General features: G+C 47.1%; 48 protein-coding genes, 5 tRNA genes and 1 pseudogene (1 of these 54 running past the window's edge). 39 read left to right on the top strand and 15 right to left on the bottom strand.

Annotated features, from left to right (window positions below):
- From CIK98_RS11575 to CIK98_RS11555, 5 genes are all read right to left on the bottom strand, one after another.
- On the bottom strand, positions 1–1132 hold the 5' portion of the coding sequence (locus tag CIK98_RS11575; RefSeq protein ID WP_094384381.1) for a glycoside hydrolase family 32 protein. 431 nt of this gene lie to the left of the window's left edge; only the first 1132 of its 1563 coding nucleotides appear in the window; the start codon lies at positions 1130–1132; its stop codon lies off the left edge, out of view.
- An 18-nt stretch (positions 1133–1150) separates the two neighbouring features.
- Positions 1151–2557, bottom strand: a complete 1407-nt coding sequence (locus tag CIK98_RS11570) for a DUF4960 domain-containing protein (protein ID WP_094384380.1) — start codon at positions 2555–2557, stop codon at positions 1151–1153.
- A 15-nt stretch (positions 2558–2572) separates the two neighbouring features.
- Entirely contained in the window at positions 2573–4306 is a 1734-nt protein-coding gene (locus CIK98_RS11565) for a RagB/SusD family nutrient uptake outer membrane protein (RefSeq protein WP_094384379.1), read from the bottom strand.
- A 6-nt stretch (positions 4307–4312) separates the two neighbouring features.
- Positions 4313–7414, bottom strand: coding sequence for a TonB-dependent receptor (locus CIK98_RS11560; RefSeq protein WP_094384378.1), 3102 nt, complete (start codon positions 7412–7414; stop codon positions 4313–4315).
- Positions 7415–7576: 162 nt separating this feature from the next.
- Positions 7577–10366 (bottom strand): substrate-binding domain-containing protein, encoded by a 2790-nt coding sequence (locus CIK98_RS11555; protein WP_094384377.1) that lies wholly within the window; start codon positions 10364–10366, stop codon positions 7577–7579.
- Positions 10367–10604: 238 nt separating this feature from the next.
- On the opposite strand from CIK98_RS11555, the gene CIK98_RS11550 reads away from it, so the two are divergent.
- The gene (locus tag CIK98_RS11550) at positions 10605–12620 is read left to right on the top strand and encodes a glycoside hydrolase family 97 protein (RefSeq protein WP_094384376.1); all 2016 of its coding nucleotides are present in this window, start codon (positions 10605–10607) and stop codon (positions 12618–12620) included.
- Here CIK98_RS11550 and CIK98_RS11545 read toward each other — a convergent pair.
- Positions 12617–15094 carry a glycoside hydrolase N-terminal domain-containing protein gene (locus CIK98_RS11545; protein ID WP_094384375.1) on the bottom strand — a complete coding sequence of 826 codons (2478 nt, stop codon included), beginning with the start codon at positions 15092–15094 and terminating at the stop codon, positions 12617–12619. The genes CIK98_RS11550 and CIK98_RS11545 overlap by 4 nt on opposite strands.
- A 224-nt stretch (positions 15095–15318) precedes the next feature.
- On the opposite strand from CIK98_RS11545, the gene CIK98_RS11540 reads away from it, so the two are divergent.
- The 27 genes from CIK98_RS11540 to CIK98_RS11410 all read left to right on the top strand — a co-directional run bounded on the left by CIK98_RS11540 (position 15319) and on the right by CIK98_RS11410 (position 39814).
- The gene (locus CIK98_RS11540) at positions 15319–17118 is read left to right on the top strand and encodes an aminopeptidase P family protein (protein WP_094384374.1); all 1800 of its coding nucleotides are present in this window, start codon (positions 15319–15321) and stop codon (positions 17116–17118) included.
- A gap of 175 nt (positions 17119–17293) precedes the next feature.
- The gene (gene rpsU, locus CIK98_RS11535) at positions 17294–17485 is read left to right on the top strand and encodes a 30S ribosomal protein S21 (RefSeq protein ID WP_094384373.1); all 192 of its coding nucleotides are present in this window, start codon (positions 17294–17296) and stop codon (positions 17483–17485) included.
- A 77-nt stretch (positions 17486–17562) separates the two neighbouring features.
- Positions 17563–18444, top strand: a complete 882-nt coding sequence (locus CIK98_RS11530) for a tyrosine-type recombinase/integrase (protein ID WP_094384372.1) — start codon at positions 17563–17565, stop codon at positions 18442–18444.
- 19 nt (positions 18445–18463) lie between these two features.
- Complete coding sequence (gene hpf / locus CIK98_RS11525; protein WP_094384371.1) at positions 18464–18763, top strand: ribosome hibernation-promoting factor, HPF/YfiA family; 300 nt, start codon at positions 18464–18466, stop codon at positions 18761–18763.
- Between the two features lie 101 nt (positions 18764–18864).
- Positions 18865–18938: transfer RNA gene (locus tag CIK98_RS11520), tRNA-Thr, on the top strand.
- Between the two features lie 21 nt (positions 18939–18959).
- Positions 18960–19042: transfer RNA gene (locus CIK98_RS11515), tRNA-Tyr, on the top strand.
- A gap of 25 nt (positions 19043–19067) precedes the next feature.
- A tRNA-Gly gene (locus CIK98_RS11510) sits at positions 19068–19140 on the top strand.
- Between the two features lie 7 nt (positions 19141–19147).
- Positions 19148–19219: transfer RNA gene (locus CIK98_RS11505), tRNA-Thr, on the top strand.
- Between the two features lie 57 nt (positions 19220–19276).
- A complete protein-coding gene (gene tuf, locus CIK98_RS11500; protein ID WP_094384370.1) occupies positions 19277–20470 on the top strand; it encodes an elongation factor Tu in 1194 nt (397 codons plus the stop codon).
- Between the two features lie 45 nt (positions 20471–20515).
- Positions 20516–20588: transfer RNA gene (locus CIK98_RS11495), tRNA-Trp, on the top strand.
- 16 nt (positions 20589–20604) lie between these two features.
- Positions 20605–20796, top strand: coding sequence for a preprotein translocase subunit SecE (secE, locus tag CIK98_RS11490; protein ID WP_094384369.1), 192 nt, complete (start codon positions 20605–20607; stop codon positions 20794–20796).
- Between the two features lie 12 nt (positions 20797–20808).
- Entirely contained in the window at positions 20809–21354 is a 546-nt protein-coding gene (gene nusG, locus CIK98_RS11485) for a transcription termination/antitermination protein NusG (RefSeq protein WP_094384368.1), read from the top strand.
- A gap of 88 nt (positions 21355–21442) precedes the next feature.
- Positions 21443–21883 (top strand): 50S ribosomal protein L11, encoded by a 441-nt coding sequence (gene rplK, locus CIK98_RS11480; protein ID WP_094384367.1) that lies wholly within the window; start codon positions 21443–21445, stop codon positions 21881–21883.
- A 21-nt stretch (positions 21884–21904) separates the two neighbouring features.
- Positions 21905–22597 carry a 50S ribosomal protein L1 gene (gene rplA, locus CIK98_RS11475; protein WP_094384366.1) on the top strand — a complete coding sequence of 231 codons (693 nt, stop codon included), beginning with the start codon at positions 21905–21907 and terminating at the stop codon, positions 22595–22597.
- A 20-nt stretch (positions 22598–22617) separates the two neighbouring features.
- The gene (gene rplJ / locus CIK98_RS11470) at positions 22618–23136 is read left to right on the top strand and encodes a 50S ribosomal protein L10 (RefSeq protein WP_094384365.1); all 519 of its coding nucleotides are present in this window, start codon (positions 22618–22620) and stop codon (positions 23134–23136) included.
- A 52-nt stretch (positions 23137–23188) separates the two neighbouring features.
- Positions 23189–23566, top strand: a complete 378-nt coding sequence (gene rplL / locus CIK98_RS11465; RefSeq protein WP_094384364.1) for a 50S ribosomal protein L7/L12 — start codon at positions 23189–23191, stop codon at positions 23564–23566.
- A 170-nt stretch (positions 23567–23736) separates the two neighbouring features.
- The gene (rpoB, locus tag CIK98_RS11460) at positions 23737–27549 is read left to right on the top strand and encodes a DNA-directed RNA polymerase subunit beta (RefSeq protein ID WP_094384363.1); all 3813 of its coding nucleotides are present in this window, start codon (positions 23737–23739) and stop codon (positions 27547–27549) included.
- A gap of 40 nt (positions 27550–27589) precedes the next feature.
- Positions 27590–31921, top strand: a complete 4332-nt coding sequence (gene rpoC, locus CIK98_RS11455) for a DNA-directed RNA polymerase subunit beta' (protein ID WP_094384362.1) — start codon at positions 27590–27592, stop codon at positions 31919–31921.
- 138 nt (positions 31922–32059) lie between these two features.
- Entirely contained in the window at positions 32060–32371 is a 312-nt protein-coding gene (locus tag CIK98_RS11450) for a DUF3467 domain-containing protein (protein WP_094384361.1), read from the top strand.
- A gap of 68 nt (positions 32372–32439) precedes the next feature.
- Complete coding sequence (rbfA, locus tag CIK98_RS11445) at positions 32440–32781, top strand: 30S ribosome-binding factor RbfA (protein WP_094384360.1); 342 nt, start codon at positions 32440–32442, stop codon at positions 32779–32781.
- Entirely contained in the window at positions 32778–34004 is a 1227-nt protein-coding gene (locus CIK98_RS11440) for an FtsX-like permease family protein (RefSeq protein WP_094384359.1), read from the top strand. The genes rbfA and CIK98_RS11440 overlap by 4 nt, the downstream gene beginning before the upstream one ends.
- A gap of 149 nt (positions 34005–34153) precedes the next feature.
- Positions 34154–34357 (top strand): helix-turn-helix transcriptional regulator, encoded by a 204-nt coding sequence (locus CIK98_RS11435; protein ID WP_371683268.1) that lies wholly within the window; start codon positions 34154–34156, stop codon positions 34355–34357.
- Between the two features lie 24 nt (positions 34358–34381).
- Positions 34382–34705, top strand: coding sequence for a HipA N-terminal domain-containing protein (locus tag CIK98_RS11430; protein WP_094384357.1), 324 nt, complete (start codon positions 34382–34384; stop codon positions 34703–34705).
- Positions 34702–35637, top strand: a complete 936-nt coding sequence (locus tag CIK98_RS11425) for a HipA domain-containing protein (RefSeq protein ID WP_094384356.1) — start codon at positions 34702–34704, stop codon at positions 35635–35637. Before CIK98_RS11430 ends, CIK98_RS11425 begins: the two co-directional genes overlap by 4 nt.
- Before the next feature lie 40 nt (positions 35638–35677).
- Positions 35678–37051: a sigma-54 dependent transcriptional regulator gene (locus tag CIK98_RS11420; protein ID WP_094384355.1), complete on the top strand. Its 1374-nt coding sequence runs from the start codon at positions 35678–35680 to the stop codon at positions 37049–37051.
- A gap of 3 nt (positions 37052–37054) precedes the next feature.
- The gene (locus CIK98_RS11415; protein ID WP_094384354.1) at positions 37055–38242 is read left to right on the top strand and encodes a PAS domain-containing sensor histidine kinase; all 1188 of its coding nucleotides are present in this window, start codon (positions 37055–37057) and stop codon (positions 38240–38242) included.
- A gap of 216 nt (positions 38243–38458) precedes the next feature.
- Positions 38459–39814, top strand: a complete 1356-nt coding sequence (locus CIK98_RS11410) for an ATP-binding protein (protein WP_094384353.1) — start codon at positions 38459–38461, stop codon at positions 39812–39814.
- A gap of 320 nt (positions 39815–40134) precedes the next feature.
- Here the strand turns inward: CIK98_RS11410 and CIK98_RS11405 are convergent, their stop codons facing one another.
- Positions 40135–40869 (bottom strand): pilus assembly protein N-terminal domain-containing protein, encoded by a 735-nt coding sequence (locus tag CIK98_RS11405; protein WP_172409920.1) that lies wholly within the window; start codon positions 40867–40869, stop codon positions 40135–40137.
- Between the two features lie 347 nt (positions 40870–41216).
- Positions 41217–42803: a hypothetical protein gene (locus tag CIK98_RS11400; RefSeq protein WP_094384351.1), complete on the bottom strand. Its 1587-nt coding sequence runs from the start codon at positions 42801–42803 to the stop codon at positions 41217–41219.
- Positions 42804–43379: 576 nt separating this feature from the next.
- Between CIK98_RS11400 and CIK98_RS11395 the strand changes: the two genes are divergently transcribed.
- The 4 genes from CIK98_RS11395 to CIK98_RS11380 are packed head-to-tail and all read left to right on the top strand — an operon-like array spanning position 43380 to position 49164.
- Positions 43380–44825 (top strand): TolC family protein, encoded by a 1446-nt coding sequence (locus CIK98_RS11395; protein WP_371683267.1) that lies wholly within the window; start codon positions 43380–43382, stop codon positions 44823–44825.
- On the top strand, positions 44810–46060 hold the full coding sequence (locus CIK98_RS11390) for an efflux RND transporter periplasmic adaptor subunit (protein ID WP_094384350.1): 1251 nt from the start codon (positions 44810–44812) through the stop codon (positions 46058–46060). The genes CIK98_RS11395 and CIK98_RS11390 overlap by 16 nt, the downstream gene beginning before the upstream one ends.
- A gap of 35 nt (positions 46061–46095) precedes the next feature.
- Positions 46096–48477: an FtsX-like permease family protein gene (locus tag CIK98_RS11385; protein ID WP_172409919.1), complete on the top strand. Its 2382-nt coding sequence runs from the start codon at positions 46096–46098 to the stop codon at positions 48475–48477.
- Between the two features lie 12 nt (positions 48478–48489).
- The gene (locus tag CIK98_RS11380) at positions 48490–49164 is read left to right on the top strand and encodes an ABC transporter ATP-binding protein (protein WP_094384348.1); all 675 of its coding nucleotides are present in this window, start codon (positions 48490–48492) and stop codon (positions 49162–49164) included.
- 63 nt (positions 49165–49227) lie between these two features.
- Here the strand turns inward: CIK98_RS11380 and CIK98_RS18225 are convergent, their stop codons facing one another.
- The 3 genes from CIK98_RS18225 to CIK98_RS11370 form a co-directional block, all read right to left on the bottom strand.
- Positions 49228–49350, bottom strand: coding sequence for a smalltalk protein (locus CIK98_RS18225; protein WP_172409918.1), 123 nt, complete (start codon positions 49348–49350; stop codon positions 49228–49230).
- Between the two features lie 68 nt (positions 49351–49418).
- Positions 49419–49928: an HU family DNA-binding protein gene (locus CIK98_RS11375; protein WP_094384347.1), complete on the bottom strand. Its 510-nt coding sequence runs from the start codon at positions 49926–49928 to the stop codon at positions 49419–49421.
- 412 nt (positions 49929–50340) lie between these two features.
- A complete protein-coding gene (locus CIK98_RS11370) occupies positions 50341–51750 on the bottom strand; it encodes a hypothetical protein (RefSeq protein WP_094384346.1) in 1410 nt (469 codons plus the stop codon).
- A 304-nt stretch (positions 51751–52054) separates the two neighbouring features.
- On the opposite strand from CIK98_RS11370, the gene CIK98_RS11365 reads away from it, so the two are divergent.
- Positions 52055–52522 carry a hypothetical protein gene (locus CIK98_RS11365; protein WP_094384345.1) on the top strand — a complete coding sequence of 156 codons (468 nt, stop codon included), beginning with the start codon at positions 52055–52057 and terminating at the stop codon, positions 52520–52522.
- A gap of 62 nt (positions 52523–52584) precedes the next feature.
- On the opposite strand, the gene CIK98_RS11360 is transcribed toward CIK98_RS11365, so the two are convergent.
- On the bottom strand, positions 52585–52800 hold the full coding sequence (locus tag CIK98_RS11360) for a hypothetical protein (RefSeq protein WP_094384344.1): 216 nt from the start codon (positions 52798–52800) through the stop codon (positions 52585–52587).
- Between the two features lie 272 nt (positions 52801–53072).
- On the opposite strand from CIK98_RS11360, the gene CIK98_RS11355 reads away from it, so the two are divergent.
- From CIK98_RS11355 to CIK98_RS11330, 6 genes are all read left to right on the top strand, one after another.
- Positions 53073–53390 (top strand): nucleotidyltransferase domain-containing protein, encoded by a 318-nt coding sequence (locus CIK98_RS11355; protein WP_094382249.1) that lies wholly within the window; start codon positions 53073–53075, stop codon positions 53388–53390.
- Positions 53381–53689 carry a HEPN domain-containing protein gene (locus tag CIK98_RS11350; protein ID WP_094384343.1) on the top strand — a complete coding sequence of 103 codons (309 nt, stop codon included), beginning with the start codon at positions 53381–53383 and terminating at the stop codon, positions 53687–53689. The genes CIK98_RS11355 and CIK98_RS11350 overlap by 10 nt, the downstream gene beginning before the upstream one ends.
- 18 nt (positions 53690–53707) lie before the next feature.
- A complete protein-coding gene (locus tag CIK98_RS11345; RefSeq protein ID WP_094384342.1) occupies positions 53708–53887 on the top strand; it encodes a hypothetical protein in 180 nt (59 codons plus the stop codon).
- A 55-nt stretch (positions 53888–53942) separates the two neighbouring features.
- Entirely contained in the window at positions 53943–54578 is a 636-nt protein-coding gene (locus tag CIK98_RS11340; protein WP_253249713.1) for a porin family protein, read from the top strand.
- 17 nt (positions 54579–54595) lie between these two features.
- Positions 54596–54904 carry a hypothetical protein gene (locus tag CIK98_RS11335; RefSeq protein WP_094384341.1) on the top strand — a complete coding sequence of 103 codons (309 nt, stop codon included), beginning with the start codon at positions 54596–54598 and terminating at the stop codon, positions 54902–54904.
- 134 nt (positions 54905–55038) lie between these two features.
- Positions 55039–55323: a hypothetical protein gene (locus CIK98_RS11330; protein WP_141210522.1), complete on the top strand. Its 285-nt coding sequence runs from the start codon at positions 55039–55041 to the stop codon at positions 55321–55323.
- Between the two features lie 774 nt (positions 55324–56097).
- Here the strand turns inward: CIK98_RS11330 and CIK98_RS11325 are convergent.
- The 3 genes and pseudogenes from CIK98_RS11325 to CIK98_RS18220 form a co-directional block, all read right to left on the bottom strand.
- Positions 56098–56589 (bottom strand): hypothetical protein, encoded by a 492-nt coding sequence (locus CIK98_RS11325; RefSeq protein ID WP_141210521.1) that lies wholly within the window; start codon positions 56587–56589, stop codon positions 56098–56100.
- A gap of 384 nt (positions 56590–56973) precedes the next feature.
- The gene (locus CIK98_RS11320; protein ID WP_141210520.1) at positions 56974–57357 is read right to left on the bottom strand and encodes a hypothetical protein; all 384 of its coding nucleotides are present in this window, start codon (positions 57355–57357) and stop codon (positions 56974–56976) included.
- A 63-nt stretch (positions 57358–57420) separates the two neighbouring features.
- Positions 57421–57671 (bottom strand): annotated as a pseudogene (locus CIK98_RS18220) (hypothetical protein); the annotation flags it as partial.

Below are 57671 nucleotides of genomic sequence, written 5' to 3'. Positions count from 1 at the left end.
AAGTATAGTTTTCCGATGCCATGACTTTCGGTTCCGTCTGTTGGTTGTATTTTGCTGCCATAGCCGGTACCTCACCGACAGAGAGCGTTCCATCGGCATGCTGTATGAGTTTGTGGCATACGAGCGCTCCCGACCAGTTAGGCTCACTTTCAGCACCTACGGAAATGTTCTTGTCGTGGATGGTGGTGCCTGTGCGATAAGGTGTCCATCCCCAGATGAAGCGGTCAGTACCGTTAGAGGCAGTCTTGCCAGCATAGAAGGCACGTGTGTCGAGCACGCCCTCCTTGTCATCGGCAGGCCATTTGGGGCCTTCGTTGAAACACTTCTTCAGTTCGTCGAGAGACCGTGCCATCATATACTTCACCTTGCGGCTCCAGTCGCTGCGGAAAGCCTCGCTATACACCATGTACCACCAGTCGCCCATCTTGAAGATGTCAGGACATTCAAGCATGCGGTCCCAGATCATGCACGAGAACTGTCCGGCATAATCCCAGTCGCGGAGATTGTTTGAGGTGTATTCCGCAAACTTCAGATTGCTTGATATAATCATGTGCCACAGACCGTTGTCGTCCTGGAACACCTGCGGGTCGCGGAAATCGGACTCAGAGTAGCCATGGTCAGCGCCACGCAGCACCCACGCCTTGTCTTTTGTCCATGTCTTGAAATCGGGCGATGTGGCACGCATCACAACCTCGCGTGAGGTGTGTCCGGTATAGTAGATATAGTACAAACCGTCGTTTTCGTTATAAACGGCGCAGCCAGTGCCTATGGCAGCGTCAAGTTCGTCTTTCGACTTGCCAGTCTCAAGAACTTCTCCCATACCCTGATAGTTGGCTCCGTCGGTGGTGGAGACACCGTAAATGGGATGGAAGCACCATGGGTCGTTGTTGTCGAACTCCTGCAAGTAAAGGACCTTGAAATTGCCTTCCTTTTGGTCGTAGAAAGGCATTGGGTCCCCCACCCTTCCTATGGCAGGTTTCCAATATGTGTTGTAACCGTTCTCCTCTGTAGGAGTGAAACATTCAGTTGTTGCGGTCCAGTCTTTCTCCGGGTCTCCTGCAAATTTGTCTTCGCTGCATGAAGAGACTGAAAGTGCAGACAATAATACTATTGAAAATATCATTGGTTTCATATTTTTTTTATTTATTAATTACTTGGATAAATAATTGAAAGCATTTTGGGTGATGATGGCAACGTTCTTGTGGAACTTCTCGGTGTAGCCAGCCTCAAAGGTGTAGGAATACCAGTCGTAGCATCCAGTGCCGATGCAGATGATTCCACCCTTGCCGTCGTGAGCGGGATATTCCCAGGCAACGACAGCCCCATCGCCACCTACTCCGAGAATGGTTGCTCCGGTGCGGGCTTCCCATGCCTCATGGTTGTCGTAACCGCCCCAATCAGTTCCGATGTGATACTGTGCTGTGGAGTTGGTGATATGGTATCCGGCATCTGTGGTATAAACAGCATTTGGGTCGTCGCCTGCCACGAGTCCCTGCCATAGAGGATGGGATGACTGTGAACTGTACTTCTTGAAATCCCAAGGACCGCCGCAAAGTTCAGCCTCAGCTTCATTCTGTCCCCAGCAGTTGTTTGGAGTTGTCCACTCGTCGTCGCCAGTAGCACCGATGAAGGAAGGAAGGTTTGTGGCATAGCGAGTGAGGAGGAATGATCCACCATTCTCATAATATGTGCGCAGCTGGTTCTTTGCCTCAAGCGCATATGGCGCTTTCACCATGAACTGGTCGTGTCCGTCAACACCGCCATCGTAGTGGAAATGCCACCATATCACCTTACACTCGGAGAGGTCTATTGCATCCGACTGTATGTCGGCAAAGGAAGCATAAAGAGACTTCTCAACGTTGGCAAGCATCCACGAGCATGCCTCCTTGGCCTCAGGATCGAGGTCGCTCATTGCAGGAACATTTCCCACGAACACCGCCTTTGGCTTGTCGATGGCATAGACATATACCGTGTATTGTGACTGGGCTGTGCCATTTGCGACCGTATAGACAACAGGAGAGGTGAAGTCCTGTGTCACACCGTCGAGAGGCTGGCATGTGGCACCCTCGCTGTACTCTATGGCAGGAACGAGTGATGTGATGTCAACATTTCCCGGCACATAAACGGTGATGGTCTTTGCACTTTGGTCGATGATGCCGTTATAGACATCGTTGATTACGAACGAGGTGATCTTCGCCTCGTCGCGCTTTGCCACAAGTTTCCAGTCGAGGAACAAATCGCCGTTAGTCACATGGATGTTTTGCACACCTTCCATATTGAGTTTCTGTCCTTTCTGGACATTTGCCGCAGCACCTTCGGAGAGTTGCAGTTCGGTCAGTGTCATTTCACGCGTGTCGTAGGTCTCAGGAAGATTTACCGTTACGGTGCGTGAGGCGAGGTCAACCTTTCCCTCATAGTTGTCGAGGGTCAGCGCCTCTATTGAGCAATCTCCCGAAAGCTGGAGGTCGCTGACGTTGTCGTCTGTGCAGGCAGTGGAGCCCGTCAGCAGTATGGCGGCGAACAATGCCTTTATTGTGTTTTTTATCTTTGTTTGCATAATGTACTTGTTTTTTTACCAGTTACCAATATTCTGAGTGTAATATCCGTTTGAAGCAGCCACCTGGGCAAAAGGAATAGGCAGATACTCGCCTTTGTTGGCAGTGAACTCAGCCTCGCCATAAACGGTGCATTTCGTTTTCTCTGCAGCATAGTAGCTGTTGAGCGTTTGGGCAGCCTCGCCCCATCTTACGAGGTCGAAGAATCTCTCCGACTCCATAGCCAGTTCGAGACGGCGTTCCATCTTCACAATCTTTATGGTCTGCTGCTTGTCGTATGAACCAGTGTATTGCTTGCAATAGAACTTCACCCCATATCTTGAAGGATAGTTGGAAATCATCTGTGTGCTTGCAGCTGCACGAGAGCGGATCTTGTTGACCAAGGCGATAGCCTCTGTTGTCTTTCCAAGTTGCGCGAATGCCTCGGCACGCTCAAGAAGCACATCGGCATAGCGGAACACGATGCGGTTCATGCTTGTTGCCCAGAACGAACCCTTTATCAGGTATTGTCCGATGAGGGCAGGGTCAACATTCTGTTTCAGGGTGACATAGTAGCCATAGAGTCCACCCGAACGGCTCCAGTTGGAAGTGCGGTCCATCATATAGCTTGGGTTGAACATGTATGGCAGTCCTGCCATTCCGACGGTGAGGAAGAGCCTTGGGTCGGCGTTGTCGGCAGCCATGTCGTAATCCTTCTGGTTGAAACTGTCGATCAAAGGCAGTCCGTTGTTGTCGGTGCGGAATGCGTTGACAAGGTTCTGCGAAGGTTTGTAGAAGTCGCATCCACCGTCGGTCACATCAGCAATATTAGGACAGATAAGTCCGTTCGACCAGTTGAGGTTTCCGTAAGTGGAACCATCGTTGCGTGAGTATTGTATTGCCCATATCGACTCGCATCCGTTCTCGTATTGTTCTTCCGGACGGAAGTTGTTGTGGATGTCCTTTTCGAGGTCGTATCCTCCGGCGGCATAAATCGCGGGATCGGAGTATTTTATCACCTTTTCAAGGTCGTCGGTGTTGATGCTTGTCACCTGATGGCTGTTGGCATCGTCCTGGTGGTAAGCCTTGTAGAGATAGACCTTGGTGAGGAATGCCGCGCAGGCAGCCTTTGTAGGACGTCCTTTGTCCGCTTGCTTCACTGGCAGCACCTCGTAAGCCTCTTCCAGTTCCTTGGCGATTACTGCCCATGCCTCGTCGTTGGTGTATTCGGTATTGGAGAGTTTGTTATAGTCTTCATACTGAAGGTTGGCGTTCATGATGAACGGTATGTTCTTGTAGAGACGCTTCAGCAGGAAGTGGCTATAGGCACGCAAGAATTTCATTTCCGCAAGACGCTGCTCCTTGAGCGTATAGCTCTCGTCACACTTTTCAAGAAGGCTGATGGCAGAATTGATTCGTGAGATGGTGATATAGAGGCGGTTCCACATGTCGCTGATGTTCCAGTTGGTGGTGAGCACACCCTTCTGTACCTCAAGCTGATGGAACACGTCGCCATCGTTCACCGAGCTGCCTCCCTTATATGCGTCGTCGGAGCGCACATCGTAGTTCCACATTGAGAACGATCCGTTAATATCTTCACTTTGGGTGAATCCGGCATAAGCGGAAATCACTGTACTCTCCACCAGCGAAGGGTCCTTCACCTGGTTCTCGTCGAGTGTGCCCTGTGGCACCTGCTCATCGAGGAAGTTGGAGCAGCTTGCTGCCATAACGGCAAAAGAGGCAGCCAATATGTAGTTGAAAATCTTTTTCATGACTAATTAAAATGTTACGTTAAGACCAAATGTCACATTCACCGGTATAGGATATCCAAAGTTTGCGTTCTCAGGGTCAACACCTGTAAAATCGCTGCTCTTGATGGTGAGCAGGTTCTGTGCTGAAAGATAGAAGCGGAGACGTTCCATCTGGAGCTTGTTTGCAAACGCTTTTGGAACATTGTATCCAAGCTGTATGTTACGCAGTTTGAGGTATGACCCATTCTCTACATAATAACTTGAAACGCGTGTCTCGTTATTGTTGTTGTATGTTGAGAGTGCAGGGATGTTGGAGTCCGGATTTGTTGGTGACCATGCTTCGAGGAGTCGCTGTCCCTTGTTGAGGTTTGCCACGTTCACGCCTGCCCAGAGGTCGGTTTCCTTTTTAAGGTCGGAGATGACGTCAACACCCTGGACACCCTGCCAGAACATTGTAAGGTCCCAGTTCTTATACTGCAGGTAGATATTCATGCCGTAAGAGAAATCAGGTACCGGAGAGTAGATCCAATCCTGGTCGGCCTCGGTTATCATGCCGTCGCCGTCGAGGTCCTTGAATCGCATCCTGCCCACGCCGGCTCCTTGCTGTATGGCGTGGTTGTCAACCTCTTCCTGGCTTTTGAAAATTCCGTCGTAGATATAGCCCACCTGTGCGCCCATAGGATGACCGATGACACTCTTCACGCCATTGCCTCCGAAGTCGCCGTTGGCAGCCACTGTCTCCGGCAGTTTGGTAATCTCATTGCGGTAGGTGCCAATGTTTGCGGTGATGTCGTAGCTAAAGTCGCCTATGTTGTTGCGGTAGCCGAGGTTAAGTTCAAGACCATTGTTCTTCATCTCTCCGGCGTTTATCCACATTGAGCTGCCTTCGCCCATCGCCGCTATACCTGCCATATAGAGGAGGATGTCCTTTGTTGTCTTGAAGTAGTAGTCGAAACTACCGTAAAGGGTGTTGTTGAAGAGTGAGAAGTCGAAGCCGAAGTTTGTCTGGGTTGTAGTTTCCCATTTTATATCGTCGTTTCCAATCTGGCCACGTTTGAATCCCGACTGCAGTATCTGTCCGCCATTGGTGCCGGCAATATCATAAGAGGTACCAAAGCTGTTGCCTCCGAAGTTTGAGTCGCCATATACAGCATGGTAGAGAGTGTAGCGGGCGGTGTTTGAGATTTCCTGGTTACCTGTCTGTCCCCAAGATGCACGCAACTTGAGGTCGTAGAGCCATGAGCTGGTGGACTTCATGAACTTTTCCTGTGTGATGCGCCATCCGGCACTTACTGAAGGGAACGTACCATACTTGTTGTTTTTACCGAATCGGCTTGAACCGTCGCGGCGCACGGTGACAGAAGCCATATATTTATCAGCAAAGGTGTAGTTCACCTTTCCAAAGAAAGAGAAGAGCGAGAAGCCACTGCCCGAACCATAGGCCTTTTCGATGCCTGTGCCTGCGTCAGGCCACATATAATCGGTGTTGAGAGCCTCGAAGTCGTAGCGTTTGCCAGAGAACCACACGTCATTCTGACGGTTTGCCTCAACACCGAGCATATAGTCAGCACGATGATTTCCCACTTCCATGTTGTATGTTGCCACGGCATTCCACATCCATTTCATCCAGTGCTCCTGCTTTGCCTCCACGGCATTCTCAGGATTTGCCACGTTACCGTTAGAAATAGGCATTGTGAAGATGCGTTGCTGCTTCTGGGCATAGTCGATGCCCGCTGTGGTGCGGATGTTAAAGCCTTTGAAAAGGGCGAGGTTTAGGTACACGTCGCCAAATGCACGCCAATAGGTATATCGATTGTTCTTGTTGCGTTCCAGACGTCCGAGAGGGTTTTCGCGGTCGGCATATCCTCCCGTAAGGTTTGCATATTCACCTTTTGTATTGTAAACCGGGAACGAAGGGTTGAACTGAAGTACATTTTCAAGGAACCCGCCCGGTGCGCTAACCTCTGAAGTGCGGTTGAGCGTGAAGTGCTCGCCTACGGTCAGAACATTGCCAATGAGTTTGTAGTCGCTGTTAATACGGGCGGAAAGTCGCTCGAAGTCAGAATACTTTATGATACCGAGATTCTTGTAGTAACCAAGAGACAAATAGCTTGACCCCTTCTCGTTGCCATTGCTTACGCTTACGTTGTAATTCTGGATAACACCAGTGCGAGTGGTTTCCTTTACCCAGTCGGTATCGGCGGCAGGAATGGTATTACCGTCGTCAAGGTATTTGCGCATCGTCACGTTGTAGAGCTGTGGGGTTCCCTGTGGGTCGTAGCCCCAATCGAAGTGATAGCCAAGATTGTTGTTGTTCGGGTCAAGGCCATCGTTGACATTTGCCTGCCAAAAAGCCTGTCCCCACTGCTCTGCGTTGAGCACCTTGAGCTGGTTGGCATAGAAAGAGGCGGCAATGCTTGCGTCGAAATCTATCTTCACCTTTCCGTCCTTACCTTTCTTAGTGGTGATGATGATGACACCGTTGGCAGCCCTGGAACCATAGATACTTGCCGAAGCAGCATCCTTCAACACCTGGATAGACTCAATGTCGTTGCCGTTGAGCTCGTGCATACCCGATTTCGTCGGCACGCCATCCACTATATAAAGAGGGTCGTTGTTGTTTAGGGTACCTATACCACGAATGCGGACAGTGGCAGCTCCTGAAGGTGTTCCGTCGGCAGAGATGTTCATGCCCGGCACCCTACCTTGAAGGGCCTTTATCGGGTTGTTTTCATTCTGCTTCTGCAACTCGTCAACACTTACCACGGAAACGGCACCCGTAAGGTCTGCCTTGCGCTGGGTGGTATAACCTGTCACCACCACTTCCTGAAGATTCAACGCGTCTTCCATCAGTGTAATCTTCATTCCCTGAGCGGCAGGAAGCTCCTGATTGTTGAAGCCTATATAGCTTACAACAAGTATGGCACCTTGCTTTACACTGATCTTGAAGTTTCCGTCGAAATCAGTAATCGTACCGTTGGTGGTACCTTTCTCCATGATTGTGGCTCCGATGATGGTTTCTCCTGTCGGGTCAACCACCTGTCCCGTAGCTTCAATCGTTTGCGCATATGTTATGGTAGCGACCACGAACAATAGCGCCATTGTTGCTAATCTTTTAAACTGTTTCATTTGTTTGTTATTTAGATGTTTCAAATTGTTTTCGCTGCAAAATTAGCCTAAATCGCAGAAATATCTACAAAAACCGGTTGCAACATTCCGCACTAATGTTGCAACCTTTACAAAATGAAACAATAATATTAAAAAGGTAACATTTTTATTCTTCACTAATGGTTATGCCATAGTGTCGCTTGGATAATCACCGAAATAAGTTTTATAACACTTGGTGAAATAAGTTGCATTGGGAATACCTACAGCAGCAGCCACATGGGAGACCTGGTCATAACCGTCGAGGAGCATCTCACGCGCATGTTCAAGGCGGGTATTGCGGATAATCTCCACAGGCGTGAAGCCTGTAAGCGCCTTACACTTCCTATAGAGTTGGGCACGGCTAAGGCACATCTTCTCTGCAAGTATCTCTACGCTGAAATCCTTGTCGCTGTAGTTCTCCTCTATGTGTTCCCGCAATTTCTTCAGGAACCCCCTGTCGTATCTCGACAACGACTGTTCGGATGTGTCTTGTCTGGCAGGCTTTTTCGAATCTGACGCGTCGTTACTTTGTTCCGCGGCATTTCCCCTGAACAGGTTAACCCTTAAACGGTTTTTCAAGAGTGTGTCTATCTGTGCCAACAATACCGAGCTATTGAATGGTTTTGCCAGATAAGCCTCCGCTCCCGACTGCAAGCCTTTGACGCGGTGCTCGTCAAGACCGCATGCCGTAAGCATTATCACCGGGATGTGGCTGGTGCATACGTTGTTCTTCAGCTGTTGGCAACATTCCAAACCGTCCATAACCGGCATCATCACATCGCACAAAACAATGTCCGGAATGTTCTCTGTTGCCAACCTTAGACCTTCCTCGCCGTCGCAGGCTTTCAAGACACGGTATTTTTCGCTTAGCAGGCTGCCGATAAACGACCGCATATCGGCATTGTCGTCAATTACCAACACTACGGGCCGCGTCTCTTCTTCCGTTACGTTCTGTTGTATCATGGGTTGTGCCGAAGGCAGGTTGGAACATACCCAAAGACTTTCCGGCGACAGACCTTGGTTCACTTTCGACACTGGTGCGGAGGCGTATGGTTGTACTGATGGAATAATGATGGATATTCTCGTTCCTGTCTTGCCTGCTGTCTTGTCGCTGTTCGAGTCTATCTCCACTCTTCCACCCATCAGCTCTGCATATTTCTTCACTAATGCCAATCCTATGCCAGTGCCTTCCTCCGAGGAGTTTTCCAACCTATAAAAGCGTTCAAATATTTTATTCAGCTTGTCCTCGTCAATACCGGGACCTGTGTCGCTTACGGCAATGGTGAGTTTATCGTCTGACAAGCCATACTGCAAACTTATGGAGCCACCTGAGGGCGTGAACTTGATGGAATTGCCAAGGATGTTGTACACCATACGTTCGAGCTTCTTCACGTCAACGTTGGCGAAACACTCACCCTGACTTATGTCGAAGTGAAGGTTAAGGCCTTTTTTCTGCGCCAACGACATAAAGGACTCGTGCCATGAGTTTACCAGAGAGTTGAGGTTAACCGTTTGAATGTTCAACTTCATCTTACCGTTTTCCACCTTTCTAAAATCAAGGATTTGGTTTACAAGGTCGAGCAACACTCCCACATTACGCTTTGCAATCTGCAACAGTGCCATCAGTTCGCCATTATCCTTCATCATTGTCATTGCTTGGTCAATAGGACCTGAGATGAGGTTGAGAGGTGTGCGGAAATCATGTGAGATATTGGTAAAGAACACGAGTTTCGCATTCGTTGCATCCTCCAGCTGGTGGGTCATATTTACAAGTTCCTCATTCTTTTCAAGCAGTATGTTTTGTTGTTCGTGCAGTCGTTTGTTCGACTTTCTCCTCAACGTATTCACACGATAGAGCGCAACACAAAGGCCACATATCAAAGTCAGCACTCCCAATGCCACATACAACATTATACGTCTCATCTGGCTCTCTTTCAGATAGAACACGGCAAGGTTGTGCATCTTTTTCACTCGCTCAACCTCAGAGTTTATGGCATGGTCCATGTTTATCAGCAGAGTGGCTTCCTGTGGCGTACTCACCAAGTAACTTGGGAGAAGGGTCTGACGGTCGAATTTCTCTCTCCGAAGAATTTTCAATGCAGTCTGAATGATCTCCTCTCCGCCAGTTGGATATATAGCGGTAGCATTGAGCAGACCTTTCTCTACCGCCTCTACTCCCAGCCCAGGCGAACCGAAACCGTCGGCTCCGACAAAGATATAGTCATTGTCGGGATATAACTTGTCTGCCACTTTCTTTGCCTCACTTGCCATATAGTCGCTATGGGCGACAATGACATCCACGTCAGGATGAAGGCGAAGGAGCGAATCTGTCGCTTCCGATGTGCGAGGCCCTAACCAACCAGCATCCACAGATGCCACAACTTCAATATTGGAAGAATTTGACAAACCACTAATGAAGCCCTTGTGTCTTTGCATGGCAGGTGAAGTCTGCATATCTCCTGTTATTTCCAACACTTTTCCACCTTGGCTCTTCAGTTTTGTTGCCACATAGGCAGCCATCAACAGTCCCACCTTGGTATTGTCGCCACCAACAAACGCCGAATATTTTTCGCTGTTGATGGTTCTGTCAAACAACACTACCGGAATACCATTATCGTAGGCTTTGCCAATAATGTCGGAAAGGGCTGTTGTGTCGTGTGGCGATACAAGAAGTATGTCCACCTTATTATCTATAAAATACTGTATGTCCTCTATCTGTTTTTTACCATTGTCAACAGCACACAACAATTCCATCGTTGCATCATCATGCAACAATAGTTCGCGAAGCATCTCGTTGTTCTGTTTCTCCCGCCAGTAGCCACCACTGCATTGCGACACACCGATGCGATAGTGTTTGTGTACTGATTCATTGTTGCAAGATGAAAACACAGTAATTAGCAGTAAAAAAGTAATATAGATAATACGATTAACCATCCTTTTTCTTATTTAGTTATATTTCAATTTGTAGGTGTGCAAATTTATACAAATTTTTCATTACCACCAAAAAATAACAAACTTTTCTGCAAAAAACATTGAAAAGCCAGCATATGTCTTGAAACACTTCAGCAAACTGAAGGTATTGAAGATATATTATTCCAAAAAAAATTGGCATTTAGTGTGTGGATAAGATATTTTTTGCTATCTTTGCCGTCGCAAACCAATAATAACGTAAATGAAAACCATTACCACAATTATCGCCATGATGTTTGCATGCCAGACATTATGGGCAGCGAAAGAGAAAACTACTGTAGTGACATCGCCTGACGGAACACTGAAGGTGACCGCAGTGACAAACACGGAGGGTATGACATGGAAAGTGGAACAAGACGGGAAAAATGTCATTTTGCCTTCTGCCATTAACATTTCCATCGGCGGGAAAAAAAGTATCTCCCAGGCTGCAAAAGAAACTGCAAGAAAAAACGTTGACAAAACCGTGAACCTGTTTTATGCAAAACGTAAACAGATTAGGGAACAATACCAGACGGTGACTCTCGCCTTTGCCAACGGAGTGAGCGTGGAACTGAGGGCTTATGACGATTTTGCGGCCTACCGCATCTTGACCGACAACGGCAAACGGGAACGTGTGGTAGACAACGAGACAGCAGAATTTCGCTTCGCCGACGATTACAAGGCTTTTGTGCCATATGTGAACGACAACAGGGGCGGCGAACGATGGTGCTACTCGTTTGAGTCTTACTACGACGAACAACGCCTGTCGGAAATGTACTCCGACTCGCTGGCCATAGCACCTCTCGCAGTATGCCTTCCAGAGGGCAGAAAGGCCGTGGTGATGGATGCGGGAGTGGAAAACTACCCAGGCATGATGCTTGTAAAGGGTGAGGGCAACATGCTGAAAGCAGCGTTTGCGCCATGTCCCGCTGAACAAGAGATAGGAGGATATTCGAGACTAAACATTGTGCCTAAGAAACGTAACGCTTACATAGCAAGACTATCAGGACGACAGACACTGCCTTGGCGTGCAGTAGTGGTGACGAGAGAAGACCGAAAGCTAATGGACTGCGACGTGGCACAGCTGCTCGCCCCGGAATGCCGCATAGGCGACACGCAGTGGATAAAACCGGGAAAGGTGGCATGGGACTGGTGGAACAATACCAACATCACCGGAGTGGACTTCAAGTCGGGCATGAATACACCTACATACAAATACTATATCGACTTTGCTGCAAAAAATAGTATTGAGTATATTATAATAGACGAAGGATGGAGCAACTCCGAATCGCTTACGGAAGGACTGAACCCCGACATTGACCTCAAGACACTCATCGACTACGGCAAAAGACGTGGAGTTGGTATAATACTTTGGTCGAGCTGGAGAAATCTCATCAGAAACAATCCCGACGGCGACATTGCACAGACCGACGAAATAATGAAACACTATGCCGACATGGGCATAAAGGGATTTAAGGTTGACTTCTTTGACCGTGACGACCAGCAGGTGACAAGGTCTGCATACAGTATAGCCGAAAGTGCCGCAAGACACAAGTTGCTGCTCGACTATCACGGATTGAAACCTGCCGGTATTCAACGGCCATATCCAAACATACTCAACTTTGAAGGCGTGAAAGGACTGGAAAACTCAAAATGGGAACCACGCGTGGGAGACGGACCGCTACATAACCAGCCGAGATATGACGTGACCATACCTTACCTCAGAATGCTCACAGGATCTATGGACTATACCCCTGGAGCCATGGACAATGCCCGCAGAGACAACTTCTTCGGCAACAACGACCATCCCATGAGCCAAGGCACAAGGGTACACCAAATGGCCATGTACGCCACCTTCGAGGCCCCGCTACAAATGCTTGCCGACAGTCCTACGAAATACGAGCGCGAGCAAGAGTGCACCGACTTTATAGCACAAGTGCCTACTGTGTTTGACGAGACAATAGCCATTGACGGAGAAATGGGTGAATACACCGTGTTGGCGCGACGCAAAGGCGACACATGGTATGTAGCCGCACTCACCGACTGGACTCCACGCGACATCCAGCTGTCTCTCTCCTTCCTTCCCGAAGGCACCTACACTGCCGACATCTTCGCCGACGGAGTTAACGCAGAAAAAGAGGCCACCGACTACAAGCACAGCAGGCAGTCGGTGACCCAGTCTACAAAACTCGACATTCATCTCGCCTCTGGCGGCGGATGGGCGGCGAGGATCTATTAAACACCTCTCTCCACTTCAACCACATCTCCCGCCTCAGTCTCCACGTCATACTCATATATACGAGGAAGTATTGGAGACTGGGGCGTGATTTCGTTTGATATGCGTGGTTTAGCTACTTCGGCTGGTGCGAGGAGAGCGTTAGGACAGGTGCCGGTGGCGGGCTTTAGGGCCTTGCCCTTCAGAGGCACATATGAGCGCAGACGAAGTGTTCCGCCGTTCCGTGACACTATACGTGCCTTTAGCAACTGGCTGCCCTGCCAGTCCATATCCACTACAAACGCACCACGGGCAACAAGGCCCTTTACACAGCCTTCCTTCCATTCCTCAGGAAGTGCGGGAAGCAGTTGTACGGCACCGTCGTGACTCTGCAGCAACATCTCCGACACACCAGCTGTGAATCCGAAATTACCATCTATCTGGAATGGCGGATGAGCGTCAAAGAGATTGCGATAGGTGCGGCCGTTGGGATAGTCTTTCGCCACAGCATCGCTCGGGAGAAGACAGAGCATGTTGCGGATGATACGGAAGGCATGGTCGCCGTCTAGCATTCGAGCCCAGAAGTTTATCTTCCAGCCAATGCTCCATCCGGTAGCCATGTCGCCACGCTGCAAAAGCGTGTTGCGGGCAGCCTGGAAAAGAAGAGGATTGGCTGTAGGAGAAATCTGGTTGCTTGGATATAGACCGTAGAGATGGGAGATATGACGATGCTCGTCACGTGGATTGTCGGCATCTACAAGCCATTCCTGTACTTGGTTATGACGGCCTATCTGCATAGGAGGCAACTGGCTTATCACACTCACCAAAGAGTCTTCGTAAGCCTTGTTGCCGCCAAGCTCACGTGTGGCAAGAAGTGTGGAATAAAGAGCGTCGAAGGCTATCTGGTTGTCCATCGTGCAACCGGCCACAATGCTTGCGCCCGACTTGTCGTAACCATGTTCCGGCGACATGGAAGGCACGGTGACGAGCCATCCGGTCTGAGGGTGTTTCACCAAATTGCTCATATAGAAGTCGGCAGTGCCGCGAAGGGCATCGTAATGACGGCGAAGAAAGTCTTTGTCTGCCGTGAAGAGATAGTGTTGCCAGAGATGTTGGGCAAGCCATGCGCCTCCATTGGGCCACATGCCGTAATATGCCATGTCGATAGGACCGGTCACACGCCAGATGTCGGTATTGTGATGGGCAGTCCAGCCACGGGCTCCATAGAGTTTTGAAGCTGCATCACGTCCGGTGACGGCAAGGTCGTCTATCATCGAAAACAATGGCTCATGACATTCGCTGAGGTTGGTGACCTCGGCTGGCCAGTAGTTCATCTCTGCATTTATGTTGATGGTATACTTACTGTCCCAGGGAGCATACATCGAACTGTTCCACACGCCCTGCAGGTTAGCGGGCTGTCCGCCTGGCTGCGACGAACTGATGAGCAGGTAGCGGCCATACTGGTAGAGCAATGCCACAAGATTAAGGTCATCGTTTGTGTTGAAGTTCTTCACACGCTCGTCGGTCTCAGCCTCAGAAGCCTTGGTGGCTGGAATGTTGAGACATACACGGTCGTACTGCGACTTGTATTTCCTTATGTGTTCGTCGAGCAACTGGTTATAGCTTTTCTTCATTGCTTTCTTCAGCATGGAGTCGCAACGCTTTGAGGCATTGCCCGACACGTCGTGGTAGTTTATGAAGTTTGTAGCACCTATTATATATAATGTGGCGCTATTGGCATTCGACACGAAGATGTTGCCGTTAAGGGCTTTCACCCGTCCGTCTGTCTGTACTGCCACTCGACACTCTGCGTTGAGTGCCGGCTTTATGCCCTCCTGCTCAACGCCATGGCAACGCATGGTCATCGTTGCGCCCTTGGCACTCACCTGCGGGTTAAGCTCTTTCGGACAGTCGTATGCAAGTGAGAAGGCGAGAGTGTTGTCGATGCTTGTCTCAAGCCTTACTACAATCACGTTGTCTGTCATGGAGGCAAACACCTTACGGCTGTATGTTGCAGCCCCCACATTATAGTTCACGTCGGCTGTTGCAGTGCCGATATTTAGCGAACGAGTATATGAAGGGCGTTTCGACTCAAGTGTAGTAGGAACCTTCTCAAGAGCCGAGTAGTCGTATTTTACCTTCAGCGATCCAAGAGGCAGGTATCGCATGCCATGCTGGCCGGTGAAGAAAGTTCCGTCGATAAGTTTCTGTGCCTCTCCAAATTTTTCTTGAAACACCATCTGACGTATCTCTCCCAGTGCCGCATACCCTTTGGAACTGATATTGTTGTGAGGACCTCCGGCCCAGAAAGTCTCCTCGTTGAGCTGAAGCTCTTCCTGTTCCACGCCTCCAAACACCATCGCTCCCATGCGGGAGTTGCCCACTGGCAGTGCGTCGGTCCATGTCTCTGCCGGATGGCTATACCATAGCCTTAGGTCTTGCGCCGTGGCTGTCACTGTAGCCATAACAGACAATACGAATAAAAAAGTCTTCTTCATTATATTTATGTTTTATGTTTTTTTCTGCTTGCAAAGGTACGAAAGTTTTTCGGTATTATCACCCTATTTCGTATCATATAGTTGAGATAATGTTTCTAAAAGCGTTAAATTTGGATAAATATTTGTCAATGTCTTGGAAAATGGACAAATAATAAGTATTTTTGCAATGAGAAGCGAATGTACTCGAATTGCGAGATTCATTATTTTCAAAACTAAGTTTCACTATGAATACAACAATCACAAGCAGGTTAGACTCTCTAAGAGAACTTATGAAACAAGAGAAGGTTGACGCCTTCATATTTCCCAGCACCGACCCACACAATGGAGAATACGTGCCCGACCACTGGAAAGGACGCGAATTTATCAGCGGTTTCAACGGGTCGGCAGGCACTGCCGTGGTAACCATGGACAGTGCGGCATTGTGGACAGACTCACGTTATTTCCTTGCAGCCGAAGAGCAACTTCAAGGCACGGGATTCACGCTGATGAAACTAAAGATAGAAGGCACACCGTCCATATCCGAATGGCTCGGACAAAAACTCTCACAAAAGGACGGGGCTGTGGTTGGTATCGACGGCATGGTGAACTCCGTAGACACTGTGGAAAGCCTCGCTGCCGAACTTAGACGCCAAGGAGGAATAACCATAAGGACCAATTTCGACCCGTTAGACATCATCTGGACAGACAGGCCATCCATACCTGAAAACAAGGTGGAGATACATGACCTGAAATATGCAGGCGAGACGGCAGAAAGCAAGATAAGAAGGATAAGGGAAGAACTGAAAAAAATACATGCCTCGGGCATGCTTGTGTCGGCACTCGACGATATAGCATGGACACTAAATCTCAGGGGAAGCGACGTACACTGCAATCCCGTGGCAGTGGCTTACCTGCTTGTCGACGAGAGCAAAGTAACCCTATATGTCGACAGTCGGAAACTCGGTCAAGAGGTAAAGGACTACCTGAAGAAAGCAGGCATTACCACCGACGAATATCCTAACGTGGTCAATGGCTTGGGAAACTATCAGGGATATAACATACTCATGGACCCTTCCGAAACATCTTATACCTTATACAAAGCCTACGGCGAGCGCCCGAAGATTATGGCAGCATCGCCAATACCGGCAATGAAGGCAATAAAGAACGAGGTGGAGATAGAAGGCTATCGCAACGCAATGATAAAAGACGGAGTGGCAATGGTAAAATTCCTCCGTTGGCTATTGCCAGCTGTGGAAAAAGGCGGTGTGACAGAAATGTCGGCCGATGAAAAACTCACCGCGCTAAGGGCACAACAACCACTCTTCCGCGACATCTCGTTCGACACTATTGCAGGCTACGGGGAACACGGTGCAATAGTACATTATGAGGCAACGCCAGAAACAGACGCAGAACTGAAAGCTGAAGGCTTGCTGCTGCTGGACAGTGGTGCGCAATACCTCGATGGAACTACAGATATAACACGAACAATAGCATTGGGATCACTTACGGAAGAAATGAAACATGTCTACACATTGGTACTGAAAGGACATATCGATCTGCAGATGTGTAAGTTTCCGGCTAACGCCAGTGGCACACAGCTCGACATGCTCGCACGTCAGGCTATGTGGCGCGAGGGACTCAACTACCTTCACGGCACAGGTCACGGAGTAGGCTCATACCTCAACGTACATGAAGGACCGCACCAGTTCCGCATGGAATGGAAACCCGCGCCTCTTAAATCAGGAATGACCGTGACGGTGGAGCCCGGACTATATCTAGCTGGAAAATTCGGTGTAAGGACGGAAAATACAACTCTCATACGCCATTATATGACCACCGAGTTCGGCGACTTCCTCGAAATAGAGCCCCTTACACTCTGTCCGATAGACAAAAAGCCCATAGATGCAGAAATGCTTACTCCAGAAGAAATACAATGGCTTGACGAATATCATAAGACGGTATATGAGAAGCTCTCGCCATACCTTGACGACGATGATCTAGTATGGCTTGAAGAAGCATGCAGCAAGCTTCAAAAAGGCCTATAACATAGGGATATATGTCGATTTTTCGCACAAAACGACTTTTTTTTCACAATAAACTGAAAATATTTGGTAAAAAAGTTGTCTATTTGGTAAAATAGCAGTAATTTTGCACCCACTTTCGGGCAAAAGCCCATAGAGAATATAAGTTTAATTTAAAATTTTAAAACAAAAAAGCAAAATGATTATTGTACCAGTAAAGGAAGGCGAGAACATCGAGAAAGCCCTCAAGAAGTTCAAGAGAAAGTTTGAAAAGACAGGTGTCGTAAAAGAACTCCGTGCACGTCAGCAGTTCGACAAACCCTCTGTTCTTAAGAGACTTAAGATGGAGCGCGCCATTTACGTACAGAAACTGAGAGCTACTGAGGAATAAAAAAACCTCAAAAAAATTTGGTAGTTTCAAATATTTTCCGTAAATTCGCTGCTGAAAACTAATAATGCGGTGGAAAGATGGTTAAAAGATTTGTTGAATACATGCAATTCGAGCGAAACATGTCGCCGAAAACAGTGAAAGACTATGAGGCTGACCTCAACGACTTCATGGCATTCTTCACCAGTCTTGATAGCCATCTTACGTGGGAGGACATCGACCAGGACATAGTCCGAGGGTGGATGGAAAGCATGATGGACAGAGGAAATAGCGCCTCTTCCGTATGCCGGCGTCTTTCCGCACTACGAGCCTTGTACCGATTCGGAATGAAAAGGGGGTTGGTGACCAAAAATCCCGCCCATCTGATAAAGGCTCCGAAAAAGGCAAAGCCACTGCCCCAGTTTGTCAGGGAGACCGACATGGACCGACTGATAGACAATGAGGAGATGTGGGACACGACCTACAAAAGCATCCTCGCGCGTACCATTATAATAATGATATACGAAACAGGGGTAAGAAGGTCAGAGCTCATAGGACTCAACGACACCGACATCGATTTCAACCAGCGCACCATAAAGGTCACCGGAAAGCGAAACAAGCAAAGGATAATACCTTTTGGCGAGGAACTGCACGAGACGTTGCTGAAATATATGCAGGAGCGTGACGCAAAAAGCTCAAGGCAAACAGAGGCGTTCTTCACAAATGAAAAAGGACAAAGGATATCGGAAAGCTTGTTGGCAACCCTTGTGAAAAACTCACTTGGAAAGGTGACAACGATGAAGAAACGGTCGCCACACGTGCTAAGGCACACCTATGCGACTGCACTTCTCAACAACGGTGCAGGATTAGAAAGTGTAAAAAAGCTGCTTGGTCATGAGAGTCTCTCTACAACAGAGATCTACACCCATACCACATTTGAGCAGCTAAAGCGAGTTTATAAACAAGCCCATCCAAGGGCATAACCCTTTAAATTTTGAATTTATGGAGATAAAGATTCAGTCAATTCATTTTGACGCTACCGAGAAGTTACAGGCGTTCATCGAAAAGAAAGTCGCCAAGTTAGAGAAGTCTTACGAAGATATTCAGAAAGTAGAGGTGCAATTAAAAGTTGTAAAACCGGCAACGGCTCAAAACAAGGAAGCGGCTATCTCAGTCAATGTGCCAGGCACGACATTGTTCGTTGAGAAGGTAAGTGACACTTTTGAGGAGTCTATCGACCTTTGTGTTGATTCCATGCGGGTTCAACTGCAGAAATTTAAAGAAAAAACGAGAAATTACTAAAAAAAACGGCGAAAAGTTTTGGTAATTCAAAAATAATGCGTACCTTTGCAGCCGATTTCCGACAGCAGCTGCATAAAAGCGGTAATCGGCTGAAGGTACAAGCCTCTTTAGCTCAGTTGGCCAGAGCACGTGATTTGTAATCTCGGGGTCGTTGGTTCGAATCCGACAAGAGGCTCAAAAGAAGAAACTTAGTCATGGGTGTTTTCCAGAGTGGCCAAATGGGGCAGACTGTAAATCTGCTGTCTTTCGACTTCGGTGGTTCGAATCCATCAGCACCCACTTAATGATTAGGTTTTTTAGAAATGCGGAAATAGCTCAGTTGATAGAGCACTAGCCTTCCAAGCTGGGGGTCGCGGGTTTGAGCCCCGTTTTCCGCTCTCTGTTGCTGTATTAGCTCAGTGGTAGAGCACTTCCTTGGTAAGGAAGAGGTCCTGAGTTCAACTCTCAGATACAGCTCTAAATAATAAACATCAAACAGATTATTCATTAAAATTAAAATAAACAAGAAAAGCTATGGCAAAAGAGACATTTGTCCGTACCAAACCACACGTAAACATTGGTACAATTGGTCACGTTGACCACGGTAAGACCACTCTGACCGCTGCCATTTCAAAGGTTCTTCACGAGAAGGGCTTCGGTACAGAGGAAATCAAGTCATTCGATCAGATTGACAACGCTCCTGAGGAAAAAGAGCGTGGTATCACCATCAACACTGCTCACATCGAGTATGAGACAGCTAACCGTCACTACGCACACGTAGACTGCCCGGGACACGCCGACTATGTAAAGAACATGGTTACTGGTGCTGCTCAGATGGACGGTGCTATCATCGTAGTAGCTGCAACTGATGGTCCTATGCCTCAGACTCGTGAGCACGTACTGCTCGCTCGTCAGGTGAACGTGCCAAAGCTGGTTGTATTCCTGAACAAGTGTGATATGGTTGAGGACGAGGAAATGCTTGAACTCGTTGAGATGGAAATGCGCGAACTGCTCGATCAGTATGAGTATGATGGCGACAACACTCCTATCATCCGCGGTTCTGCTCTTGGTGCTCTCAATGGCGTTGACAAGTGGGTTGAAAAGGTTATGGAACTCATGGATGCTGTTGACAACTGGATTCCACTGCCTCCACGTGATACCGACAAGCCATTCCTTATGCCTGTTGAGGACGTGTTCTCAATCACAGGTCGTGGTACTGTAGCAACAGGTCGTATCGAGACTGGTGTTATCCACGTAGGTGATGAAGTTGAACTCCTCGGTCTTGGTGAAGACAAGAAGTCAGTCGTAACTGGCGTTGAGATGTTCCGCAAGCTGCTCGATGAGGGTCAGGCTGGTGACAACGTAGGTCTTCTTCTCCGTGGTATCGACAAGAAGGAAATCAAGCGCGGTATGGTGCTTTGTCACCCAGGACAGATTAAGCCTTTCAAGAAGTTCAAGGCTCAGATCTACGTTCTGAAGAAGGAAGAAGGTGGTCGTCACACTCCATTCGGAAACAAGTATCGTCCACAGTTCTACCTCCGTACAATGGACTGTACAGGTGAAATCACTCTGCCAGAGGGCGTAGAAATGGTAATGCCTGGTGATAACGTAACTATCACTGTAGAGCTTATCTACGCTGTTGCCCTGAACGTAGGTCTCCGTTTCGCTATCCGCGAAGGTGGACGTACAGTAGGTGCTGGTCAGATCACAGAGATTATCGAGGATTAATTTGCACGATAATACAAGTTCCCGGTTTTGTTCCGGGAACTATCTACGGGAATAGCTCAGTTGGTAGAGCATCGGTCTCCAAAACCGAGGGTCGTGGGTTCGAGTCCTCCTTCCCGTGCTAAAAGAATAACAATATGTTTAATAAATTCGTTAATTATTGCAAGGCGTGTTACGATGAACTTGCGCACAAGACAACTTGGCCTACAGGCCGTGAGCTTACACATAGTGCAGTGGTTGTTTTATCTGCTTCCCTAGTCATTGCATTGGTTGTGTGGGCAATGGATTTGGTATTCAAGTTTGTTATGAGTTCTATTTATCCTAATTAATTTTTTTTCGAGATGTCTGAGACTGAAATGAAATGGTACGTTCTTCGTGCCGTTAGTGGTAAGGAAGCAAAGGTTAAGGAATACTTGGAAAAAGCAATAGTCAACAACGACGTGCTTAAGGACAATGTAGGAGAGATTTTGCTCCCGACTGAAAAGTATGCTGTTCTTCGCAATGGAAAGAGAGTTATCAAGGAGAAGCTCTTTTTGCCAGGTTATGTTCTTATCCAGGCAAAACTTCAGGGTGAAGTAGCTCATACTCTTCGTTTCATGCCCAATGTCTTGGGATTTCTCGGAGGTTTGGATAATCCGACTCCTGTTAAACAAGCTGACATTAATCGCATTCTCGGCTCAGCTGACGAGTCAGTCATCGAGGTAGCCGATGTAGCAGTTCCCTACAATGTGGAAGATGCTGTCAAGGTGGTTGATGGTCCATTTAGCGGTTTCAGTGGTATCATTGAGGAAGTGAACGCTGAAAAACGCAAACTGAAGGTTATGGTTAAGATATTCGGAAGGAAATCACCTCTCGAGTTAAGTTTTACGCAAGTAGAAAAGGAATAAGGCGTAATTTGTTACGGTACGTTAGTTCCTTTATACACGGCAGTGGACAATACGACCGCTGCTTAACAATTTAAAATTAAAAACAGAAATGGCTAAAGAAGTTGCTGGATTAATCAAATTACAGATTAAAGGTGGCGCTGCAAATCCCTCACCCCCAGTAGGACCTGCACTTGGTTCAAAGGGTATAAATATTATGGGATTCTGCAAGGAATTTAACGCCAGAACCCAGGATAAGGCAGGCAAGATTCTTCCTGTTGTTATCACCTACTATGCAGACAAGTCTTTCAGCTTTGTCATCAAGACTCCTCCTGCAGCTGTTCAGCTGAAAGAGGTAGCCAAGGTGAAGAGCGGTTCTGCACAGCCAAACCGCAAGAAGGTAGCAAGTGTTACTTGGGACCAGGTAAAGGCAATTGCAGAAGACAAGATGGCTGACTTGAACTGCTTTACTGTAGAATCGGCTATGAAGCTGATCGCAGGTACTGCAAGAAGTATGGGTATTACTGTACAAGGGGAGTTCCCTGGTAAATAATTTTAAACTTCAATTCAAAAAATGAGTAAACTGACAAGAAATCAAAAGTTGGTGGCTGACAAGGTTGAAGCAGGGAAAGCATACTCTCTTAAGGAAGCTGCAGAACTGGTAAAGGAGATTACCACTACCAAGTTCGACGCATCCTTGGATATTGACGTGCGTCTTGGTGTTGACCCACGCAAGGCTAACCAGATGGTTCGTGGTGTGGTATCATTGCCAAATGGAACCGGTAAGGTGACACGCGTACTTTGTCTTTGTACTGCTGACGCTGAAGCTGCAGCTAAGGAAGCTGGAGCTGACTATGTTGGTCTCGACGAATACGTTGAGAAGATTAAGGGAGGTTGGACAGACGTTGACGTCATCATCACCATGCCGTCTTGCATGGGTAAGATTGGTGCTCTCGGTCGTATCCTCGGTCCTCGTGGTCTTATGCCTAACCCCAAGAGCGGCACTGTGACAATGGATGTTGCAAAGGCTGTAAGAGAGGTTAAGCAGGGTAAGATTGACTTCAAGGTTGACAAGGCTGGTATTGTACATGCTTCAATCGGTAAGGTATCTTTCTCGCCTGAGAAGATCTATGAGAACGCAAAGGAGTTCATCCAGACCATCATCAAGCTCAAGCCGGCTGCTGCTAAAGGTACATATCTGAAGAGTATCTTTATTTCAAGCACTATGAGTAAGGGTATCAAGGTAGATCCTAAATCAGTTGAATAACTCGTTAAAAGTTTAGTAAAATGAAAAAGGAAGTAAAAGATACTATTATCGTAGAACTCGGACAGAAGCTTAAGGAATATCCGCATTTTTACCTTGTTGACCTTACAGGTTTGAATGCTGAAAAGACAAGCGAACTGCGCCGTAAGTGCTTCAAGAGCGAGATAAAGCTGATGGTTGTGAAGAATACTCTTCTTCACAAGGCATTCGAGGCATCTGACATCGATTTTTCTCCGATGTATGAGAGTCTGAAGGGCAATACTGCCGTAATGTTCGCAAATACGGCAAATGTTCCGGCTAAGTTACTTAAGGATTACACCAAGGAAGGCATTCCTGCTCTTAAGGCTGCATATGCAGAAGAGAGCATCTTCGTTGGTGCTGACAGACTTGAGGAGCTGGCTGCTCTCAAGAGCAAGAACGAGCTCATTGCAGACGTTGTGGCCCTGCTGCAGTCTCCTGCAAAGAACGTTATCTCTGCTCTTCAGTCAGGAGCAAACACTATCCATGGTGTGCTGAAGACTTTAGGCGAGCGTCCTGAATAATACTTAAAGTCATAAATTAACAAAATTAAAAACAAATAAAAATTAAAATAAAATGGCAGATATCAAAGCTATTGCTGAAGAATTGGTAAATCTTACAGTAAAAGAAGTAAACGAGTTGGCAACAGTCCTGAAGGACGAGTATGGAATTGAGCCCGCCGCTGCAGCTGTTGCTGTAGCTGCTGGTCCTGCAGCAGGTGCTGCTGAGGCTGCTGAGGAGAAGACATCTTTCGATGTTGTCCTCAAGGAAGTAGGCGCAGCTAAACTGCAGGTTGTAAAGGCTGTTAAGGAGGCTTGCGGTCTTGGTCTTAAGGAAGCTAAGGAATTGGTAGACGGTGCTCCTTCTACACTGAAGGAAGGTCTGTCTAAGGACGAGGCTGAGAACCTGAAGAAGACCATCGAGGCAGCTGGTGCTGTTGTAGAGCTGAAGTAATTCAGAACATCATTGATACACATTGGTTAAGAATCTTTAAGTAGAAGATTCTTAACCTTTTTGTGTTCATTACGAACACCTTCTCTTTTATTACTTGAGGGCTTACCGCCCGAAGGTTGCAATTTTTTTTGGACTCTTTGTAGTCCCTTTCCATAGACATATTATTATTTATGGCTTCTAAAGTAATAGACAACAGAATAAATTTCGGCAGCGTAAAGAATCCGATGCCTATTCCGGATTTCCTTGACGTGCAATTAAAGTCATTCAAAGACTTCCTACAGTTGGACACACCACCTGAGGAACGCAAGAACGACGGTTTGTATAAGGTATTCGCAGAGAATTTCCCTATCACCGATACAAGAAATAATTTCGTTCTTGAGTTCTTGGATTACTATATCGACCCGCCACGTTATAGCATCGACGAGTGCTTGGAGCGTGGTCTGACTTATAGCGTACCTCTGAAAGCTAAGTTGAAACTTTATTGCACCGATCCCGACCATGAGGATTTCGGTACTGTCATCCAGGACGTTTTCCTTGGCCCTATTCCTTATATGACAGCCAATGGTACCTTTGTCATAAATGGTGCCGAACGTGTCGTGGTGTCACAGTTGCATCGCTCTCCTGGCGTGTTCTTCGGACAAAGTGTACACGCTAACGGCTCATTGCTCTATTCTGCAAGAATCATTCCTTTTAAGGGTTCGTGGATAGAGTTCGCCACTGACATCAACAACGTGATGTACGCCTATATCGACCGTAAGAAGAAGTTGCCTGTTACTACATTGTTGCGTGCCATAGGTTTTGAGGCTGACAAGGACATTCTCCAGATTTTTGACTTGGCTGAAGAGGTGAAAGTCAATAAGTCCAGTCTTAAGAAAGTTATCGGTAAAAGACTTGCCGCCCGTGTGCTGAAAAGCTGGAACGAGGACTTCGTTGACGAGGACACCGGCGAAGTAGTATCAATTGAACGTAACGAGGTGATTATGGAACGTGAGACCGAAATCACCGATGACAACGTGATAGATATACTCGATAGCAATGCCGCAACCATCCTCGTTCACAAGGACGAGACTACGGCACAGGACTATTCCATCATATTCAACACACTTCAGAAAGACCCGTCAAACTCGGAAAAAGAAGCCGTGTTGTATATCTACAGACAGTTGCGTAACGCTGACCCTGCCGATGATGCCAGCGCCCGCGAGGTTATACAGAACCTCTTCTTCTCCGACAAGCGTTATGACTTGGGAGACGTGGGTCGCTACCGTATCAACAAGAAACTTGGTCTTGACACCGATATGGAGGTACGCGTGTTGACAAAGGAAGACATCATAGAGATCATCAAGTATCTCATTCAGCTTATCAACTCGAAGGCTACCGTCGACGACATCGACCACCTCTCCAACCGTCGTGTAAGAACTGTAGGCGAGCAGCTAAGCAACCAGTTCTCTATAGGATTGGCACGTATGAACCGTACAATCCGCGAACGTATGAACGTACGCGACAATGAGGTGTTTACTCCTACAGACCTCATCAACGCAAAGACCATATCAAGCGTCATTAACTCATTCTTCGGAACCAACCCGCTTTCGCAGTTCATGGACCAGACCAACCCTCTGGCAGAAGTGACACACAAGCGTCGTCTCTCAGCCCTTGGACCTGGTGGTCTGTCGCGTGAGCGTGCCGGTTTCGAAGTGCGTGACGTACACTATACACACTACGGACGCCTCTGTCCTATCGAGAGTCCTGAAGGTCCAAACATCGGACTTATCTCCTCTCTGTGCGTATACGCAAAGATCAACAATCTCGGATTCATCCAGACTCCATACCGCAAGGTGGAGAATGGTGTGGCCAATCTAAATAACGACGACATCATCTACCTCACAGCAGAGGAAGAAGAGAACCACGTAATAGGTCAGGGTAATGCACCTCTGAACGACGATGGTACGTTTATCCGCGAAGTGGTGAAGTGTCGTCAGGACGCCGACTTCCCGGTTGTTCCTCCAGCAGACGTCGACCTAATAGACGTTTCTCCACAGCAGATAGCATCTCCCGCAGCCTCTCTCATTCCGTTCCTCGAGCACGACGACGCCCACCGAGCACTCATGGGCTCAAACATGATGCGCCAGGCAGTGCCACTGCTCCATAACGAGGCTCCTATCGTGGGTACCGGTATTGAGAAGCAGATATGCGAAGACTCCCGTACGATGATTACGGCAGAGGGCGAAGGAGTAATAGAATATGTAGACGCGACAACCATCCGTATACTCTACGACCGTACGGAGGATGAGGAATTCGTAAGTTTCGAGCCCGCCTTGAAGGAATACCGAATACCGAAGTTCCGCCGTACAAACCAGAATATGACCATCGACCTGCGTCCTATCTGCAGCAAAGGGCAGCGTGTGAAGGCAGGCGACATTCTCACCGAAGGTTATGCCACCGAGAATGGAGAGCTCGCACTCGGACGCAACCTCCTTGTGGCTTACATGCCATGGAAGGGTTACAACTACGAGGACGCCATCGTGCTCAACGAGCGTATTGTGCGCGACGACGTGCTTACCTCGGTACATGTGGACGAATACTCTCTCGACGTGCGTGAGACAAAGCGTGGAGTAGAGGAGTTCACAAGCGACATACCAAACGTCAGCGAGGAAGCTACAAAAGACCTTGATGAAAACGGTATCATCCGTGTCGGAGCCCGAGTAGAACCAGGCGACATCCTCATCGGAAAGATATCTCCAAAGGGCGAGAGCGACCCGTCGCCAGAAGAGAAACTGCTTCGCGCCATCTTTGGCGACAAGGCAGGCGACGTGAAGGACTCTTCACTGAAGGCCAATCCGTCACTTACAGGTGTGATTATCGACAAGAAGCTCTTTGCACGAGCCATAAAGACCCGTCAGACAAAGCAGCAGGACAAGATCAAACTCGCAAAGATAGACGAGGAATATGCTGCAAAGAACGAGGACATCAAGGACATACTCATCGACAAGCTGCTCGAACTCACTGAGGACGAGGTGTCGAATGGTGTAAAAGACTATACTGGTGCAGAAATCATCACCAAGGGCTCCAAGTTCACACAGACCAACCTCCGCAACCTGGAGTATGGTGACATACAAATCAGCAACTGGACCGATGATGCCCACAAGAACAGTCTGATAGCCCAGCTCATCATCAACTACATGAAGAAGTTCAAGCTTCTCGATGCAGAGATGAAGCGGAAGAAGTTTGCCATCACCATCGGCGACGAGCTGCCTTCAGGCATACTCCAGATGGCCAAGGTATATGTGGCAAAGAAACGTAAGATAGGTGTGGGCGACAAACTGGCAGGTCGTCATGGTAACAAGGGTATCGTGTCGAAGGTGGTTCGTCAGGAAGACATGCCATTCCTCGAGGACGGCCGTCCTGTAGACCTTGTGCTCAACCCTCTTGGCGTGCCTTCTCGTATGAACCTCGGACAGATATTCGAAGCCATTCTCGGCGCAGCCGGAAAGAAACTCGGCGTGAAGTTTGCAACACCAATCTTCGACGGTGCAAAGCTCGAAGACCTGGCAGAATGGACCGACAAGGCCGGGCTTCCACATCTCTGTTCAACCTACCTCTACGATGGTGAGACCGGAGAGCGTTTCGACCAGCCGGCCACAGTAGGTATCACCTACTTCCTCAAACTCGGTCACATGGTTGAGGACAAGATGCACGCACGTTCCATCGGTCCGTATTCACTCATCACACAGCAGCCTCTCGGAGGTAAGGCACAGTTTGGTGGCCAGCGTTTCGGAGAGATGGAAGTCTGGGCTCTTGAGGCATTCGGCGCAAGCCACGTACTTCAGGAGATTCTCACCATCAAGTCCGACGACGTGGTAGGACGAAGCAAGGCATACGAGGCTATCGTCAAAGGCGACCCAATGCCAACTCCAGGCATCCCCGAGTCACTGAACGTGCTTCTTCACGAGTTGAAGGGTCTTGGACTTAGCATCAAATTGGATTAAGTTGAGAAGTTGACGAGTTGACACATTAAAATAAAAGAATATGGCTTTTAAGAAAGAATCAAAGATAAAGAGTAATTTCACCAAAATTACCATCGGTCTGGCTTCACCGGAGGAAATCCTCGAGAGCTCATTCGGCGAGGTGACAAAACCCGAGACCATCAACTATCGTACCTACAAGCCTGAGCGCGACGGTTTGTTCTGCGAGCGCATCTTCGGTCCTCAGAAGGACTATGAGTGCGCCTGCGGTAAGTACAAGCGTATCAGATACAAGGGCATCGTGTGCGACCGTTGCGGTGTCGAGGTGACTGAGAAAAAGGTGAGAAGAGAGCGCACAGGACATATCGAGCTCGTTGTGCCGGTGGCTCATATATGGTATTTCCGCTCACTGCCCAACAAGATTGGATATCTTCTCGGACTTCCTACCAAGAAGCTCGATGCTATCATATACTACGAGCGTTATGTCGTTATCCAGCCAGGTCTTATGGCCGGAAAGAAAGACAGCGAAGGCAACGACGCCATTGGCTCCAACGTCTACGACCTGCTTTCCGAGGACGAGTATAACGACATAGTCGACAACAAGATACCACAGGACAACGAACTGCTCGAAGACAGCGATCCTAACAAGTTCATTGCCAAGATGGGTGCCGAGGCTATCTACGACCTGCTCATCCGTCTTGACCTCGACTCACTGTCATACGAGCTTCGCGACCGAGCCAACAGCGACTCTTCGCAGCAGCGTAAGAACGAGGCCCTCAAGCGCCTTCAGGTAGTGGAAGCTTTCCGTGGCAGCAAGGACGTGAACCGTCCGGAGTGGATGATCATGAAGATTCTCCCTGTCACACCTCCTGAACTGCGACCGCTCGTTCCCCTGGACGGTGGCCGTTTCGCCACCTCCGACCTCAACGACCTCTATCGTCGCGTCATTATACGTAACAACCGCCTGAAGCGCCTTGTGGAAATCAAGGCTCCAGAGGTAATCCTCCGCAACGAGAAGCGTATGCTGCAGGAGGCTGTCGACAGCTTGTTCGACAACTCCCGCAAGAGCAGTGCCGTGAAGAGCGAGAGCAACCGCCCGCTGAAGTCGTTGAGCGACTCGCTGAAAGGTAAGGCCGGACGTTTCCGCCAGAACCTCCTCGGTAAGCGTGTAGACTATTCAGCCCGTTCGGTTATCGTCGTTGGTCCTGAGCTTAAGATGGGAGAGTGCGGTCTGCCAAAGCTGATGGCTGCCGAGCTCTACAAGCCGTTCATCATACGTAAGCTCATCGAGCGCGGTATCGTGAAGACAGTGAAGAGCGCCAAGAAGATAGTCGACCGCAGGGAACCGGTCATCTGGGACATTCTTGAGAATGTGATGAAGGGTCACCCAGTGCTTCTCAACCGTGCTCCTACACTTCACCGTCTTGGTATCCAGGCCTTCCAGCCAAAGCTTATCGAAGGCAAGGCCATCCAGCTCCATCCGCTGGCATGTACCGCTTTCAACGCCGACTTCGACGGCGACCAGATGGCTGTTCACCTCCCATTGAGCAATGAGGCAGTGCTCGAGGCACAGATACTGATGCTTCAGAGCCACAACATCCTCAACCCCGCCAACGGTGCACCTATCACCGTGCCTTCTCAGGACATGGTGCTCGGTCTTTACTATATCACCAAGATACGTCCAGGCGCAAAGGGTGAGGGCCTTACATTCTACGGACCCGAAGAAGCCATCATCGCACACAACGAGCGTCGTTGCGACCTCCATGCACTTGTGAAGGTGGTTGTGAAGGACCGCGACGAGAATGGCAACTTTGTGGATAAGATGGTAGAGACATCTGTCGGACGTGTTATTGTCAACGGCATCATACCTGATGAAGTAGGCTACGTGAACAAAGTTATCTCAAAGAAGAGCCTTCGCGACATCATTGCCGACGTAATCAAGACCGTAGGTTTCGCCGAGGCATGCGAGTTCCTCGACGGTATCAAGAACCTTGGTTATCGCATGGCATACCTTGCCGGACTTTCGTTCAACCTCGACGACATCATCATTCCAGAGGAAAAGAAAGCTCTCGTGGAGCGTGGTAACGAGGAAGTGCGCCAGATTACCGAGAACTACAACATGGGATTCATCACCGACACGGAGCGTTACAACCAGGTAATCGACACCTGGACCCACGTCAACAACGACCTGGGCAACGTCTTGATGAAGGAGATGACAGAGGCCGACCAAGGCTTCAACGCCGTGTTTATGATGCTCGACTCCGGTGCCCGTGGTTCTAAGGACCAGATTCGTCAGCTTTCAGGTATGCGTGGTCTTATGGCAAAGCCTCAGAAGGCAGGTGCCGAGGGAGCACAGATTATCGAAAACCCAATTCTTTCGAACTTCAAGGAAGGAATGTCAGTGCTCGAGTACTTCATCTCCACCCACGGTGCCCGTAAGGGTCTTGCCGACACCGCCATGAAGACTGCCGATGCCGGATACCTCACACGTCGTCTTGTAGACGTTTCTCACGACGTGATTATCAATGAGGAAGACTGCGGTACATTGCGCGGATTGGTATGCACAGCACTGAAGAACGGCGACGAGGTAATCTCTACCTTGTCTGAAAGAATACTCGGACGTGTGTCAGTACACGACATCATACATCCTACAACCGGCGAACTCATTGTGGCTGCCGGTGAGGAAATCACTGAAAAAGTGGCACAGGAAATAGAAGACTCGCCAATCGAAAGCGTCGAGATTCGTTCGGTGCTCACCTGCGAAAGCAAGCACGGAGTCTGCATGAAGTGCTATGGACGCAACCTCGCTACAAGAAAGATGGTACAGAAGGGTGAGGCAGTGGGTGTCATCGCCGCCCAGGCCATCGGTGAGCCTGGTACACAGCTTACTCTCCGTACGTTCCACGCCGGTGGTGTGGCAGCCAACGCTGCAGCCAACGCCTCTATCGTGGCAAAGAACGACAGCTTGCTCGAGTTTGAGGAACTCCGCACCGTGCCGTTTGACGAAGACGGAAGAAAGTGCGAGATGGTAGTCAGCCGTCTTGGCGAGGTTCGATTCGTCGACCCTAATACCAAGATTATTCTCTCTACCATGAACGTGCCTTACGGTTCTTCTCTCTACCACAAGCAGGGCGACATCGTGCCTAAGGGAGAGAAGATTGCACAGTGGGACCCATTCAATGCTGTCATCGTGACGGAATATGCAGGTATACTGAAGTTCAACGATGTTGTGGAAGGTATCACCTACCGTGCCGAGACCGACGAGACCACCGGTCTTACCGAGAAGATCATCACAGAGTCGAAAGACAAGTCAAAGGTGCCTACCTGCGACATCATCGACGTCAATGGAGAGAAGATCGGTACATACAACTTCCCTGTGGGAGGCCATATCGTGGTAGAAGACGGCCAGACGGTCAAGACAGGTGAGACCCTCGTGAAGATACCACGTGCCGCCGTTAAGGGTGGTGACATCACCGGAGGTCTTCCACGTGTCACCGAGCTCTTCGAGGCCCGCAACCCGTCTAACCCGGCTGTCGTGTCTGAAATCGACGGTGAGGTCACCATGGGTAAGGTTAAGCGTGGTAACCGTGAGATTATCGTCACCTCAAAGACTGGCGAGCAGCGTAAGTATCTCGTTTCGCTCTCGAAGCAGATCCTGGTGCAGGAACACGATGCCGTACGTGCCGGAACTCCATTGTCTGACGGTGTCATCACTCCAGCCGACATCCTTGCCATCAAGGGTCCGACGGCCGTTCAGGAGTATATCGTCAACGAGGTTCAGGACGTGTATCGTCTGCAAGGTGTGAAGATCAACGACAAGCACTTTGAGATTATCGTTCGCCAGATGATGCGTAAGGTTCAGATCAACGATCCGGGCGACACCTCGTTCCTTGAGCAGGAAGTGGTAGACAAGCTCGACTTCGCCGAGGAGAACGACCGCATCTGGGGCAAGAAGGTAGTGACCGACGCCGGCGACAGCGAGAACCTCAAGCCTGGCCAGATAGTCACAGCCCGCAAGCTGCGTGACGAGAACTCCCTTCTCCGCCGCCGCGACTTGAGACTTGTACAGGTGCGCGACGCCGTGGCAGCCACATCAACACAGATACTCCAGGGTATCACGCGTGCAGCCCTTCAGACCAAGAGCTTCATGTCGGCAGCATCGTTCCAGGAAACAACAAAGGTGCTGAACGAGGCAGCCATCCGCGGAAAGGTAGACCATTTGGAAGGCATGAAGGAGAACGTCATCTGCGGTCACCTCATACCAGCCGGTACCGGTCTGCGCGAGTTTGAGAAACTCGTTGTAGGCTCAAAGGAAGAGTATGAGCGCATGCAGGCAAACCGCAAAAACGTGCTTGACTTTGCCGACGACGAAGTGGCGGAAGCCGATCGTGACTGATAAGTCTGGAAAATAAATAGCAAAGGAGTTAAGACGATATTGCGCCCAAAGACATTTTTTTGAGATGTTAGCGCTGTTGTCTTAACTCCTTTTTACTCTATAATAATCCGAATAAACTTTAAAAGACAATAATTGACAATGAACGACAACAACGAACAGGGCGGCAAGTTCCAGATAGAATTGCCCGCCGAAATAGCACAAGGCGAATACGCCAACTTGGCCATCATCACCCATTCAAGCAGCGATTTCGTGGTAGACTTCGCAAGACTTCTTCCCGGTGTGCCAAAGGCGCAAGTGAAAAGCCGCGTCATACTGGCTCCCGAGCACGCAAAACGCCTTCTGCTCGCACTTCAGGAGAACATAGTAAGATATGAGCGTGAGTTCGGACCAATCAAGTTGCCAAACCAAGAGCCACGCACCATTGCCCCGTTCTCAAAAGGCGAGGCATAACCCCCACTTTTAGGAGTTAAGAAACCTCCATTTGTTTGGCAATATAGAAACTTAAACAATTCATTTCTATGCAAGAAACAAGACAAAACAAGATAGCGCGTCTGCTGCAAAAGGAACTCAGCTTAATATTCCAACAGCAGACAAGAGCCATGCACGGCGTAATGGTGTCGGTCACGAGAACCAAGGTCTCTCCCGACCTCAGCGTCTGCACGGCATACCTCAGTGTATTCCCAAGCGAGAGGGGAGAGGAAATCCTCAACAATATCAAAGCCAACGAGAAAACAATACGCTACGATCTCGGTACAAGAGTGAGATACCAACTGCGCATCATACCAGAGTTGCGGTTCTTCATAGATGACTCACTTGATTACATCGACCGCATCGACGAACTATTGAAGAATAAGGAATGAACTTCCCGTTTTATATCGCAAGACGTTATCTCTTTTCAAAAAAGAGTACTCATGCCATAAATATCATCAGCACCATCAGTGCAGTCGGCGTGGCGGTGGCAACTATGGCGCTGGTGGTTACGTTGAGTGTGTTCAATGGATTCCACGACCTCGTAGCGTCTTTCTTCACCACATTCGACCCACAACTGAAGGTAGTCCCCGTGAGTGGAAAAACCGTGGCGGCAGACGACCCTACACTAAAGACCATCTGTAGCCTCAAGCAAGTGGAAGTGGCAACGGAAATAGTGGAAGACATGGCACTCGCCACATACAACGGACGACAGGCCATGGTGAAAATCAAGGGTGTGGAAGACAATTTCGACAGCCTTACCCATATCAGGGAAATACTCGAAGGCGATGGCGAGTATTGCCTCCATGCTGCCGACATGCACTATGGCATTGTGGGCATACGCCTTGCTGAGAGGTTTGGCATGGGTTACACCTTTCAGAACGAACTGAAAATCTATGCTCCAAAACGTGAGGGACAGCTCAACCTTGCCAATCCGCAAGACGGATTCGTTGAGGGCAATCTCTACTCGCCTGGCGTACTCTTCTGTGTAAAACAGGGCAAATACGACAAGAACTACATACTGACTAGCATAGCCTTCGCCCGCAACCTCTTTGCACAGCAGGGTATGGTGTCGGCCGTAGAGCTAAGGCTGAAGCCGGGAAGCGACTTCGACGGCGTGAAGGCGGAGATGAACAAGATAGGCGAGGGAAAATACCGGGTCTTAGACCGTTATGAGCAGCAGGAAGACACGTTTAAGATAATGAAGATAGAGAAGCTCATAGCCTACATCTTCCTTACCTTTATCCTCGTAGTGGCATGCTTCAACCTCATTGGCAGCATCTCGATGTTGATAATCGACAAGCGCAACGACGTGGTGACGCTAAGGAATCTTGGAGCAAACGACAGTCAGATAGTGCGTATCTTCCTCTTTGAGGGCCGTATGATTTCCACCCTTGGAGCCTTGGCAGGCATAGCCGTAGGCCTGCTCTTGTGCTGGATACAGCAGCAGTGGGGCTTGGTAGGTCTTGGCCGCTCAAGTGGCTCTTTCATCATCGACAGCTATCCGGTGAGTGTCCATCCCGAAGATGTCATCCTGATTTTCATCACCGTGCTTGCCGTAGGCTACGCTGCGGTATGGTATCCCGTACGCTATTTCTCCCGTAGACTGCTATAAATAATGTGGAGTGAAAAATGAATGGATTATACCCGAAGTGGTATAATTGTGTTAAATATTTATATATTTTATACCTTATCGGGTGTAGTATGTGCAATTTTTATTATTTTTGCACCCGATAAGGTATAATAAACACATTTATTATGGATATGCAATTGGCAATATTCGTCAAGGATATGCGCAAGGAGCATGGTTTGACGCAGGAAGACCTCGCTGCCAAGGCAGGCGTAGGGCTAAGGTTTGTACGCGAACTTGAACAGGGCAAGCAGACGCTTCGGATGGACAAAGTCAATCAGGTCTTGATGCTATTCGGACATGAAGTGGGGGCTAAGGAAATGAAGAATGAAGAATGAAGAGTGAAGAATGAAGAGTGAAGAATGAAGAAAGCTAAGATATATATGCACGACAGGGAAGCTGGAGTGCTGACGGAAGACGAGAACGGATTTTCTTTCCGTTATCTCGACCAGTATCTCGACTCAGAGGGAGCCGAGGCAATAAGCCTCACTATTCCTCTGCGTAGAGAGGAGTATAGGGATAAGGTGCTGTTTCCGTTCTTCGACGGACTGATTCCCGAGGGATGGCTTCTGAACATTGCCGAAAACAACTGGAAAATCAATCAGCGCGACCGTATGTCGCTATTACTTGCATGCTGCAAGGATTGCATCGGGGCGGTGAGCGTAATATCGGAGGAAGAGGAATGAAATGCCTGTATTGTTATAAGGAATTGAGGGAAGGACAAAGGGACTACCACCCCGCATGCTCGCGAAAACTCTTTGGAGTGAGCACACCGCCGCAGTTGCCTTACGTGAGAGACGACATCGGAGAGCTCGCCAAACAGGTGGTGCGCAGCCAGACCACACTTACTGGTGTGCAGGCAAAACTGTCGCTCGACGTCAACCGCGGCGGAAAGAACGAACCCGACCGTTTCACCATCGTGGGCCTTTGGGGACGGTTTATACTCAAACCGCAAACCGACCGCTATCGCTGCCTGCCTGAGATAGAAGACCTCACGATGCACCTTGCCGAGGCGGCACGCATTGCAGTGGTACCACACGGCATGATACGTTTTGCCGATGGCGAACTGTGCTATATCACCAGACGCATCGACCGGACTCCTGACGGCGGCAAGGTGGCCATGGAGGACATGTGCCAGCTGTCGGAAAGGTTGACGGAATATAAATACAAGGGGTCGTATGAACAGATAGCGAAGGTGATAAGCAGATACTCTTCCGTACCGCAACTCGACATCGTGAACTACTGGGAAGTGGTGGTGTTCTCGTGGTTGACAGGCAACTCAGACATGCACCTCAAGAACTTCTCGCTCTATAACACCGGCAGGGGCTATACACTCACTCCCGCCTACGATCTGCTTTCGACAACGCTCGTCATCCCCGACGACCCAGAGGAACTCGCCCTCACACTAAACGGCAAGAAGCGCAAGCTGCGCCGAAATGACTTTGTGAAGGCCATGTTGCTATCAGGGCTGAGCGAGAAAGTGATTGACAATATGGCAAAGAAGTTCCGTCGCGCGTTCCCCAAATGGATAGACCTCATCAACGCCTCTTTCTTGCCCGACGATATGAAGCGCCGCTTCAAGCGCTTGATTCTCGAAAGGATGATTATGCTGAGATAATAAGAGTGTAAATACATTATAAAATATATTAGTCATAGTGATGAATACTATAGAATGTCCCAAAGGAAGAATACTCGTCGTGGACGACAACGAGGATGTGCTTCTGTCGCTCAACATGCTGCTCAAGCCATACGTGGAGGCAGTGAGAGTGACAGCCAATCCTGAGCGTATCGTCGAGTTTATGGATTCGTACCATCCCGATGTCATCATACTCGACATGAACTTCCATCGCGATGCCATCAGCGGCGAGGAGGGATATGAATGGCTCGCACGCATATTGGAGCACGACCCAAGGAGCGTGGTGCTGTTCATCACCGCTTACGTCGATACCGAAAAGGCGGTAAGAGCCATCAAGGCCGGTGCGGTGGATTTCATACCAAAGCCATGGGATAGAAAGAAACTGCTCGACACTGTGAGGAGTGCCATCGAACTCAGGCAATCACGCTCTCTTGAGGGCAAAGTATCTGAAAAGCAAATCTCATTCCCCAACCTTATCGGCGAGTGTAACGCGATGCGCCAACTGAAAGAGCAAATAAAAAGAGTGGCGGCTACGGATGCCAATGTACTCATCACCGGCGAGAACGGAGCCGGCAAGGATGTAGTGGCTCATGCCATACATCAGTTGTCGCAAAGGTCAGACAAACCGTTTGTGAATATCGACCTTGGATGTATTCCCGAAACTCTATTCGAAAGCGAACTTTTCGGACATGAGAAGGGTGCCTTCACAGATGCACGCAATGCCAAGGAAGGACGTGTGGAACAGGCTGACGGCGGAACGCTGTTTCTTGACGAGATTGGTAATCTCTCAATGCAAATGCAACAGAAATTGCTCACTGTGATTGAGAAAAAGGAGACATCACGTATTGGTGCATCAAAGACAAAGAAAGTGGATTTAAGAATCGTATCTGCCACCAATGCCAACCTTGCGGCAAGGATAAGCGAAGGAACATTCCGTCAGGATCTATTCTACCGCATCAACACCATCGAACTACATATCCCTCCATTGCGCGATCGTGGTGAGGACATTATCCTCTTGGCAGAACATTTTCTCAGTATCTTTGCCATGAGATATGACAGGTCAGGTGTAGGATTGTCGTATGACGCACGAGCAAAGTTGCTCAAACACTCTTGGCCTGGAAACGTGCGCGAACTGCAACACTGCATCGAGCGTTCCATAGTGCTCAGCAATTCCTCTACACTGTCTGCTTCTGACATTCAGATCACTCATGATTTACAATCTCCTAATAACGGGGAAACGACTGAAACCCAGATGTCTCTCAACCTTGAGGAACTGGAGAGAAATGCCATCAAGCGTGCAGTGTCAATGAGCAACGGCAATCTCACACAGGCAGCCGAACTGCTCGGTATCACCCGATTCGCATTATATCGCAAGATTGACAAACTTGGAATCTAATTTATGTTCTTACACTTGAATCCGTTTTACAACAAAAGCATACGTCGCCTCAGACAGATGATACATGCCATCCGAATGCGCGACTTCACCTTGCATTTTGCTCTCGACAAACTGCAGGGAGAAGAGCGTCTGCTTGCCGAGGAAATCAATGCCGTGGTGAATGAGTTCAGGGAGAAGACACTAAAACAGGAATCGCAATACCAATATTTCGACACATTGCTCAATACCGTGGGCGACTGCCTCATAGTGACTGACGACAAAGGACATATACATTGGATGAACCGCACTGCCATCAACAGTCTCTGCGGATTTAGGATATATGACATCACCGACCTTGCGCCTGTCAACAGCAGTTTGCCGCAAATGATGCTCGAATTACGTGCGGGAGCCAAGAAAATGGCAAGGCTTAGAGTAAGAAACGGGAATGATGTAGTGGAAAGAGAATACTCAATAACCACTACCAATTTCTTTGACAAAGGATTCTATTATAAACTTTATTCCTTGCAAAACATTCACTATGTGGTGCAGAGGAGCGAAAGCGAGGCACAACAACAACTTGTAAGAGTGCTCACCCACGAGATAATGAACTCCCTTACGCCAATAATCTCGTTGAGCGACACACTCACTGAGGGTATGAAAGACGAGTCATTATCCCAAGACGACATCACGCAGGCATTGCAGGCAATAAACAGGCGAAGCAGCGGACTTCTGCACTTCGTGGAAAACTACCGCAAACTGCAATATATCTCCTCTCCACAATATACCGACGTAAAGCTCGGAGAGCTTATCACCGACCTCCAGCAATTATTCCCTGCCCCTTTCTTCCACTTCTACATTCAAGACACAGAACAAATTCTACGCATCGACCGCAGTCAGATTGAGCAAGTGCTCATCAATCTATTGAAAAATGCTGAAGAAGCGGTAAGGGATATCGAGGACAAAAACATCTCCATTTCAGCAAGAGCGGAAAAGCCTCAACACATTATCACAATTAATGTTGAGGACAATGGTTGCGGTATTATGCCCGAAGTGCTCGAACGCATCTTCGTCCCCTTCTTCACCACAAAGCCCAGTGGCTCAGGCATCGGCCTAAGTGTCTGCCGCCAAATAGCCTCACTTCACGGCGGCTCCATCACAGTGTCATCCACACCTCTTAAGCAAACCGTCTTCACCTTGCAGTTGCCAATGTAATTTTCGACAAAAAAGACAACAGAAGACCACTTCAAAAATTATGTCCGTTAAAGATATGTAAATAATGAATGATTTACTCATTATTTTTATTGATTATTCAAGGGAAAACCTTATCTTTGCAGCAGAAAAACTTGGAAAAGTTACACAAACAGGGGTAAAATACCTTGGAAAAGTTACATAAATGAGGGTAAAATACCTTGAAAAAGTTACATTTGTATGATAAAAAGAAAGATTGACACTGTTATTGAGGAGCATTTCAAAAGCTCACGAAAGGCTCTATTCCTGACTGGCGCACGACAGTCGGGCAAGACGTATGCTATCCGAAAATATGCCAAGAATAATGGTCTTAACCTTGTGGAAGTGAACTTCCTGCTTCAACCAGACAGTATGGCATTGTTTAAGGGTACAAGAGATGTCAAGGACTTGCTGATACGTCTTTCGGCATATTCAAATGTAAATTTGGAGTTAGGCAAGACTCTTGTGTTCTTTGATGAGGTGCAAGAGTGTGCGGACGTTATGACATGGGTGAAAGCGCTTGTAGATGATGGCAGTTACAAATATGCCCTCAGCGGTTCACTGCTTGGCGTTGAGCTAAAGGACATTCGTTCCGTACCAGTTGGTTATATGTCAGAATACCAACTATTTCCGCTTGACTTCGAGGAGTTCATACGTGCAGTAGGAATAAGTGACCGAATTATTGACTCCATACGTGAATGTTGGGAAAACCATAAGCCAGTGGATGGATTTATCCACGACAAGATGATGCAATTGTTTCATCTCTATCTTATCGTGGGAGGAATGCCGGCAGCAGTGCAGGCATACATAGACACCAACAATATGCAGCGTGTATTTCAAGAGCAACAAGACATCCTGACACTTTACAAGCGTGATATCAGTAGATACGACTCCATTCAAAAATTATATATCAATGAGATTTTCGAACTTATCCCGTCAGAACTAAATGCCAAGAACAAACGTTTCATTCTCAAAAGGCTGAATGAACACAAAACATTTTCACGGCACGAGAATGACTTCCTTTGGCTGAAAGATGCTGATATGGCTTTGCCCACATATAATGTCTCCGAACCATGTTTACCGCTGAAACTCAGCGAACAGAGAAATCTGTTTAAGCTATTCCAGAATGACGTAGGGCTTCTTGCCTGTCAATATGCTGATGGGATACAGCTTCAGATATTACAGGGAAATGTCAATATCAATTACGGTGCCATCTATGAGAATGTGGTGGCGCAAGAGTTACATGCCCATGGCTATCCTCTGTATTATTTCAACAGCAAGAAGCAAGGCGAACTTGATTTTCTGTTGGAGAATGATACAGGGATTATACCTGTAGAAGTAAAGTCAGGCAAGGCATACGAACGACACAATGCCTTGCGCAATGTATTGAACACATCAGAATACAACATAAACCAGGCTTTCGTATTGTGTAATGACAATCTCCGTGTAGCCGACCGCATCATATATCTGCCTATATATATGTTGATGTTCATATCAAAAGTTAAATCTCCCCAAGCATTAATATACAAAATCGACATAAATGGATTGATATCATAGAATAGGAGGGATATCCAAGAGAACAATGCTTTAAACAACATATCCGTTATGTCACAAGTGTGACAAAGGCTGTGTAGCCAAGCATGAAAGTGGTCGTTGGGGTTTACATCAATGACTTCTTTCTTGCGGTGGAGTATGCAAACAAAATGGTACTGAGACATGAAATGGTGGCGTGCCACTGTTTCATGTCGTTTGGATTGTGCGATAACAAACGAATAAAAATACGTATTTTCTGAATTTAATTCAATAATGTTGCTTATGTAGCAATTATTTCAGACATAAACAATGCTATCGAAAAAGAAGTTCTATCATACGACCTTCTACTCTCTTTTTGGTAAAGTCTTGTAGACTTTATTTCCTATGAACACATGCGGAAAGTCAATGCCCGTTTCTATGTCTGTAAAACTTGCCGTTAAATAGGTTTTCGGTAGCTTGTTTATGCTTGACATGTTTGACAGAAGGTATGCAACATTATCGTTTTTTAACTTAAAGGTATGTTCGAAGGTACTATTTCCTCCTTTTAAGTCGAAAGACAACATGGTTCCATTTTGAGATATATGGTATATTCCTTTCATAATTGGTATGTCATTATATTTAAACTGCATGTTATTATAGCTAAAAGCGTAACATATGCTATCCTCACTTGCAACCAATACGAATAAGCTATTTGACCTTATATTGAGATGGTTTCCTTCCTCCTTTTCAAAGTTCAACGTAAGAAATGGGAAAATCACATTTACCTCAATGCTACATGACTCGTTCGTGATTTTATCTCGTACGAAGATGTTAGTAGTACCTATTTCCTTGCCGATAAGAGTGATTTTCTGTTTGTCATTCTGAGCTGTAGAAATGTCCACTTTGTCGTTTCCTTCAACAATAATGTTTCCACTGCCACCAGTTATTATGAGATTTGTCGTATCACCCAAGGATACCTCTGCATAATTTTTTATAGTCAGAGGCTCATACTCAGGCTCATACTCATTTTCTTTATTGCTCTTACATGCAAAGAAGCATAACGTAACTAAGATAACACTTAATATGCTATATATTTTCATAATTTTATAATGTAACATATGCAGACTCTTGGTCAACCATTTTACTGAAGGAATAGCACTGCGTGCACCACCATGTTGCCGCATCCCGTCCATATGGGTCTTTATGCCCTTTGCTGTAGAGGGCAATGTTGTTAGTAACAACAATAATGTAAAAATGATAATTTTCTTCATGCTGATTTCGTTTGTTGTTAAATTCGGTGCAAAGTTACGTCAATTCCAAACGCTCAGCAAAGAAATTGGGTCTAATTCTTTAATTTTGTAACATTTTTATTATTTACTGATAATCAACGTATTATATATCCTCCCCAGAAAAATATAGGTCTAAATTTGAAGTTTTGCTACTGATTTTAGTAGTTTTCCATGAATTCTCGTAGAGATTTTTGTTCTTTTTCTATGCCTACTTTTGCCTTGTAGAGAAATAGTTTCTGCTTAATTGCTTTCTCGCTGATACCATAGATTAGTGCAAGTGCCTTCTGTGGCATTTTAAGACGGAGCAGCATCATCAGTCGTAGGTCTTTCTTCGTCAATCCCGAGAACTGCGCTCTTAATCTTGACACAAAGAGATTCTCGACGCTATCTAAAAACACTTCTATTTCATTCCAATCATCTTCTGATATGTGTATGTGTTTCTCTTTCTCGTTTCTCATTGACTCTATCTTTTCCATTATATCAATTTTCTTTAGAAGAAAATTCCTCATAGTGCAAATTTGAATATCTCGGTGAGAGAGTTCTTGCGCATGGAGCTGTTCTGCCATTGCAGCCTTTTGTTTTGCTTGCTTCTTATTGGTATTATATATGTAGAGTACAAAAATGATAACAATTAGTGCCAGTACAACCGTCAATACTGTTGCAGTTTTTTGCGATGTAATCTCACCTTGCAATCTTGCTTCTTCCTTTTCTTTTTGCAGAACAGAGACATAATAGTCATTTTTGACTTGCATGGTTGTACAGTACATTTTGTCTAAATAGTAGTTTGACGAGTCAAGGCAAACAATAGCCGGTTGTATTTGTCCTTCTCTTATTGCCGCCTTACATCTGATATAATAAATAAGGTGTCGGCTAGCATGAGAATCTTTACTGACCTTTGCAAGAATTTCTTTTGCCTGTAGCGTTGAATCAACATCACAATATGCATCTGCTAGGGCAAGGGCGTTCGAAGTATCAAACATCGATTTCCTATATAAATAGGCTTCCTTTGCACAAGTAAGTGCCTTTTGGTACATTCCTACATCATGAAAGAACCGCGACATGTCTTGATAGGTATCAGCAAAAACTAGTGAGTCGCCTAATTCTTCTGCCAAGCTCAAAGCTGTTTTACATTCTTTTAGGGCTATAGCAGAGCTATCAGCAAACTCAAGGGCCTCACATAGGTTCAACCTGAAGTAAATCTTATTGGCAAGTGATGTTCTCGTATCTCTTTCACATTTGTCAATAGCCATTCTTGCATGAAGCAAAGCTTGTTGGGCATCCGTCATCTTCTCTACTTTCGAAAGTTTTTCCAAAGCAAGGCATTCCGTAAGGATGTCGTCTATCTTTTCAGACGCTTTATATGAGCGATATAGACAACGGATGGCAAACTCCGTGCTATCATTTAGCATATAGTATTTTCCCATATAGTATTGGCATTTTGCATAAAGGGAATCTTCGGGATGCTTTTCATACCAGTTGTATCCAATGCGAAGTAGCGAATCTTCGTCCACATCCAACCCCGACTTATCTTGTGCCATTGTGTACACAACAGCGTACTTTGCCTGTTCAGACTTGCCCAGTTCACTGAACTGCATGTTGTTCAGGAGTGCGAGGGCACTATCCGGGTGTTCTCCTGCCAGTAGCAATGCTTGTGCTATCGTGGTATTAGGCTTGTGTTGGCAAGACGACATAAACACCAAAGCCACAATAATCAATGAACTGATGTGAATGTGAAAATTTTTCATAACATAATTCCTTTATGCTTTTTGTCTGCAAAAATACAAATTTTCCGAGAAATACGACTAGAAATAAGATCTAAATTGCCATCTATAATCATAGCGATTATCTTGTTGATACACAGCAGATTATTTGTGTCTAACTGCTTTTTACAAGTCTAAATTTTAGTTTCGGTAAACACAAAAGTGGCTTTTATGCCTGCGATTAGTGAAAAATATGCGGTTAAGGTCGCCTCTTACCAACAAAAGATATTTTTGTCATCTTAAAGAAATTTTCAGTGCAAAAAACTACCTTAGTACTAATGTCTTTTCATAGGTATTGGACCGGAACAATCGTGACAACAGGCATGGAACACTTGTGACAATAGGCATCCTGACATCAATTACTTGCGTGTTATTAGCTCATTATTATAGGCTGACAGAACGTGCGATTTCGCACACTCATCGTGCGGATTCGCACGCCGCAGAAATCGCCCAAGATGCATTAATGTACTGATTACTAGACAATTATCAGTTTGGCACGGATGTTGCTTAGGCATTGGTATGAAGATAAAGAAACATATAGTAGTATCGGGAGTGCTCCTTATGGTGATGACAACCATATACGGAGCAACAGAAAGGCAAGTGGCAACGGGGAAGGACACATTGCGACTCACCTTGCGCGATGCCGTGGAGCTTGCGCAAAGGCAATCGCCATCTGTGCAGAGTGCGCGTAACGCGTATCTTGCGGCAAAGTGGAACTATCGCTATCACCTTGCCAACTATCTGCCATCTGTCACTCTCTCATCCTCGAATTATATAAACAAGGTGGTCAACAAAATCACGCAAGCCGACGGTACGGCTCTCTTCCTGAAACAAAACCAGCAAGGCAACGACCTTACATTGAAGATAACACAGAACATACCAATGACTGGAGGCAGCCTGTTTCTGAAGAGCGGATTATCGCGACTGCATGAGGGAGAGATGAACACCACGGAGTATAGTGCCGAACCGCTTGTCGTGGGATATGAGCAAAGTCTCTTCGGATATAACTCACTGAAATGGGACAAGCGCATAGAGCCGGTGAGATTCCGCGAGGCAAGAAAACGGTATGCCGAGGCTATCGAACTCGTAGCTGCCAATACCTGCCGCCGTTTTTTCACCCTCGCCTCGGCACAGATGGAACTTGAAATGGCAATGCAGAACTATGCAGCTGCCGACACTCTCTACCGTATGGCTCAGGGACGATATGCCATCGGCACAATCACCGAAAACGAGATGCTTCAACTCGAAATAACCCGACTGAACGAGGAGACAAACGTGATGGACGCTGACATCGCACTGAGGGAAGAAACCCTCGCCATGCGCTCCTTCCTCGGAATAGATAACGACATGGATATTGCGCTCACCCTGCCCGACTCCGTGCCGCAGTTTGAGGTGCCGATAGACATCGCAATGAGCAAGGCAATGGAAAAGAGTCCTGACCCAGAATACTACAACAGAATTATGCAGGAGAGCAAGAGCAACCTCGCCGTGGCAAGGGCAAATGCGGGATTAAGGGCTGACATATACATGCAGTTCGGACTCTCGCAGACAGGACCTAACATCTCTGACTCCTATCGCTCGCCAATGCAGCAGGAGTATGCCAACATCACACTCTCACTGCCCATCATCGACTGGGGACGGGGGAAAGGACGAATAAGAGTGGCTAAGTCGCAACTCGCACTGACGAACACCCAGGTGGAACAGGGTATGAGCGACTTCCGACAGAACGTGGCGCGCATAGTGGCGCAATTCAACATGCAGGTGCGAAGAGTGAAGATGTCGCGCCTCACCGACCAGCGAGCCACCCAGCGACATGCTGTGGCGCAAAGGCTCTACGTGATGGGGCGCAACTCCATCCTCGACCTCAATGCCGCCGTCAGCGAGAAGAACGCGGCCCGCCGCAACTGCATCTCAGCGCAGCAGACATACTGGACACTGTATCACACACTGCGCAGCATCACTGGATATGACTTTGAAAACAATACGGAATTATGGATATCAGAATAAAGAAAAAGCCTTGGTACAGGCGGTACTTGTACCACATCGCAGGAGGCACCACGTTGGCGGCATTGGTGATATATGCCACTATAATAAGCCTTGAGCCTCATAAGGTGAAATTATCCGACACCAAGGAGGTGCTGGCTTCGGCGGAAATGAGGGATTTCACTGAATATCTCGACGTGGAGGGAATTGTCCAACCGATAATGACCATACAGGTGAACACGATGGAAAGCGGATTCGTGGAGCGCATAGTGGCAGAAGACGGGGCGATGCTCAACGAGGGCGACACAATACTCATATTGGGCAATCCCGAACTGCTCCACTCCATCGAGGATGAGAACGACGCTTGGGAGGACAGTCAAAGGAGATACCGCGAACAGGAGATTGAGATGCAACAGAAGTCGATAGTGCTTCGACAGCAGGCTCTCGATGCCAACTATCAGTTGACGAGCATCGAGAACTCACTGAAACAGAGTCGCGAGGAGTATCGCATGGGCATAAGGAGCAAGGCAGAACTGGATGTTGCCGAGAAGAATTATGAGTATCAGAAGAAGAAGGCATTGCTTCAGTTGGAGAGTCTCGGACACGACTCCGTCTCCGCCCGACTGATGCGCGAGATGGCTGCCGCCAATCGTGAGGCAAGCGACAAGAAAAGGGCACGCTCCGCCGCTCGCACAAGAAATCTCGTGGTGAGGGCACCAGTGGCAGGTCAACTGAGTTTCCTTGCCGTCACTCTTGGGCAACAAGTGGGCGCAGGAACGAAGGTGGGCGAGATAAAGATAATGAAGCAGTTCAAGATAAAGGCATCGCTGAATGAATTTTACATCGACCGCATAGCCAACGGACTGCCTGCGAGTGTACGTTACCAGGAGAAGACTTATCCCATGCGCATATCGCAGGTGGTGCCCGAGGTGAAGGAGAAGAAGTTCGACTGCTCCCTCGTCTTCACGGGCGAGATGCCTGAGAATATCCGCATCGGCAAGAGTTATCGTGTGCAGATAGAACTTGGCAGCAAGGAGCGCACTCTCGTCATTCCGCGAGGCGACTTCCTCTCCATCACCGGAGGTCTGTGGATATACAAGCTCGATGCCGACGGTAGTCGTGCCGTGAAGACGGAGATAGAGACGGGACGTCAGAATCCGCAGCAGATAGAGATCCTGTCAGGATTGAAGGCTGGCGACCGAGTGATCATCGGGGATTACGACAAGTTGAATGGGGAAAACGAAGTATATGTTAAATGATGGGAAGACTTCCCCAAAACGAAATAGTTAAAAATATGATTAGACACAATTTATTAGTAGCATTGCGCAACTTGATGAAGTACAAGTTGCAGACCGTGGTGAGCATACTGTCGATAGCCATCGGCATATTGACCCTCGCCATCGTGCATACCGTGTTTCACGAGTTCAAAAGACCAGCCGTGATAAACGAGCCTTATTACGACCGACTGTATGAGGTGGCAATTATTGACAAGGAACAGTCAGGCGAAAACAATTGGCGCAACAACATCTCGTTCGAAATAATGCGCGAGATGAAGGCAGCGGGAGCATTGCCCTCAGCAGAAAAAGTGACGTTTCCAAACGGTTTGCAGACAGACGCCATGCCGGAGTTTTATCTCGGAGACAAACTCATAGCCAAACAGGACATTGCGCTTGTTGCCACAGACGACAACTATATGAACGTCTTCGGCGTCCGTTCGGCAATCACTGGAGAGAAGATAAAGGTGTTGAAACCCGGTGAGGCTGTCATAGGCAGACGTATGGCAAAGCAGCTCTTCGGCGACATCAATCCCGTGGGAATAAAGATTAAGAACGACGATGAGACGTGGTCAAAAAAACCAGTACTCACCATCTGTGATGTCTTTGAGGATGTCTCCCTGATTGAACACCTCATTGAGTCAAGGGACATTTATTATAGTGCCGGTCCCCTGCATGTTTCCACCCAATATACAGGAATGCCTGAGACGGGAATTTATTATTGCTACCGCATGTATGTTGTACTGCGCGAAGGACGTACCGTGGAGCAACTAAAGAAAGAGATAGAACGAGTGTTGAAACCACACAACTACTCATTCGAAGTGGGAGTACCCATATTTTGGAGAGATGATACGGAGAGCGCATATATATCCATCAAAAGCGGCGTGTATGTGGTTGGCTCTCTGATTTTGCTCGCTGCCGTCATCGGTTTCCTGCGTATGCAGATGCAACTGCTGTGGATGCGCCGGCGCGAGATTTCCCTGCGTATAGTCAACGGGGCAAGGCGCAGTCAGATATTCCTCACTCTTTCCACTGAGGTGACGATTGTCTTGCTGCTTTCGATGCTTATGTCGATATTGTTTGGCGTATGGCTTGAAGGCTTCTACAAATCTACACTTTTGCAAATCATAGGATACAACTTTATCGATACATCCTCGATATATATTTCCGCATTGATCATCGTAGCCATTTTATTTGTCATCAGCTCACTCATTATTTGGCTCACCATCAGGCGTATATGCAAGTCGGAAGGTGGACTTGCCGCATCGTTGCGTCGCAGTCGCACCCATTTTATGCGCAATGCCATGCTCACCATACAGTTGTTTGTGAGCATCTTCTTCGTATGCACCACAATCCAGATTTATCAGCTGACAAAGATAACATATAAGCAATTCAATGTTCCTGACAACGACAGCTTCTATAAGCAATGTATGTTGTGCATCCCGTTTGAAGAGTTCAACAGCATGGAATTCAGGGATGGTCTCAGTAAGTTGCCGAGCATCGACAAACTGATTCCCATGAAATCAATTTGGCTGTATGTAGACGAACTGAATGAAAGGGAGGACCTGAAAGGGAAAGTGAGCACGACTCACTTACAATCGTATGTAGTAGGTGACATGTCGTTTGTGAAATTCATGAATCTCGACGTGAAATGGTTGCCAGGAAATGCCGACCGAAACAGATGCGTATTGCTGGCCGAGAGCACGTATAGGTTATACAAGGAATTAGGCATTATACACAACGGTATGCTGAAAATGGGAACCGACTATCCTGTGGTTGGTACATTCAGTTTCCTCCCCTACAACAGTTCTGACAACATTGCTGTAGTCATCGACAAGGAAGCAATGCAAGACTGCGACTATATCATGGTGCCGAAGAAGGGGAAATACGACGAACTGAAGGCAGAAACAAACGCATTGGTCAACAAGATCTATCCCGCCTTGCGTAAGAGTATTGTACGAAATATGCGTGACACCATGTGCATTGATGCATTCGTAACGGATTGTACGGACACCGTTACCATAATACTCTCGATAGTGAGTCTGATTGTCTGTGCCATGGGCATATACAGTTCGGTGGCTCTCGACACCCGTGGGCGACGCAAGGAGATGGCGATACGCAAGATAAACGGAGCAAAGACCCGCAACATCGCCCTCATCTTCGGCAAGACGTATGTCATTGCCATAGCCTTGGCTTCGGTGATAAACATACCTGCCGCTTTCATGTTTGCAGATATATTCGGAGGTTCATTCGGAGGTTCGTTGGATGATCCTCAACAAAGCGCGATTGTCTCCCTCCTGCTCGGCATCTTGATAGTGGTGGCAGTGACATTCGTCATCGTCTTCAGGCATATTCGCAGTGCGATGAAGGTGAATCCGGCAAATGAAATAGTTAAGGAATAAAATAATAAAGATATGATCAAATTAGACAACATCAAGAAAGTCTTCCGCACAGACGATGTGGAGACCTGGGCTTTACAGAACGTGAGCCTCGAAGTGAAAGAAGGTGAGTTTGTGGCTATTATGGGTCCTTCGGGATGCGGCAAGTCAACGCTGCTCAACATCCTCGGACTTATCGACAATCCTACGGAGGGCACATACCTACTCAACGGCACCGATGTGAGCCGTATGCAGGAAAACGAGCGCACCGAACTGCGCAAGGGAACGATTGGTTTCGTGTTTCAGAGTTTCAACCTCATCGAGGAACTGAATGTCGTGGAAAATATCGAGTTGCCACTGCTCTATATGGGTATCTCGCGCAGTGAGCGTCGCCGACGTGTGCAGGAGATAATGGAGCGCGTAGGCATTGCCCACCGCTCAAAGCATTTCCCATGCCAACTCTCGGGCGGTCAGCAGCAACGTGTGGCAATAGCGCGAGCCGTAATCCCCTCGCCGAAGATTATCCTTGCCGACGAGCCTACCGGCAACCTCGACTCACGCAATGGACGTGAGGTGATGGACCTGCTTGCCGAACTGCATCGCGAGGGCACAACAATAATCATGGTGACCCACTCGCAGCACGACGCCAACTATGCCGACCGCATCGTCAACCTCTTCGATGGAGAGGTGGTGTCGCAGGTGGAGATGTAGGAGTTATAGTCAAATCCCTGAAAGGGGCGACCCTTTCAGGGATAGTGCGCCAAGGGCACTCTGTTAGAAATAGACGTTGGCTCCCATGCAGCTTGTAACGCCAAGAGTGGTAGCAATAGCCGTGGCTATCGACACGATGAGCTGAATAATCAGCTTCCAGGTGTTCTTTTTCGTTTCGGTACTCATAGTAGTAAAATTTTTTAAAAGTAAAACATGTTTAGGTTAGTGGGCGGGTAAGACACCCGCCCTTCTCGTTACTGGCCGAGGTCGTCACCGCCGCCGCCGGTCTCGGTGTTGTCGGTTCCGCTGCCCTCAGGGTCCTCCACGTTGCCGTCGTCGCTGGAGGTCACTCGCTTCACCACGTCGCCATTGCGGTCGTAGCAGGTGATGTTCACCGAGGTGCGGGCGAGTTCGTCCTTGATGTCGGTGTTGGGGGTGAAGATCACTCGGCGGGAGGTGATGAGGTTGGCACCCACCATGTTGACGTCGCTGACGGAGGTGGCGCGAAGTCCGAAGCGCATGGAGCCGAGTCCCGGAATGGCTACGGAGTGTCCCTCGGTGGCCCATGCCTTGATGACGTCACCGATGGCGTCCCATGCGGCGTTGATGGAGCCTTTGGAGATGCCGCTGCGCATGGCAGCCTCCTGAATCACTTTGCTCTGGGTGAGCTTGCTGTAGAGTTCGGTCTGCATGACGTAAGCCCACTTCTCTTTCGATTTGTCGAACGACACGTTGCGCTCGACTGCTTTCACTTTGATGCTCATAGTCGTAAAAGGTTAAATAGATGAAACAATAAGTAGTAACAATTCTCACGCTGCAAAGTTACTGCTTTTTTCTTGTTTCAGCAATAGTTGTCCCGTGGTGGCGGTCAAGGTTGTCCCGGATTTTAGGAATGGGGCATTGTGCAGAAATAAGAACACGTGGGGTAACCGGGGTAACCGCGGTAACCGGTGGCTGTGGTTTTGCTGCCTCGGGAGAGAAAATTTTTCGCCTCGCGAGGGGCTGGATTTTGATAGGGTTACCTGGTTACCCCGGTTACCGCGGTTACCCCACGTGTTTGTGTTTTTTTGGGGTCGTATATATATAGTGGATTAATAATATTATATATTATTAATCCACTATCCCCCTATACGGAAACATAGCGGGTAACCGGGGTAACCGAGGTAACCGGGGTAACTATGCGTTTTCAGTTAAGGTTTTTGCTACGGCTTTCAGCTTCTTCGCAATGTCCGTCACGATGTTTTCGTCCGTTGTGGTTTTCTTCCTTGAGTTGTATCTCTTCAGCGCCTGTTCCACGTTGGTGTGTTTCTTGTCTGGACAGATGGCCTCGATGGCTCTGCCGAACTCGGTCCCAAGGCAGTTGCAGTCGATGACTCCCATCCAGCAAAGTGCTTCCTTCACGTGCCCCCATGTCTTGCCTCCCGACAGTTTCCTGTCAGGTGTGCTTGTTGTGACGGCGATCTCGCGTATGGCCTCCACAATCTGGTTGGTTGCCGTTGCGCTCTCCCTAATCCCCCTGGCGAAGATGGGCGACAGCTCCATTATCTTGGTTTCCTGTGGAGTCTCAGCGATTTTTGCCACAGGCTTTACTTCCGCTTTGTTTTCCAAGCGTGATATTTCCTCAAGTATGCAAGCTATCTTGTGGTACTGTCCCACGATTTGCCCCACCTCTTCAAGTGTCAGGTCCTTCCTGTACTTGAAGATGAACTTGCCCGCATCCGTACCCTCCAGCACTTTGTCGATGTCGAAATAGATCTCAAGCGCCTCTTTCCACTTTCCGCTGAAGAACTTTGCCTTTTCCTTCTCCAGCTTTTCCTTCAGCATTTTCAGTTGCCTTTTCTTTGGTGCCTTGCTCAGCCAGCCTTGGAACGAGGCTTTCGCTTCGTTTATGTATATTACGAAATGTTCGACCGACAGGCGTTCGTAGAGGCTCTTGTATGCAGCTTCCTCGGGGCAGAGCAGTGCCTTGTTTGCCTTATACAAGGCCGCGAACAGTAGCCTCAAGGCGTATGTCAGAGTCCATTCATAAGGGCGAGTTTTATCATTAAATATCGAGTAGTCCTCAACGCTTAAATTTATTTTTTTCGCAATTTCGTCGAAGGCGGCATTATCGATGAAGTTTTTCCAGTCGTTCTCTTCGTCCTCGATGTCACTATTATATTTCCATATCAAATCATTATATTCTTCAGCATCGTCAATCATATAGAAGGGATATCCTTCGTCATCCGTGTTCGTCATTTGACATTCATGGAAGTACTGGTCAATGAAATGGTCTGCATTTGGCTTGAAAAATTCTATCCCGTCAGCTTCCTCGCCGCTATCGTGATTTAAAAACACATCAAACCAAGCAATAATTTTTTCCTCCCATAACTTGAAGTCAACGTCGCAAGCCTCCTTGAACGGAAGTTTATACCTCCATCTTTCGGCTGCGAGTTTTAGCTTTGAAGCCAGCGACTGGGCTTCCACGGCTATTGCCAACATCTGCATGTTGCCAGCAATGCTGTTTACCATAGTGGTGCAGCATTGCAGCATCTTGTCGATGTTTTCCAAGATCGTTAGGATATCTGATTTTTTGTTATTTTCCATATTATTATGTTGTTTTAGTTGCCATGTCAAGTATGGGGCTGCAAAAATAATCATTTTCTTTAAATTACCAAAATTTTCGATAAGATTTTTTTTGAGTACCTAAACTCGTACCCGATGGCATACCTCCGTACAATGTCGCTACCCTACTGAGTACCTCTTCAGAAAAACGCATTGCAATAGACGGAAAGGCCATTAACTTTGCATCAATGTTTAACCCGAACAGGGTGCCGTGGTGGCAGTCGCGACAATAAAAAGCCACCGTGGTCAAGCTCCGGAGTTTCCCTGTTCATAACCCAAAAACGTTATGGACACAAGGAAACAACAACTAAGGGAAGTCCGTCCTGAGGACTTCGACGCCGACGCCCTCCTGCGTGCAGCACGCGAGGGAAGGCTCTTCATTGCGCCTGCCGTAGAGAAGCATCCGCTTACGGAAGTGCTCGACTATGTGGAGCGCATCCGGGAGTATGCCACCAATCCCCATGTGCGCGAGATATGGGAAGCCATACTCAGTCACGAGCAGCTCGCGCCACTGTTCTACCTCACCCGCTACTCCCACCAGCGCGGACAGATAAACTGGTATCGAGTGACTGCCGTGGTAATTGTGCTGCGGGAGAAGGGCGTTTACAGGCAGGACATGACAGCCGTTCAGCTCCACAAACGCCTCGAAGGCACTAATCGTGTCACCAACCGATACAACGGCATAAGCCGCTACCTGCTCGAACGGCGTGAGCTTAACTTCGTGAGGCAGATTGTTGAAAGGTTCAGCCACTGAGCCACTCGGTTTTTCTTAGGGTTTGAAGGAACAATGGCTTGGATTGTTCCTCCAAAAATTGGCTATAATGCTTCAGTTCCCATCTTGAATATAATCACTTTTGTCACTTCACTCGGTTTCTTGCCAAGAGCCTGAGCAAACTGTAGTTTGGTCAAACCGCGTTGTGTCATCAACTCATAAATTCGGTTTGAAACGGCAAATTCCATTGCCACCTCCTGCTGTATGGCAGGAGAGGTGTTTGCCAACATTTCGTCAAATGATGTATTAATCCGCTTCATAAGTCAAATGTTTTATCAGTTTCAATTATGTTTTCTGTTACCGAAATCGTGCCATCTTTTACACCAGCTCCCATTAATCTGTCAAAGTTCTGATAGAGTCATGGGGACAGGTACTGAAGTGAACCCACAAAGTTGGACGGGTTAATAACTGTGAGCCTGTTCGAATGCCTGTCCCCTTGACCCTTAAAAGGGAGCAAGACTTAAGTTTTCTCCCTTTTTCTTTGTTTTTTCAATTTTTCTTTGTAATTTTGCGGCGATAAATCATTAATGCGATGAATAAAGATGTCTTAGAACATATTGAAGATACTGTTAGGGATATTATGCCTTTGGACGCTCGAATCCTTCTTTTTGGTTCGCGCGCAAGAGGTGATGCCCGTCCTGATTCAGACTGGGACATCCTTATTATCCTGAACAAGAACAAAAGAACTGTGCAGGACATTAATGATTATGCATGCCCTTTGATGGAATTAGGATATAGCATTGGCGAAGAAATAAATCCCATTGTATATACAAAAACTGAATGGGATAATCGCAGGTTTACATCATTACATGAATTTGTTGAACGAGAAGCTATTGAGATATGCCATTAAATAAAGAAGACAAAAAATCAATCTATTACACTCTCTTCTATATTTCTAATGCTTTGCTTGTTGACAAAGGCTTGTTTGCAAAAACGCATGCAGGTGTGATTGCAAAGATTAACGAGCACTTTGTAAAGACTGGAATTCTTTCGAGAGATGAAGGAAGAACAATCTCCATACTTCAAAATATGCGTCAATCAGGTGATTATGACGATTGTTTTGAATGGTCGGAAGAGGATGTTTTTCCTTTTTTCAAACGTACAGAAGAGTTGCTTTTGAAGATAGAGTCTTTATTAAATATCAAATAAGGAATCATCGGTGACGCGATGTTCAACGCTAAAAATGTCGGGACCAACGAGAAATATTCCATCTCAAAGGAAAAGCAAGGATTCAGCCTCTTTGTTTCGCCATGCATAGGTGTTAAGTTCCACTTTTCCAACGACATCGGAATCATTGCTTCTGTATTGGATGATAATTATCTTATAAAAGCATACCTTGCAGTATAATAAAAGCAGCAGGGTTTCCGTTTATATTTATGGATATAACTTAAAATAAAATATAATGAAGAGAAACGTTATCATATTAGCAATGCTTGCAATGCCGTTGATTGGCAATGCACAACGAGAAGTAGGTAGTTGGACACTGACGCCAAAAGTTGGTATCAACATCGCCAAGTTGACAGATCCGGACATCTATGTCGGCATTGACGGGGAGAAAATGGAATACACCAGCAAGGCTGGGCTTGTGGCTGGTGCAGAATTAGAGTATCAGCTGCGCGAAAGGTTCAGCCTGTCGGGTGGACTCCTTTATTCCAACCAGGGAACGAAGATGAAAGACAATTCACAATTCCATAACTCTTCATCCACGCTGCATTACCTTAATATCCCCTTGACGGCAAACTTCTACATCACTCCCGACTTTGCCTTTCACTTGGGCTTACAGCCAGGCTTTGCACTGAAGAAGCACATCCATGAGGAAATGCTTGATGAACATGGCAACTGGACTGTGACATCGAGCGATGACACCTGGTTCAAGACCTTTGACCTCAGCATCCCTATTGGCCTGTCGTACACGATAGGTGCCATACGGATAGATGCCCGCTATAACCTCGGCCTGACGAACGCTACAAAAATTGATGCAGTCAAGATTCACAACAGGGTCGTTCAGTTGACCGTTGGGTACAGATTTGAGCTATAACAAGGAATAGCCAAGATATGAAGAAAACCATCATCACCTTCCTACTAGCTCTTGTATTTCCAATTACTGCATCGGCACAACTTGAAAGCGTGAAGGAGTACCGAAGACATAAGAAATGTGGTGGTTATAAAAAGTCTAAAATGAAGTGTCTACAAATGACCTTTGAAATAATAAATGTTGTGCAACACGCGTTTTTAATTAAAAAAGGAACGATGAAATATTCTCTTGTCATTATCTTCGCAATGTCACTGCTGGCTGCCTGTTCCAACAATGACGAAATCACTGTGACCCCTGACCATCCTCACACGTACCTCAATACAGGATAAGGAACGACAACTTCAATTATATTTATCAGGACAAAATAAATGAAACGCCTTGGTACACGGAACTATACACGCTGGAATGGCAGGACGGGAACATCACGAGACGAACCTGCACCATTCCACAGCAAAAGAAGACGATGATATGGAACTATTGCTATTCTGAATTGGTTGGCACAATGCCAGGCAGCGACCCCAGAGTCATCTTATTTGACCTCATGCCGCTCTTCTCTACTGGTTTCTTTGGTTTCGAACCGTACAACTTGCTATTAAGCATAGAATCTGACGAGATTAAAACGCAGATAGGCTACTTGCTTGACGAGCAGCAAATGGTCTTTTATGTGAAATCTACAGTTACCTTATCTGATGGATTACCACAACTATATGACTATCAAATCAAGTGGCAGAGTTCGTCCGTTCATTAGGCATAAATTTTAATTGCAGGATATGGAGATGAGATAGGAAGACATAGGTTAGTAATATTAGAAATGACATTTATGAAACATTGGGGAACTATAATAAATTTCGTGCTCTTTGCATTTATCTGTTTGATTATATGCATAGCAGTGTGGATGTTGAGTGGTGACATTCAGAATTGGATGAAACTTGTCATTTATGCCATAACATTTGCAATACTTTTCCCTCTTATCCGTTACATAAAAAGAATAAGAGTGAAAAGACGTGAGGTGTTATTCTTAGTGCTCATGGTCTGTGCATTACAAGCCAATGCGCAGACATGAGGGTCAGGGGACAGGTACCTGACCCTCTCGCAGAGTCCCCTCAAGGACCATTTTTTCTAAACTATCACGAAGATTATTGAGATTTTCTTTATTCTGTCCTTTGACGCATCCTACAATCAATACGAAGACAATAAAAAAAATACGATATTTTTTTCATAGAAACTTATTGGCTTGTTATTTAATTCTGAATTCATGGTTATATCTTCCCCATGCACCAGTGATGAAACCAATGATAGTCGGTCCAGTAACTATCCTGTGTCCTCTAGGTGTGCGATAATTCCAACCTCCAAATACATTTAAATTTATTGGGAGTGCATTTCTATAGGCCTACCGGGCAAGTCAAATTCGCTCGAATTTAATTCAACCAACGGGTTAAATAAAGGACATTTGGAGCTTTTCGGCCTACCAAATGTCTATTACGCCGCAAACCACAAAAACTTAACAGACTATTGATTGATGTCACATATATATTATTTTTTTATTAATGTTGACGGGAACATGGTCTCCAGGCAGTCCTCTACTTACATATTTTCCAATGAGCTTATTACCTAAGAAAGTAAGATATATCAAGTCTGGCTCGTATATTATCTGAGGATAACGAGAATCTTTCAAGCCATATTTCTTGTATATTTTTGGAAAGTATTTCTTTACCTCCTTGCCAAAGCTTTTGTCATCTAATTTGAAAACGGGGCTCATAGCCAGCGATTGTCTCGGATTCGCCGTCCACATCACAAACAAGATGTCCTTACCATGAACTTTGCTTTTAAAATTATATGGACATCTATTCCACGAATCATAATCAATCTCATCGGATATTGTATATCGCTTCAGAATGTTGCTGATATCCCGACAATATACTCTTATGACATAGTCCTCGCCTTTATGAATGGAATCCAAGGAGTCAACATAAAAAGCCAGTTCCCTTTTCAAATCTTGATTGTCTATCTCCATGTACCTGTCTGTCTCCTTATAGCCTTCATTGTTACATGAAAGACATATGAGAGTTATCGATATTAAGAAAAATATAACTTTATACATTCCTTTAAATTTAAAATGTTATGAAAAAACTTACCATTTTTTTTTCTCTACGGGAAAAGCCAGTCCATTCAAATAACAAATACATGATGTCTGTGTTCTCAGAAACCGACATAGTAACTTCAATCACCTTGTCTTTGAGTTCATCATCGTCATTGCATTATACCATTCCGATAGCAGAAATGATAACGACAAGCAATGTAGAAAAAATAATTTGATTGTCTTCATAATATCATTTGTTTATCTTTTATGTATTGAGTTCACGTCAGTTGATTATATGCCTCCTTTATCTTTATGACCTCAATAAGCTGCCTCTGTGACTGGAATTTTTGACAATACATCGCTTTTTGCTCTCCAATTGACATTCCACATATTGCCCGTCTCAGAGTCAAACAGCACCCAGACCCAACTGCTGTCTGTCGGATACATTTCAAAACGGCCCGGTTTTTTGTCAAGTGCAAGAGGTTCTGCATTAAGCACTCGGTTTTTCTTAGGGTTTGAAGGAACAATGGCTTGGATTGTTCCGTCTCTTGTGTCAAGCCTCAGAAAAACACCTGTTATAGCAGGATAAAGAACATAGTTTGTACTTTTGCTCGTTGAAATCACTACCTTCACGTCATCATCTGCATTGACTGTAGCAAATGACAAGCAGCAAATGGTCAACAATACTATAAATCTTTTCATAATTATCTATATATTTAATGGTAAACGATGAGATATTCCAAAAATTGGCTAATTACAATAAATTCACAACGCCTTAATTTCCTCTTCCTGCAAGCCTGTGACCTTTGAGATGTCGGAAATCGACATGCCCATCGACTTGAGGTTGCGTGCAATGGAAATTTTTGCTTTTGCTGCACCTTCCACGCGACCTTTCTCCTCCGCCGTGTCAAGCGAGTTCTTGAGGTCGCGATAGGTCTTGAGGCTGTCCTCGTATTCCTTCAGTTCGACTGGAGTGAACTTGGCTATCTCAGCCACCTGAAACAGACGGTCGAATA

The organism is Prevotella sp. P2-180, assembly GCF_002251435.1.
In the GTDB taxonomy this organism is placed as follows: Bacteria; Bacteroidota; Bacteroidia; order Bacteroidales; family Bacteroidaceae; genus Prevotella.
This window is presented reverse-complemented; position numbering and strand designations above follow the sequence as displayed.

What these genes read in the sequence shown, in the direction of transcription:
- CIK98_RS11570 (WP_094384380.1), bottom strand. Translation starts at nt 2,557, where the DNA reads ATGCAAACAAAGATAAAAAACACAATAAAGGCATTGTTCGCCGCCATA.
- CIK98_RS11565 (WP_094384379.1), bottom strand. Translation starts at nt 4,306, where the DNA reads ATGAAAAAGATTTTCAACTACATATTGGCTGCCTCTTTTGCCGTTATG.
- CIK98_RS11560 (WP_094384378.1), bottom strand. Translation starts at nt 7,414, where the DNA reads ATGAAACAGTTTAAAAGATTAGCAACAATGGCGCTATTGTTCGTGGTC.
- CIK98_RS11555 (WP_094384377.1), bottom strand. Translation starts at nt 10,366, where the DNA reads ATGGTTAATCGTATTATCTATATTACTTTTTTACTGCTAATTACTGTG.
- CIK98_RS11550 (WP_094384376.1), top strand. Translation starts at nt 10,605, where the DNA reads ATGAAAACCATTACCACAATTATCGCCATGATGTTTGCATGCCAGACA.
- CIK98_RS11545 (WP_094384375.1), bottom strand. Translation starts at nt 15,094, where the DNA reads ATGAAGAAGACTTTTTTATTCGTATTGTCTGTTATGGCTACAGTGACA.
- CIK98_RS11540 (WP_094384374.1), top strand. Translation starts at nt 15,319, where the DNA reads ATGAATACAACAATCACAAGCAGGTTAGACTCTCTAAGAGAACTTATG.
- rpsU (WP_094384373.1), top strand. Translation starts at nt 17,294, where the DNA reads ATGATTATTGTACCAGTAAAGGAAGGCGAGAACATCGAGAAAGCCCTC.
- CIK98_RS11530 (WP_094384372.1), top strand. Translation starts at nt 17,563, where the DNA reads ATGGTTAAAAGATTTGTTGAATACATGCAATTCGAGCGAAACATGTCG.
- hpf (WP_094384371.1), top strand. Translation starts at nt 18,464, where the DNA reads ATGGAGATAAAGATTCAGTCAATTCATTTTGACGCTACCGAGAAGTTA.
- tuf (WP_094384370.1), top strand. Translation starts at nt 19,277, where the DNA reads ATGGCAAAAGAGACATTTGTCCGTACCAAACCACACGTAAACATTGGT.
- secE (WP_094384369.1), top strand. Translation starts at nt 20,605, where the DNA reads ATGTTTAATAAATTCGTTAATTATTGCAAGGCGTGTTACGATGAACTT.
- nusG (WP_094384368.1), top strand. Translation starts at nt 20,809, where the DNA reads ATGTCTGAGACTGAAATGAAATGGTACGTTCTTCGTGCCGTTAGTGGT.
- rplK (WP_094384367.1), top strand. Translation starts at nt 21,443, where the DNA reads ATGGCTAAAGAAGTTGCTGGATTAATCAAATTACAGATTAAAGGTGGC.
- rplA (WP_094384366.1), top strand. Translation starts at nt 21,905, where the DNA reads ATGAGTAAACTGACAAGAAATCAAAAGTTGGTGGCTGACAAGGTTGAA.
- rplJ (WP_094384365.1), top strand. Translation starts at nt 22,618, where the DNA reads ATGAAAAAGGAAGTAAAAGATACTATTATCGTAGAACTCGGACAGAAG.
- rplL (WP_094384364.1), top strand. Translation starts at nt 23,189, where the DNA reads ATGGCAGATATCAAAGCTATTGCTGAAGAATTGGTAAATCTTACAGTA.
- rpoB (WP_094384363.1), top strand. Translation starts at nt 23,737, where the DNA reads ATGGCTTCTAAAGTAATAGACAACAGAATAAATTTCGGCAGCGTAAAG.
- rpoC (WP_094384362.1), top strand. Translation starts at nt 27,590, where the DNA reads ATGGCTTTTAAGAAAGAATCAAAGATAAAGAGTAATTTCACCAAAATT.
- CIK98_RS11450 (WP_094384361.1), top strand. Translation starts at nt 32,060, where the DNA reads ATGAACGACAACAACGAACAGGGCGGCAAGTTCCAGATAGAATTGCCC.
- rbfA (WP_094384360.1), top strand. Translation starts at nt 32,440, where the DNA reads ATGCAAGAAACAAGACAAAACAAGATAGCGCGTCTGCTGCAAAAGGAA.
- CIK98_RS11440 (WP_094384359.1), top strand. Translation starts at nt 32,778, where the DNA reads ATGAACTTCCCGTTTTATATCGCAAGACGTTATCTCTTTTCAAAAAAG.
- CIK98_RS11435 (WP_371683268.1), top strand. Translation starts at nt 34,154, where the DNA reads ATGCAATTGGCAATATTCGTCAAGGATATGCGCAAGGAGCATGGTTTG.
- CIK98_RS11430 (WP_094384357.1), top strand. Translation starts at nt 34,382, where the DNA reads ATGAAGAAAGCTAAGATATATATGCACGACAGGGAAGCTGGAGTGCTG.
- CIK98_RS11425 (WP_094384356.1), top strand. Translation starts at nt 34,702, where the DNA reads ATGAAATGCCTGTATTGTTATAAGGAATTGAGGGAAGGACAAAGGGAC.
- CIK98_RS11420 (WP_094384355.1), top strand. Translation starts at nt 35,678, where the DNA reads ATGAATACTATAGAATGTCCCAAAGGAAGAATACTCGTCGTGGACGAC.
- CIK98_RS11415 (WP_094384354.1), top strand. Translation starts at nt 37,055, where the DNA reads ATGTTCTTACACTTGAATCCGTTTTACAACAAAAGCATACGTCGCCTC.
- CIK98_RS11410 (WP_094384353.1), top strand. Translation starts at nt 38,459, where the DNA reads ATGATAAAAAGAAAGATTGACACTGTTATTGAGGAGCATTTCAAAAGC.
- CIK98_RS11405 (WP_172409920.1), bottom strand. Translation starts at nt 40,869, where the DNA reads ATGAAAATATATAGCATATTAAGTGTTATCTTAGTTACGTTATGCTTC.
- CIK98_RS11400 (WP_094384351.1), bottom strand. Translation starts at nt 42,803, where the DNA reads ATGAAAAATTTTCACATTCACATCAGTTCATTGATTATTGTGGCTTTG.
- CIK98_RS11395 (WP_371683267.1), top strand. Translation starts at nt 43,380, where the DNA reads ATGGTGATGACAACCATATACGGAGCAACAGAAAGGCAAGTGGCAACG.
- CIK98_RS11390 (WP_094384350.1), top strand. Translation starts at nt 44,810, where the DNA reads ATGGATATCAGAATAAAGAAAAAGCCTTGGTACAGGCGGTACTTGTAC.
- CIK98_RS11385 (WP_172409919.1), top strand. Translation starts at nt 46,096, where the DNA reads ATGATTAGACACAATTTATTAGTAGCATTGCGCAACTTGATGAAGTAC.
- CIK98_RS11380 (WP_094384348.1), top strand. Translation starts at nt 48,490, where the DNA reads ATGATCAAATTAGACAACATCAAGAAAGTCTTCCGCACAGACGATGTG.
- CIK98_RS18225 (WP_172409918.1), bottom strand. Translation starts at nt 49,350, where the DNA reads ATGAGTACCGAAACGAAAAAGAACACCTGGAAGCTGATTATTCAGCTC.
- CIK98_RS11375 (WP_094384347.1), bottom strand. Translation starts at nt 49,928, where the DNA reads ATGAGCATCAAAGTGAAAGCAGTCGAGCGCAACGTGTCGTTCGACAAA.
- CIK98_RS11370 (WP_094384346.1), bottom strand. Translation starts at nt 51,750, where the DNA reads ATGGAAAATAACAAAAAATCAGATATCCTAACGATCTTGGAAAACATC.
- CIK98_RS11365 (WP_094384345.1), top strand. Translation starts at nt 52,055, where the DNA reads ATGGACACAAGGAAACAACAACTAAGGGAAGTCCGTCCTGAGGACTTC.
- CIK98_RS11360 (WP_094384344.1), bottom strand. Translation starts at nt 52,800, where the DNA reads ATGAAGCGGATTAATACATCATTTGACGAAATGTTGGCAAACACCTCT.
- CIK98_RS11355 (WP_094382249.1), top strand. Translation starts at nt 53,073, where the DNA reads ATGAATAAAGATGTCTTAGAACATATTGAAGATACTGTTAGGGATATT.
- CIK98_RS11350 (WP_094384343.1), top strand. Translation starts at nt 53,381, where the DNA reads ATGCCATTAAATAAAGAAGACAAAAAATCAATCTATTACACTCTCTTC.
- CIK98_RS11345 (WP_094384342.1), top strand. Translation starts at nt 53,708, where the DNA reads ATGTTCAACGCTAAAAATGTCGGGACCAACGAGAAATATTCCATCTCA.
- CIK98_RS11340 (WP_253249713.1), top strand. Translation starts at nt 53,943, where the DNA reads ATGAAGAGAAACGTTATCATATTAGCAATGCTTGCAATGCCGTTGATT.
- CIK98_RS11335 (WP_094384341.1), top strand. Translation starts at nt 54,596, where the DNA reads ATGAAGAAAACCATCATCACCTTCCTACTAGCTCTTGTATTTCCAATT.
- CIK98_RS11330 (WP_141210522.1), top strand. Translation starts at nt 55,039, where the DNA reads ATGATATGGAACTATTGCTATTCTGAATTGGTTGGCACAATGCCAGGC.
- CIK98_RS11325 (WP_141210521.1), bottom strand. Translation starts at nt 56,589, where the DNA reads ATGGAGATAGACAATCAAGATTTGAAAAGGGAACTGGCTTTTTATGTT.
- CIK98_RS11320 (WP_141210520.1), bottom strand. Translation starts at nt 57,357, where the DNA reads ATGAAAAGATTTATAGTATTGTTGACCATTTGCTGCTTGTCATTTGCT.